This is a genomic window from Pseudomonas kurunegalensis (assembly GCF_030291635.1).
Classification (GTDB): Bacteria; Pseudomonadota; Gammaproteobacteria; order Pseudomonadales; family Pseudomonadaceae; genus Aquipseudomonas; species Aquipseudomonas monteilii.
Map to the genome: position 1 here is coordinate 2697490 of NZ_CP127871.1, position 57671 is coordinate 2755160.

General features: G+C 62.7%; 43 protein-coding genes, 2 pseudogenes and 1 riboswitch (2 of these 46 only partly in view). Of the genes and pseudogenes, 17 read left to right on the forward strand and 28 right to left on the reverse strand.

Translation table 11 applies throughout. From position 1 onward, the window contains the following. The 3 genes in view from QQ992_RS12065 to nfrB are tightly spaced (each overlapping or abutting the next) and all read right to left on the reverse strand, a layout consistent with a single transcriptional unit that may run on beyond the window. Positions 1–478: the 5' portion of a DUF4434 family protein gene (locus QQ992_RS12065; protein WP_286113535.1), read on the reverse strand. It extends 362 nt beyond the left edge of the window; the window shows 478 of its 840 coding nt (coding positions 1–478); it begins with the start codon at positions 476–478; the stop codon falls past the left edge of the window. After that, positions 478–3483 (reverse strand): phage receptor, encoded by a 3006-nt coding sequence (locus QQ992_RS12070; protein ID WP_286113537.1) that lies wholly within the window; start codon positions 3481–3483, stop codon positions 478–480. Before QQ992_RS12070 ends, QQ992_RS12065 begins: the two co-directional genes overlap by 1 nt. Next, the gene (nfrB, locus tag QQ992_RS12075; RefSeq protein WP_286113539.1) at positions 3480–5654 is read right to left on the reverse strand and encodes a cyclic di-3',5'-guanylate-activated glycosyltransferase NfrB; all 2175 of its coding nucleotides are present in this window, start codon (positions 5652–5654) and stop codon (positions 3480–3482) included. Before nfrB ends, QQ992_RS12070 begins: the two co-directional genes overlap by 4 nt. Positions 5655–5847: 193 nt before the next feature. Between nfrB and QQ992_RS12080 the strand changes: the two genes are divergently transcribed. Beyond that, positions 5848–6279 carry a PACE efflux transporter gene (locus QQ992_RS12080; protein WP_286113540.1) on the forward strand — a complete coding sequence of 144 codons (432 nt, stop codon included), beginning with the start codon at positions 5848–5850 and terminating at the stop codon, positions 6277–6279. A 181-nt stretch (positions 6280–6460) separates the two neighbouring features. After that, entirely contained in the window at positions 6461–8020 is a 1560-nt protein-coding gene (ilvA, locus tag QQ992_RS12085) for a threonine ammonia-lyase, biosynthetic (protein WP_119369799.1), read from the forward strand. A 173-nt stretch (positions 8021–8193) separates the two neighbouring features. On the opposite strand, the gene QQ992_RS12090 is transcribed toward ilvA, so the two are convergent. From QQ992_RS12090 to QQ992_RS12100, 3 genes are all read right to left on the reverse strand, one after another. Then, positions 8194–9375, reverse strand: coding sequence for a DUF8534 domain-containing protein (locus QQ992_RS12090; RefSeq protein WP_105947605.1), 1182 nt, complete (start codon positions 9373–9375; stop codon positions 8194–8196). A 63-nt stretch (positions 9376–9438) separates the two neighbouring features. Then, entirely contained in the window at positions 9439–9906 is a 468-nt protein-coding gene (locus QQ992_RS12095) for a VOC family protein (RefSeq protein WP_025752945.1), read from the reverse strand. A gap of 110 nt (positions 9907–10016) precedes the next feature. Next, a complete protein-coding gene (locus tag QQ992_RS12100; RefSeq protein ID WP_286113541.1) occupies positions 10017–11636 on the reverse strand; it encodes an NADP-dependent glyceraldehyde-3-phosphate dehydrogenase in 1620 nt (539 codons plus the stop codon). Positions 11637–12093: 457 nt separating this feature from the next. Here QQ992_RS12100 and QQ992_RS12105 point away from each other — a divergent pair, with 457 nt between their 5' ends. The 3 genes from QQ992_RS12105 (at position 12094) to QQ992_RS12115 (ending at position 15271) form a co-directional block, all read left to right on the forward strand. After that, the gene (locus QQ992_RS12105; RefSeq protein ID WP_286113543.1) at positions 12094–13248 is read left to right on the forward strand and encodes a GNAT family protein; all 1155 of its coding nucleotides are present in this window, start codon (positions 12094–12096) and stop codon (positions 13246–13248) included. A 73-nt stretch (positions 13249–13321) separates the two neighbouring features. Then, positions 13322–14440, forward strand: a complete 1119-nt coding sequence (locus tag QQ992_RS12110) for a glycosyltransferase 61 family protein (RefSeq protein WP_286113545.1) — start codon at positions 13322–13324, stop codon at positions 14438–14440. 42 nt (positions 14441–14482) lie between these two features. Then, a complete protein-coding gene (locus QQ992_RS12115) occupies positions 14483–15271 on the forward strand; it encodes an AraC family transcriptional regulator (RefSeq protein ID WP_286113546.1) in 789 nt (262 codons plus the stop codon). On the opposite strand, the gene QQ992_RS12120 is transcribed toward QQ992_RS12115, so the two are convergent. Next, entirely contained in the window at positions 15264–15845 is a 582-nt protein-coding gene (locus QQ992_RS12120; RefSeq protein WP_286113548.1) for a LysE family translocator, read from the reverse strand. The genes QQ992_RS12115 and QQ992_RS12120 overlap by 8 nt on opposite strands. Before the next feature lie 270 nt (positions 15846–16115). On the opposite strand from QQ992_RS12120, the gene QQ992_RS12125 reads away from it, so the two are divergent. Then, a complete protein-coding gene (locus QQ992_RS12125; RefSeq protein ID WP_105947613.1) occupies positions 16116–17687 on the forward strand; it encodes a TerC family protein in 1572 nt (523 codons plus the stop codon). On the opposite strand, the gene rarD is transcribed toward QQ992_RS12125, so the two are convergent. After that, positions 17650–18537 carry an EamA family transporter RarD gene (rarD, locus tag QQ992_RS12130; RefSeq protein WP_060500918.1) on the reverse strand — a complete coding sequence of 296 codons (888 nt, stop codon included), beginning with the start codon at positions 18535–18537 and terminating at the stop codon, positions 17650–17652. The two genes, QQ992_RS12125 and rarD, sit on opposite strands and share 38 nt — an antisense overlap. 33 nt (positions 18538–18570) lie before the next feature. Next, on the reverse strand, positions 18571–20157 hold the full coding sequence (locus QQ992_RS12135; protein WP_286113551.1) for an EAL domain-containing protein: 1587 nt from the start codon (positions 20155–20157) through the stop codon (positions 18571–18573). A 299-nt stretch (positions 20158–20456) separates the two neighbouring features. On the opposite strand from QQ992_RS12135, the gene hppD reads away from it, so the two are divergent. Continuing rightward, positions 20457–21533: a 4-hydroxyphenylpyruvate dioxygenase gene (gene hppD, locus QQ992_RS12140; RefSeq protein ID WP_016714000.1), complete on the forward strand. Its 1077-nt coding sequence runs from the start codon at positions 20457–20459 to the stop codon at positions 21531–21533. 22 nt (positions 21534–21555) lie between these two features. Here hppD and QQ992_RS12145 read toward each other — a convergent pair whose 3' ends face one another. Further along, the gene (locus QQ992_RS12145) at positions 21556–22362 is read right to left on the reverse strand and encodes a CSS-motif domain-containing protein (protein ID WP_286113553.1); all 807 of its coding nucleotides are present in this window, start codon (positions 22360–22362) and stop codon (positions 21556–21558) included. 133 nt (positions 22363–22495) lie between these two features. After that, the gene (locus tag QQ992_RS12150; protein ID WP_286113554.1) at positions 22496–23182 is read right to left on the reverse strand and encodes a type 1 glutamine amidotransferase domain-containing protein; all 687 of its coding nucleotides are present in this window, start codon (positions 23180–23182) and stop codon (positions 22496–22498) included. A 194-nt stretch (positions 23183–23376) separates the two neighbouring features. Here QQ992_RS12150 and QQ992_RS12155 point away from each other — a divergent pair, with 194 nt between their 5' ends. Then, positions 23377–25440, forward strand: coding sequence for a hybrid sensor histidine kinase/response regulator (locus tag QQ992_RS12155; RefSeq protein ID WP_286113555.1), 2064 nt, complete (start codon positions 23377–23379; stop codon positions 25438–25440). 6 nt (positions 25441–25446) lie between these two features. On the opposite strand, the gene QQ992_RS12160 is transcribed toward QQ992_RS12155, so the two are convergent. The 5 genes from QQ992_RS12160 to mexE all read right to left on the reverse strand — a co-directional run bounded on the left by QQ992_RS12160 (position 25447) and on the right by mexE (position 34478). After that, complete coding sequence (locus QQ992_RS12160) at positions 25447–27063, reverse strand: response regulator (RefSeq protein ID WP_286113556.1); 1617 nt, start codon at positions 27061–27063, stop codon at positions 25447–25449. Positions 27064–27142: 79 nt separating this feature from the next. Next, complete coding sequence (locus tag QQ992_RS12165) at positions 27143–28198, reverse strand: tetratricopeptide repeat protein (protein WP_286113557.1); 1056 nt, start codon at positions 28196–28198, stop codon at positions 27143–27145. Positions 28199–28632: 434 nt separating this feature from the next. Beyond that, positions 28633–30048: an efflux transporter outer membrane subunit gene (locus QQ992_RS12170; protein WP_110742095.1), complete on the reverse strand. Its 1416-nt coding sequence runs from the start codon at positions 30046–30048 to the stop codon at positions 28633–28635. Beyond that, positions 30045–33224, reverse strand: a complete 3180-nt coding sequence (locus QQ992_RS12175; protein ID WP_105947621.1) for an efflux RND transporter permease subunit — start codon at positions 33222–33224, stop codon at positions 30045–30047. The genes QQ992_RS12170 and QQ992_RS12175 overlap by 4 nt, the downstream gene beginning before the upstream one ends. A gap of 12 nt (positions 33225–33236) precedes the next feature. After that, positions 33237–34478, reverse strand: a complete 1242-nt coding sequence (gene mexE, locus QQ992_RS12180) for a multidrug efflux RND transporter periplasmic adaptor subunit MexE (protein ID WP_286113559.1) — start codon at positions 34476–34478, stop codon at positions 33237–33239. A 448-nt stretch (positions 34479–34926) separates the two neighbouring features. Between mexE and QQ992_RS12185 the strand changes: the two genes are divergently transcribed. Further along, positions 34927–35847 (forward strand): RHS repeat-associated core domain-containing protein, encoded by a 921-nt coding sequence (locus QQ992_RS12185; protein WP_286113561.1) that lies wholly within the window; start codon positions 34927–34929, stop codon positions 35845–35847. Positions 35848–36169: 322 nt separating this feature from the next. On the opposite strand, the gene QQ992_RS12190 is transcribed toward QQ992_RS12185, so the two are convergent. Both QQ992_RS12190 and gspG read right to left on the reverse strand, forming a co-directional pair. After that, entirely contained in the window at positions 36170–37360 is a 1191-nt protein-coding gene (locus QQ992_RS12190) for a type II secretion system F family protein (RefSeq protein ID WP_119369815.1), read from the reverse strand. An 11-nt stretch (positions 37361–37371) separates the two neighbouring features. Continuing rightward, entirely contained in the window at positions 37372–37797 is a 426-nt protein-coding gene (gspG, locus tag QQ992_RS12195; RefSeq protein WP_003253843.1) for a type II secretion system major pseudopilin GspG, read from the reverse strand. A gap of 185 nt (positions 37798–37982) precedes the next feature. Between gspG and QQ992_RS12200 the strand changes: the two genes are divergently transcribed. The 4 genes from QQ992_RS12200 to QQ992_RS12215 all read left to right on the forward strand — a co-directional run bounded on the left by QQ992_RS12200 (position 37983) and on the right by QQ992_RS12215 (position 43359). Then, a complete protein-coding gene (locus tag QQ992_RS12200) occupies positions 37983–38576 on the forward strand; it encodes a lytic transglycosylase domain-containing protein (RefSeq protein ID WP_286113563.1) in 594 nt (197 codons plus the stop codon). 148 nt (positions 38577–38724) lie between these two features. Continuing rightward, positions 38725–40185 (forward strand): sensor histidine kinase, encoded by a 1461-nt coding sequence (locus QQ992_RS12205; RefSeq protein ID WP_286113564.1) that lies wholly within the window; start codon positions 38725–38727, stop codon positions 40183–40185. 284 nt (positions 40186–40469) lie between these two features. After that, positions 40470–41963: a sensor histidine kinase gene (locus QQ992_RS12210; protein ID WP_286113565.1), complete on the forward strand. Its 1494-nt coding sequence runs from the start codon at positions 40470–40472 to the stop codon at positions 41961–41963. Continuing rightward, complete coding sequence (locus tag QQ992_RS12215; RefSeq protein ID WP_119369822.1) at positions 41932–43359, forward strand: sigma-54-dependent transcriptional regulator; 1428 nt, start codon at positions 41932–41934, stop codon at positions 43357–43359. Before QQ992_RS12210 ends, QQ992_RS12215 begins: the two co-directional genes overlap by 32 nt. A 75-nt stretch (positions 43360–43434) precedes the next feature. On the opposite strand, the gene QQ992_RS12220 is transcribed toward QQ992_RS12215, so the two are convergent. Beyond that, positions 43435–44787, reverse strand: coding sequence for a GntP family permease (locus tag QQ992_RS12220; RefSeq protein ID WP_028698893.1), 1353 nt, complete (start codon positions 44785–44787; stop codon positions 43435–43437). A gap of 110 nt (positions 44788–44897) precedes the next feature. Continuing rightward, positions 44898–45437 carry a gluconokinase gene (locus QQ992_RS12225; RefSeq protein WP_286113567.1) on the reverse strand — a complete coding sequence of 180 codons (540 nt, stop codon included), beginning with the start codon at positions 45435–45437 and terminating at the stop codon, positions 44898–44900. Positions 45438–45644: 207 nt separating this feature from the next. Between QQ992_RS12225 and gnuR the strand changes: the two genes are divergently transcribed. The 3 genes and pseudogenes from gnuR to QQ992_RS28100 form a co-directional block, all read left to right on the forward strand. Continuing rightward, entirely contained in the window at positions 45645–46664 is a 1020-nt protein-coding gene (gene gnuR, locus QQ992_RS12230; protein WP_286113568.1) for a transcriptional regulator GnuR, read from the forward strand. Positions 46665–46905: 241 nt separating this feature from the next. Further along, positions 46906–47538, forward strand: a pseudogene (locus tag QQ992_RS28095) (PAS domain-containing protein); the annotation flags it as partial. 150 nt (positions 47539–47688) lie between these two features. Then, positions 47689–48120: pseudogene (locus QQ992_RS28100) on the forward strand (methyl-accepting chemotaxis protein); the annotation flags it as partial. Here the strand turns inward: QQ992_RS28100 and QQ992_RS12240 are convergent. The 8 genes from QQ992_RS12240 to QQ992_RS12275 form a co-directional block, all read right to left on the reverse strand. Then, on the reverse strand, positions 48095–51370 hold the full coding sequence (locus QQ992_RS12240; RefSeq protein WP_286113570.1) for a transporter substrate-binding domain-containing protein: 3276 nt from the start codon (positions 51368–51370) through the stop codon (positions 48095–48097). The pseudogene QQ992_RS28100 and the gene QQ992_RS12240 sit on opposite strands and share 26 nt — an antisense overlap. Before the next feature lie 13 nt (positions 51371–51383). Further along, on the reverse strand, positions 51384–51998 hold the full coding sequence (locus QQ992_RS12245; protein WP_016714024.1) for a response regulator transcription factor: 615 nt from the start codon (positions 51996–51998) through the stop codon (positions 51384–51386). 221 nt (positions 51999–52219) lie between these two features. Continuing rightward, positions 52220–52462, reverse strand: a complete 243-nt coding sequence (locus QQ992_RS12250) for a DUF1272 domain-containing protein (protein ID WP_286113571.1) — start codon at positions 52460–52462, stop codon at positions 52220–52222. Between the two features lie 66 nt (positions 52463–52528). After that, positions 52529–53281 (reverse strand): precorrin-4 C(11)-methyltransferase, encoded by a 753-nt coding sequence (cobM, locus tag QQ992_RS12255; protein ID WP_286113573.1) that lies wholly within the window; start codon positions 53279–53281, stop codon positions 52529–52531. Between the two features lie 33 nt (positions 53282–53314). Then, entirely contained in the window at positions 53315–53701 is a 387-nt protein-coding gene (locus QQ992_RS12260) for a cobalamin biosynthesis protein (protein WP_286113574.1), read from the reverse strand. Then, positions 53701–54387, reverse strand: coding sequence for a CbtA family protein (locus QQ992_RS12265; protein ID WP_286113575.1), 687 nt, complete (start codon positions 54385–54387; stop codon positions 53701–53703). The genes QQ992_RS12260 and QQ992_RS12265 overlap by 1 nt, the downstream gene beginning before the upstream one ends. A 9-nt stretch (positions 54388–54396) precedes the next feature. Further along, the gene (locus QQ992_RS12270) at positions 54397–54585 is read right to left on the reverse strand and encodes a CbtB domain-containing protein (RefSeq protein ID WP_016714029.1); all 189 of its coding nucleotides are present in this window, start codon (positions 54583–54585) and stop codon (positions 54397–54399) included. Between the two features lie 93 nt (positions 54586–54678). Then, a riboswitch (cobalamin riboswitch) is annotated at positions 54679–54902 on the reverse strand. 53 nt (positions 54903–54955) lie between these two features. Then, complete coding sequence (locus QQ992_RS12275; protein ID WP_286113578.1) at positions 54956–56002, reverse strand: LacI family DNA-binding transcriptional regulator; 1047 nt, start codon at positions 56000–56002, stop codon at positions 54956–54958. Positions 56003–56262: 260 nt separating this feature from the next. Between QQ992_RS12275 and QQ992_RS12280 the strand changes: the two genes are divergently transcribed. Next, positions 56263–57671, forward strand: the 5' portion of a protein-coding gene (locus QQ992_RS12280; protein ID WP_286113580.1) for a TonB-dependent receptor. Its footprint extends 808 nt past the window's final position; the window shows 1409 of its 2217 coding nt (coding positions 1–1409); its start codon is at positions 56263–56265; its stop codon lies beyond the right edge, outside the window.

Here is a 57671-nt window from a genome sequence, read left to right on the forward strand (position 1 = left end):
GGCTGTACAGCGCATCGCGCCGTTCAGCCTCGCGAAAATGCTGGTCGTCCAGCTCCATGGGCAGGTACCAGCCATCCACCGGCAACTGCCAGGCGTTGCGCAGTTGCTGGTACTGGCTGAGCGAGCGGCCCAACTGCGCTTTCCAGTAGCTGTTCTGACCTTCGCCGTCCAGCGCTTCAAGGCGTTGGTAATAGGCCGGGTCCATGTACAACCCCAAGACCAGTTGCAGCCCTTGGGCATGCGCCGAGCGCAGGCTGTTTGCCAGCCAGCCCTGGGCACCGCCAAAATCGCTGTCACCATACGCGCTCCACTGCACGATCAGGGTCTTGCCACCCTGCGCCACGGTGGCGTGCCACAGCTGTTGCCACTGGGCAGGGGTGATACTGGCGTCGCGGTTCAGGGGTTGGTAGAACAGGCGCTGGTCAGCTGTGGCCGGCAGGCACAGGGCAAGCAGGCAGAAGGCGAGGATCTTGCGCATCAGAAGGTCATCTCCGCACCGACCAGCACGCCGTTGGCGCGCTCGTAAAGATTGCCGCCCAGCGACTGCTGGTATTCGGCACGCACTTTCAGCGAACCGCGGTAGGCGTTGTAGCGGTCGTCATCGAACCACCACTGCCAACGCACACCCACCCCCGCACGGGCGTCCTGGCGCCAGTCGTTGCTCGGGTCCTGGCTGGAGAACTCGACAAAGCCGTACGGCATTATGGTTTGCGGTGAGCTGCCGGGCAGCTTCCAGGCATGCCCCTGCTGGTAGCGCGACAGCCAGGCATGGTCGCCGGCGCGTGTCCACCAGGCGGCGTCGAGGTAGAGGAAGCGCTCGTTCCAGTCGTCTTCATCCACCCGCCAGTCGTTGCGCCAGTCACCCTGATCGAGGAACGAGGCGGTGGCGCGCAGCAGCAGGTCGTTGCTCGACTCGGCGTTGTGGCGCAGGTCGCCCCAGTTGCCGCCGACCTTGGCCGGGCTCAACAACTGCCCCAGGCTCAGGCCGCGATAGTGTTCTTCGTCGATCTGCCGCTGGTGATACAGCTCGGCGTACAGGTTGAGGTTGGCCTGGCCGAGCGGCTTGTAGCGCAGGCCAACGCCGGTACCCATGCTTTGCGCGTAATCGGTACGGCTCTGACCACCGAACAGTACCCGGCCATAAACCGAGAGGGTGCTGCCGTTGCGGCTGGGCTCTTCACCCAGGGCGTGGTCCCACATGGCCAGCTGCACGTTCTGCGATTGCGCGCGGCGCGAGCTGCCGCTGCGCTGGCCGTTGTCGAGGAACTTGTCGTTGGTCGAGGTGCCGGCGGGCGACCAGGTGCTGGCCAGGGTGATGGTGTCACGGCGTGACAGGGCTTCGTGGGCCCTGCGCTGGCGGTATTTGCGGGCTTCCAGGCTGCCGTACTCGTCGTCACCGTCGACCAGGTTCTGCTCCACATCGAGGACACGGCGCAGTTCGCGGCGTGCCGAGGCGCTGTCTTCGGCTTCGTCGTAGCGCAAGGCCAGCGTTTCTCCGAGGCGGTAGTCCTCGGGGAAGTCGTGGGTCGCCCGTTCCAGGTACGGGATCGACTGGCGGCGCTGGGCCTTGTCTGTGGCGCCGGCCAGGCGCATGCCGTAATCGGCGCGGTAACGTGGCTGATCGGGGGCCAGGCGCACCGCTTCGGCCAGCCAGGCCATGCTTTGCGCGCTGTCGCCGGCCAGCTGCGCGGTGCTTGCGGCTGCGTAGTAGTGGTCGGCGCGTGGGTTGCTGGCCAAGGCCTGGCGTTGCAAGCGCAAGGCGGACGGGTAATCGCCCTGGCGCTGGGTAATGGCGGCGCCCAGCGCCCAGTCATCTGCACTGTGGTGTGCGGCGGAGTCCCAGTAGCGTCGAGCGGCTTCTGCATCGCCGGCATTCAGCGCGCCACGGGCGGCAGTGAGGCGGGCGTTGTCGGTCCAGGCGCTGTCCGGGACGCTGCGCCAGATGGGCAGGGCAGCCTCGGAGTCGCCCGCCGCTTCAAGGGCATAGGCCAAGGGCAGGCGATCGCCGCCGCCGCCCAGGCGTTCGGCGGCCTGGTAATAGACCACCGCTTCGCCGGGCTGGTCAGGCATGGCGCAGCGGCCCAGTGCACGGTACTGGCCGGGCTCGCTCGGGGTGGCCGGTATCGCCTGGTGCACGGCATCGCACTGGCCGGCTTCGGCCAGGCGGCCGAGCAACTGGGCGCGGGTGTTGGCATCCACCCGTGGTATCAGGCCAAGCATGCGGCGGCTGTCCAGCGGCCCGTCAGTACGTGCATACAGGTTGCCCAGGCGCTGCAGCAACGACGGGCTGAGGCGGCCCTGGCGGCGGTCGTAGGCGTGCTCCAGCAGTTCCCGGGCGTGTGCCACCTGGCCTTGTTCCACCAACAGGAAGGTGGCTTGCTCCAGCGCGGCCAGGTCGCCGCTTTGTCGGTAGCGCTTTTCCCATTCGCTGGCGGTACGCGGTTGCGGCGGCTGTGGCGGGTCGCCGTAGAGGCGTTGCTTGAGCACAGCGTAGGCGCGTGGATCGGTGCTGGGGGTGCAGCCTTTGAACTGCTCGCGGGCTTGGTCAGGGTCCTGACGTGACAACCAGTCGACGGTTTCCAGGCAGGGGCGCTGCAGGTCGTTGCTCAGGCGGCGCACCAGTACGGCATCATCACCTTCGCGGGCCAGCTCCCACAATTGCTGGCGCTGGTCGGGCTGATTCAGCTGATCGGGCGGCAGCGACTGCAACCAGCGTTGGGCCTGTTGGTTGTGGCCCACGGCAATGGCGCGGTTGGCCATGGCCAGGCGTGCCTGGTTGGCTGCCTGGGGGGAGGGTGCGCTGGCCAGCAGCGTGGTCAGCCCTTTTTCGTCCACCTGTTGGATATACGCATTGGCCAGGCGTTGCCAGTCATTGGCGGGTAACTGGCCCTTGTCGGCGAGCGGCTGCAGTTGCTCGATGGTTTCCTTCCAGTTGCGCAGCTGTTCGGCAAAGTTGGCCCGGGCCAGGCGCAGTACCTGACCATCATCGCGCGGTGGCAGCTGGTTGAGCCATTCCAGCGCTTTGCCTGCGCCCCCGAACTTGGCCAGGCTCAGGCTGTAAGCCTGCCACAGGCGCACCCGGTGCATGGCATCGCTGGTGGCCAGCCATTGCTCGACCTGGCTGGCTGGCGGTGGGTCCTGCTCGATCCACGTCAGGCGAAGTTCGAGCAGCGCGTCGGCGTATTCGGGGCTGCCGTCCAGTTGTTCGGCCAGCGCTTCGGCGTCCTTGTAGCGGCGTTGGTGGGCCAGGGCTTCTACCAGCAGTGCGCGGGCTTCGTCGTTGTTCGGCACGCGGCCCAGCACGTGACGGGTCAGGCGCTCGACCTCGGGCCAGTTGTCTTTCTTGGCCTCGCGATAACTGCGGTCCATGAACGGAAAGCTGGTGAACCGCTGGAAGTCGGTCATCGGTGCCGAGGCGGCGACGGGCAGTGCGGCGGAGCACAGCAACAGGCCGGTGAAGGTGAGAGTAAAACGCGGCTTCATGCCACCTCCCGAGTCAGGTCAAGGGCAGCCTGCTGTTCGCTGGCCTGTTCGTCGAGTGCTTGCTGCAACACCTGCTCGGTGATGATGCCGCGCGCGATCAGGTGCTCGCCCAGGCTCTGGTGTTCGGGGTCGAAGTCGATCAGTGCCTGGTTGAACAAGGTGACGGGCACCATGCCGCGCACCTGCAGCAGGGTACCGAGCATGACCTGGTGGTGGCTGACCCGTTCCAGCAGCGCCTCGTCGTCCTGATGGCGTGCGAGCGTGGCCAGCATGTCGCGCGTTTCCGGCTTCTGCCAGGGGCTTGGGTAGTGGTAGCGCAGGCCCAGGGTTACCCGGCCTTGTGGTGCCAGGCGCACGCGTACCGGGCGCTTGAGGTGGCGGCTGATTACCCCCAGTGATACTTGGCTGACCGGGCTTTCGCTGGCCAGGATCAGCGTGTCGCCGTCCTCGGCCACCGGCAGCACGCCGTAGTGCGTCGCCAGTTTACGCGGCAGTTTGGCGATCAGTTGCGGTTCGAGCTTGAACGGGTTCAGCGGGGCCCATGGTAGGTCTAGCTGCTCGGCCAGGGTGGCCACCAACTGTTCGCTGTTTACCCAGCCACGCAGCAGCAGTTCGCGGCCCAGGCGCCGGCGTACAGGGCTGTTGATTGCCTGTTGCAGCTGTTCGTCGCTGATCAACCCTTTGGCCACCAGTCGCTGGCCCAGTGGCGTGCGGGCAGGGGCGGCGATGGCGGGGAACTCGTGCGTGGTCTTGTCCCAGGCCACGCGCCGCGAGTCGCCCATCTCCATGACCTGGCGCAGGGCACGCAGGTTGGCGAAGAAGTTGACGAAGTTGCTCCACATCATGCGCGGTGCCGACAGCAGGCCTTCGCCAATGCCGTAGAAGCGGGTAACGAACCAGCCGCGTTGGAACAGGCGGTTGAACAGCATCAGACCGTTGAGCCACAGCAGGGTCGAGAGCAGCCAGCTGTCGCTAAGGATCGACATGAAGCGCCACGAATCCGGCGCAATCACCGTGACCAGCCACATGGCCAGCAACACCAGCAGCAACAGGTTGACCAGAAAACTCAGCAAATAGGCGAACAGCCCGCGGCGGTCGCGCCACAGGAAGTAGTTGAGCGCACCCTTGCGGCTCCAGCCCAGGTTGCTGGTGCCCTGGAACACGATGCCGACGATCCACCGCGACTTCTGCCGAATGGCATGCTGCCAGTCGCGCGGGAAGTGCTCGCGTACGCAGATTACCTGGGAAAACTCACGGCTCATGCCCGGGCGCCATTCCTGTTTCAGGGTCAGCGCCGGGTCGCTGATGGAGTAGCGGGCGAAAATGCACTTCATGCCTTTTTGCTTCAGGCGAAAACCAATGTCGTAGTCTTCGGTGAGGCTTTGCACGTCGAAGGCGATGCCGTCGCCGTCTTCCAGCAGCGCACTGATGGCGCGACGGCTGAAACAGGTGCCGACCCCGGCACTGGGCACCTGGCCGGTGAGTGCTTCGCGAACGATAACGTCCTTGCCGTGGTTTTCGGCGAACTCGTCGACATAGTGGCCGGCGGTAAAGCCCTTCCATTCGGGTGCATAGGGGTACACCGGGATCTGGATCATGTCCTTGTTCGGCAGCAGGTAATTGAACAGACGCAGCTCCATGGGCGAAATCACGTCTTCGGCGTCGTGCAGGATGAAACCGGCGAATTCGATGCCAGCGTCCTGCTGGAAGCGCAACAGTGCGTCGATGATGTTGTTCAGGCAGTCGGCCTTGCTGGTGGGGCCGGGGCGGGCGCACACCACCTTGTGCACGTTGGGGTAGTGCAGGCACACCGCGTCGACGTCGGCCTGGGTTTGCGGGTCGTTCGGGTAGGTGCCGACAAAGATCTGGTAGTTCTCGTAGTCGATGGTGGAGGCCGCCAGGCGCGCCATTTCACCGACCACGCCCACTTCGTTCCAGGCCGGGACCATGATGGCCAAAGGTTTTTCCGGGACTTCGTACAGGCGTTTCTCGTCGGCCTTCTCAAACTTGTCGTAGATGCGAAAACGCCGGATCAGCTTTCGCCCCCAGTAGCACAGGTCGATGAACAGGTCGTCCAGGCCCAGCAAGAACATCAACGAGGCGAGGGTGATCGCCAGGATCTTCAGGCCGAACAGCACATAGGTGAGAAAATCGATGAATGCCAGGCTCATGCGGCAGTCACCGGCAGGGTGGAGTAGGCCATCGTCTGTATCCTCGCTCGGTTCCCTCGACGAAGTTGTACGACATGTCGCCGTTTGTACGGGATAGATACAAGCAGCCGAATGCGAGGTTGTCCAAATTTCGGGCTTTTTCTTGTGGGCCACATCTTGTAGTTTTACAGGTCGTTTACCCAGGGAGCTGAACATGCAAGGCAAGGCGCGCAAGATCGTCCAGGCCATTCTTTACGAGGCCATCGCTGTGGCCTGCGTGGCGCCTGCGCTAGAGCTGGCGTTCGGTGCCGGCATGGCGCAGTCGACCGTGCTGTCGGTGCTGATGTCGGGCATCGCGATGAGCTGGAACATGGGCTACAACTGGGTGTTCGAGCGTTGGGAAGCGCGCCAGCATCAGCGTGAGCGCACCTTCATGCGGCGTTTGCTGCATGCGCTGGGTTTCGAGGGTGGTCTGGTGGTGATTTTGCTGCCGCTGGTGGCGTATTGGCTGGGCGTCAGCCTGTGGGCGGCACTGCTGACCAACCTGGCGTTGTTCGTGTTCTTCTTCGTTTACGCCTTTGTCTTCCAGTGGGGGTTCGACAAGGTGTTCGATGTGCCGCTTTCGGCGCAGCAAGCCAAGTGTTGACTTTGTGCCGGGCTACCGGCTAAGTTCCTACCCCATGAATACATTCCCGCACGTGAACGCCATTATTATTACCGCCATTATCAGCTTGGCGGGTTAGCGCGTACGTGCACCGAACCCGCCCTGGAGGCGGGTTTCTTCTCTCTGACTCCTGGGCAAACTGAAAACAGCCAAGGAGTCATTGATGACCAGCTTCAGCGTCCCGCGTACTGCCGTCACCCCCCAGCAACTGCTGTCGGAGCAGGTGCGGCGCATTCTTGCCGCCCCGGTGTACGACCTGGCCATCGAAACGCCCCTGCAAGCCGCGCCTGCCTTGTCTGCGAGCCTGGGTAACCAGGTATTGCTCAAGCGCGAAGACCTGCAGCCGACCTTCTCGTTCAAGATCCGTGGTGCCTACACCCGGCTGTCGCGTTTGACCCGTGCGCAGCGTGAGCGCGGGGTCATTACCGCTTCGGCCGGCAACCATGCCCAAGGCGTCGCCCTGGCAGCCTCGCATCTGGGCATGAAGGCCACCATCGTCATGCCCACCACCACGCCATCGCTGAAGGTGGAAGGGGTGCGTTCGCGTGGCGGCCATGTGGTGCTGCACGGTGAAAGCTTCCCGCACGCCTTGGCGCACGCGTTGACGCTGGCTGACAGTGAAGGGGCCACCTTCGTGCCACCGTTCGATGACCCGGACGTGATCGCCGGGCAGGGCACGGTGGCCATGGAAATCCTGCGCCAGCGCCCGGGTGCGCTGGATGCCATCTTCGTACCGGTCGGTGGTGGCGGTTTGATCGCCGGCATTGCTGCCTATGTGAAATACCTGCGCCCGGAGGTGAAGGTGATCGGCGTGGAGCCGGAAGACTCCAACTGCCTGCAGGCTGCCATGGCTGCGGGTGAGCGGGTGATCCTGCCGCAGGTCGGCACGTTTGCCGATGGTGTAGCGGTGGCGCAGATCGGCGCCCACTGTTTCGAGCTGTGCCGGCACTTCGTCGACGAGGTGGTGACCGTGAGCAGCGATGAGCTGTGTGCGGCGATCAAGGACATCTACGACGATACCCGCTCGATCACCGAGCCGTCCGGCGCCTTGGCGGTGGCCGGGATCAAGAAATACGTGGCACGCGACGGCGTACAGGGGCAGACCCTGGTGGCTATCGATTCCGGGGCGAACGTCAACTTCGACCGCCTGCGCCATGTGGCCGAGCGGGCCGAACTGGGTGAGCAACGGGAGGCGATCATTGCTGTGACCATCCCTGAACAACCGGGCAGCTTCCGTGCGTTTTGCCAGGCGCTGGGCAAGCGGCAGATCACCGAGTTCAACTATCGCTATTACCCGGGCAAGGAAGCTCGCCTGTTTGTGGGTGTGCAGACCCATCCGCTGCATGACCCGCGTGAGCAGTTGCTGGCCAACCTGCGCGAGCAGGGCTACAGCGTGCTGGACCTGACCGAAAACGAGCTGGCCAAGCTGCATGTGCGTCATACCGTGGGTGGCCACGCCGCGCCGGGTGCGGATGAGCGGGTCATGCGCTTCGAGTTCCCCGAGCGGCCTGGGGCGTTGTTGGGCTTTTTGGAGCGGCTGGGCAAGCGCTGGAACATCAGCCTGTTCCATTACCGCAACCATGGGGCAGCGGAGGCCAGGGTATTCGCGGCGCTGGAGGTGCCGGGGGACGAGGTAGCGGGGTTGCCGCTGGCGCTGGATGAGATGGGGTATCGGTATTGGGATGAGACCGATAACCCGGCTTACAAGCTGTTCCTGGGGTAACACGCAACCGCGTGGCATGCGCAATCTTGTGTAGGAGCGGCCTTGTGTCGCGAAAGGGGTGCGTAGCGCCCCCAGATTATCAGCTGCGCAGCAGATAATGCCGGGGCCGCCTTGCGGCCCTTTCGCGACACAAGGCCGCTCCTACACGATCGCGCTTAAGCTGACAAATTGCCTTAACGCTCCCGCATGAAAAAACCGGCAACGAATTTGCGGAAGGTTTCCAGGCTCTTGAAGTCGGCATAACGCTTGAAATTCTCGGCATCCGGCTCAGGCCCGATCGGCTGTTCCAGCAGCGACACGGACAGCACCCGGTCCTGGTCGGAGGTCAGCACCAGCTCATCCATGACCTGCCCGCCGATCACCGGCCGGCGCATTTGCACTTTCACGCCCTTGCTGGCCATCCAGTCGATCAACGACACCAGTGCCTTGAGCGGCTCACGCTCTTCGTCGCGGTACACCGGGAACAGGTGGGCGCGGGACAGTACCGGTACGCTGGCGACATGGATCAGCTCATAGAAATGGCTGCCGGCGCTGGTCGGCGAGTAGATCATCAGCGCCAGCAGCGGCCCGGTGGTACGGCTACCGCCCCAATACAGGTGGTGCCCCTGGAAATCGAAGCCGTCTTCATTACGGTTGTTGAACAGCTTGCGCCCTTTGATCTGGTCGACACAGTCCAGCAGCAAGCCGTGGCGGCGGTGGTTGCCAAACACCGAGGCTTCGCGCAGGCGGGACTTGAGCATCATCATGTGCTTCATGTCCAGGCGGGTTTCCAGGTAGTTGCTGGCGGGCACCCGCTCCAGCAGCGGGTAGCGGCTGGCCACGCTGCGCAGTTCGGCAAACTGGGTGGTCAGGTCCTTTTTCAGGTGGGTGGCATACAGGTTGAGGCCGCTGGTTTCGATCCAGGTCAGCAGCAGCGACAGCAGGCGCTGTTGTTCCCGGCGGTCGTTGCCTTCGCCGCTGGCACTGCTGGTGGCGCTACGGAAGTCGCCGATCAGGCGCAGCGGCGTGTCGGGTGGCAGCCAGGCCGCAGGTGGGGCAGGGTCGTTTTCCCGCTCGGCTGCCTCCCGCTCGTCCTTGGTGAACGGGCAGCCGGGCGCGTGTTCTGCCGTGCCCGGGTTGTTCTTGAGAAACAGCGTGCCGGTACTGCCGTTAAGGGTGACATTGAGCACCGGCAAGGCGTCGTTGCGGCAGTCACAGGCCAGCCACTGGTTTGCATTGCGCACTTTCATCAGCAGCTGGTTGGCCTGCAGCAGGCGCGGGCCGCCAAGGCTGCCGGTGGCAAAGCCGACCAGCAGCTCTTCTTCGGCGGGGGTCAGGCTGCGCACCTGAGCGGCGGATTTGTCGATGATTCGCATGAAGCAGCTCCAAGCTACGAGCCTCAAGCTTCAAGCAAAGTCGCGCCGCTTTCAACTTGCCGCTCAGTTGCCGCCAAACATCTTCGCGGCGCGGGCACGAATTTCGTCTGGGGTGAGGTCCTCCTTGTGGGTGGAGACGAACCAGATGTTGCCGAACGGGTCTTTCAGGGTGCCGCTGCGGTCGCCGTAGAACTGGTCCGTCAGCGGGTGCAACTGGGTGCCGCCGGCCGCCAATGCTTGGGCGTAGACCTTGTCGCAATCCTCGACATACAAGTGCAGGCCCACGCCTGCGCCGCTGAGTTTCTGGCTGGCGGTAAGGCCGCCCTCCATGTCGCAAGGGTCGCCCAGCATCAGCGACGAATCACCGATTTTCAGCTCGGCATGGCCCACACGGCCACCTGGAGCATCGAGGCGGAACATCTCGACCGCACCAAAGGCCTGCTTGTAGAACTCGATGGCCTTGGCGGCGTCGTTGATGGCCAGGTACGGGGTAATGCTGTGCTGGCCTTCGGGGATGGGTTTGGCTGCCATGTTCGACTCTCCTTCGCAGTGGGCGCCGGAGGGCGCCCTGTTGCTTAGAGTCGTTTGCACAGAGGGAAAATCGACAATGGCGCTAGATCGATTTCCTATAAGCGCGGCTGTCAGAAGATGTAGTCGGTGGTCAGGAAGCTCGACTGGCGGTTGCGGATGATTTCGCTGATCAGCTCCTTGTTGGCCTCCTGGAAGCGGGTGGCGACCAGGGTGCGGATGGAGAACACACGCAAGGCATCATGCACCGACAGGGTACCTTCGGCGCTGTTCTTGCGGCCGTTGAACGGGTAGGTGTCCGGGCCACGTTGGCACTGCGCATTGATGTTGATGCGCCCGGCCTGGTTGGCGAAGGTGTCGACCAGGCTGCCAATGGTTGCCGGGTCGTTGCCGAACAGGCTCAGTTGCTGGCCGTAATCGGAGTCCAGCACGTAGTCGATCACGGTTTGCAGGTCGCGGTAGGGCACTACGGGCACCAGGGGGCCGAACTGCTCTTCGTGGTACACGCGCATGGCCTGGCTGACCGGGTACAGCAAAGCGGGGTAGAAGAATGAGCCGCGGCTCTGCCCGCCACCTTCGTTGAGCACGCGTGCGCCCTTGGCCGTGGCATCGGCGACCAGGCCGTCGAGGTAGTCGACCTTGCCAGGCTCGGGCAGTGGTGTCAGTGCTACACCGGGCTCCCACGGCATGCCGGGCTTGAGCGCGGCCAGTTTGCGCTGGAACTTGTCGAGGAAGGCGTCGACCACATCCTCGTGGACAAACAGGATCTTCAGTGCCGTGCAGCGCTGGCCGTTGAACGACAGCGCACCGGTGACCGCTTCGTCGACGGCGTTGTCGAGGTCGACCTGGGGCAGCACGATACCCGGGTTCTTGGCATCCAGCCCCAGCGCGGCGCGCAGGCGGTGAGGGCGTGGGTGCAGCTTTTTCAGGTCGCTGGCGGCCTTGTGCGTACCGATGAAGGCGAACACATCGACGTTGCCGCTGGCCATCAGCGCGCTCACGGTTTCCCGGCCTCGGCCATAGATGACGTTGATCACCCCGGGCGGGAAGCTGTCACGGAAGGCTTCGAGCAGCGGGCGGATCAACAGCACACCGAACTTGGCGGGCTTGAACACCACGGTATTGCCCATGATCAGCGCGGGGATCAGCGTGGTGAAGGTTTCGTTGAGCGGGTAGTTGTAGGGCCCCATGCACAGAGCAACACCCAGCGGCGCCCGGCGGATCTGGCCCAGCGTGCCTTGTTCAAGCTCGAAGCGGCTGGAGCGGCGGTCGAGGTCCTTGAGGGCGTTGATGGTGTCGACGATGTAGTCGCAGGTGCGGTCGAATTCCTTTTCCGAGTCCTTGAGGTTTTTGCCGATCTCCCACATCAGCAACTTGACCACGGCCTGGCGCTGCTCGCGCATGCGTGCCAGGAAGGTTTCGACGTGCTGGATACGCTCGGCCACACGCATGTTCGGCCAGGCACCGCGGCCTTTGTCGTAGGCCTGAACGGCGGCGTCGAGCGCGGTAAGGGCGGTGTCGGCATCAAGCAGTGGGGCGCTGCCCAGCACCACTTGGCGTTCTTCGCCGCCTTCCTTGAGCCAGACCGGGCTGCGTACCGTGGCCAGGGGGCCGTCCCAGCGCCTGAGCTCGCCGTTCACCAGGTAATCACGTTGTTCCAGGGGGGCTTCCAGGCGCCAGGTGTGCGGAATGCTTTCGGCGTTGGGGAAGAGTGAATCGAGCAGACGGTCCATGGGTACTGCACCTCACTTAGCGGGGCGGGTTTCAAGCCGGGTGAATCGCTTCAGCTGCGAGCATGCACCGGCTGCCGAAAAAACACCAGTCTGGCTCAACATACCCCCTCGTGCTCGTCGACAGGTCACCTTCTGATTCAAGGACTGTTATGCAAAGACGGCATCAAGGATTTTCGATTGATAGCGAAGTCATAATTGCATCGGCGCGCGCCGGGCACGGTTATAGCAAAGTGCTTGTCGGGTATGGACTTCATGCAGGAATTTTGACGCCATGAAACTTGATCTAAAGTTAGCGGGGAGCCGCTTGCCAAAGCGTTTGCAGGCATCTTAAATTGTTACTGAATGTGATAAAGAAGTATAAGTTCATACTATAAAAATCAAGACGTTAGGTGTTTTTGCTGATTTTTTCTCTTTTTCCGATAGACCATAGAGCACTTCAAAGGACGTCGAAGAAGAAATGAAAGAGACCTTGACGGCTGTGGCGCGAAAACTCCTGTCGCCCTCCACGCGCTACGAAATGAGGCTGCTGGCCAGCAAGGTGCGTGAAGTGCTGGCGCGTGCCTGTTTCTGGCGTTGGGAAGTTGCCAGGTTCCGGATGCAGCAGGAAAGCCCGTACGAAATCCTCTACATAGGGCGCAAGCAGCAACGGGAAATGGCCAAACTGCTGATTGGCGGCAAGGGCCAGGGCAGCGCGTCGATCGTGGAGGGTGCAAGCGCGACTGCGGCGGCCAACCATGTTGTGGTGATCAGCGAAATGCCCACCTCAGGCGCGTTGTCGGTGCCGCATTACCTGAGTGCCGTGGTGCCGCTGGGGCGCCCACTGGAAGACATCACGGCCCGCTATGACAGCGAACTGCGCCGCAGCATCCGCAAGAACCGACCGCTTTACCAGATGCGCCAAACCCTCTCGGACGACGAGATCGCCATGGCTGACCGGGACCTGCTGCGCCCCTATGCCACGGCCAGGCAAGGCATTCATGCGGCACAGTTCCCCACCGACGAAGTGTTCCGGATCGCCAAGAGCGTTGGCCGGCTCGACCTGATTACCTTGGGCGATGAGGTAATCGGCTGCCATTTGGGATGCGAAGTGGTGCGCGGCGGCAAGCGCTACTGGAGCACCTTGCGCTTTGGTTATTGCGAAGCGGTGTTTTCCGATGCCAAGAAGTTGCGCGAAGTGAACTCCATCACCACGTTCATGGCCCTTGAGTGGGCGCTGGAACAGGGTTTCGATTATTACGACATTGGCCTGTGCCTGGCGCGGCCAGATGACGGGCTGTTGAAGTGGAAGCGCCGGCGTGGCGGCGATATCGACTCGTTGGGCAACCATGCCTACCTGTTCGTTCGCTTGCCCAAGGCCGGCACGGCGAAGTTTTTGTGGGACACGCCGATGTTCGCGGTCGAAGGCGACAAGCTCACGTTGCACCTGGGGTTGCCCGAGGGGCCGAGCGAGGAAGAGTTTGCCAGCCGCTACCACGAAATGGTGTTTGGCGGGCTGCACAAGATTTACCTGTATGGCGGCAACGGCGCGGGCGAACCGTTTGTGGAAGCGTTGCGCAGCCGGTATGCCAACCTGCAATCCCCCCCCGCGATGGAAAGGGTGATGTCCAACTGAGTGTTAGCCAGGGATGCGTTGAGAGGGCGCGATGCGCCCGGTTTCTGATTTCGTTACCAAGGGAGGACGCTTCATGGGAAGCGACATCTCGCAGTTCAGTGCATCGCCCGCAGCCAAGCAGCACACCTGGACACTGGCTGCATACCGCTACATGGCGCGCAAACGCCTGGGCAAGAACACGGCCATTGACCTCAAGAGTGTGGCCGCCAGGAGCTGGGACATTGCGCCGGGCGAGACCACGGTGTCGCCACCGGCCATCTACCTGCCCGGCCAGCTGGAGCGGGTGACGGGCTGGGAGGGCAAGCGTTTTTACCCCTACGTACACCCTGCGCGCACCATGGAGGGCGGCATCAGTACGCTGCAAGGGCCAACCCGGGGCTACCTGATCAAGAATGTGTGGCTGGTCGATGGTGCGTTGTACAAGGGCAAGGCCAGCCATTGGTTGTCACAGAAACCCAGCACCTTTCCGGGCATCATCGTGGACAACGAAATCGATCGTGCAGCCATTTATTGCACGCAAAACGGCAACTCCTGGTTCGGCACCTGGCTGATGGAAGATTGCCCGACCTATGCGCTGGCCTGTAACGAAGGCATCCCTGTGACCACCGCCCCCTCGGCCAAATACCCGTTGTTCACCCAGGCCCCCGCCTATGAAGACTGGCTGGGCATGAAGCCGCTGCGCCTGCGCAGTGCGTTTTTTCGTGAGCTGGTGCTGTTCGACGACCAGAGCAACAACCGCAGCCGGCACGCCCGCTACCGAGCCATGGGTGACAAACTGTTGTCGCATGTGCCGCACGCCCCACACCCTGGCGTGTTCCTGCTGCGTGGCGGTGACGGCGACCTGCGCCTGTTGCGTAATGAGTTGGAGCTTGCCGAGCACCTGCGGGTGACCCGTGGTTTTCGCGTGGTCAACCCGCTGAAGTCTGATGTACCGAGTATTGTCGCAGCCTGTGCCGGGGCAAAAGTGGTCATTGGCGTAGAGGGTAGCCAACTGGTGCATGGCGTGAATGTGCTGCAGCCTGGCGGCAGCCTGTTGACCTTGCAGCCGCCTAACCGGTTTGTCAGCTACTACAAATACCTGACGGACCGGGACCACCAGCAGTTTGGCTTTGTGGTGGGGATACCGGAGGGCGATGGTTTCAGGATCGATATCGGTGAAGTGGAACGCACGCTCGATCTGTTTGCGCGATAACCGTGTAGTATCGGGGCATCTGAGCAGCGCGTGGGCGAGGGGATGATCGAGGTATCACGGTTCTGGCGTGACCCTGCGTTGCCCTTTGTCGAAGCCCGGCGGGTAGGGGACGGGCGGCAGGTGTGTTATGCCGCACATTCCCACGAGAGCTTTTCCATCGGTGTGATCACCGGTGGGCGCAGCACTTACCTGAACGGGGGCCTGCGCATTGAGGTGGGAGCCGGCACCACGGTGCTGATGAACCCGGGCGTGGTGCATACCTGCAACCCCATCGATGGCGAGCCTTGGTCCTACCTGATGCTGTTCGTCGACGTGCCCTGGTTACAGGCGCTGGGTTTCACCTTGCCGACGCAAACCTGGAGTAGCTCGCCTGCGCTGTACCAACGTTTGATGCAGGCTTTTGCCGACCTGTTCGACGCCAGCGTGCCTGACAGGGAGGCGCGCCTGGCGACCCTGTTTTGCGCATTGCCGGGCTTTCTCTCGGGTGAAAGTGGCGAGGGTGAAGCAGGTAACCCACGGCTGGACGCGGCGGCAGCCTTCATACGTGCCCATCGTAGCGATCCGCTGAGCCTGGAAGACATCTGCACCGCCTGCGGCCTGTCTCGTTCCTACCTGATTCGTGCATTTGGCCAACGCTTCGGGCTGACGCCGCATGGCTACCTGCTCGATCAGCGCGTACAGCTGGCCAGGGCACAGCTGCGCCAAGGCCGCGCGATTGCCGAGGTTGCGCAGGAGGCCGGGTTTGCCGACCAGGCGCACCTGCAGCGGGCATTCAAGCAGCACCTGGCGGCGACACCGGGGCATTACCGCAATGCCGCTGGCGTCAGATAACCAGGTAGACAGCGCTGCCCACCAGCAACACCGCCAACCCTCGATTGAGCAAGCGCACGTGCCGTGGGTTGCCCAGATACTGGCGAATCATGCTCCCGGCCCATGCCCAACACGCGACCGAAACAAAACAGATCGGGCCATATATCCAGGCAAAGAGCCACAGCAGGTGCTGTTCACCCCCCGTGTAAGCGCCGACCCCGGCCACTGCTGCCAGCCAAGCCTTGGGGTTTAACCATTGCATCGCCGCGCCGTGCCAGGCTGAAGGCGCTGTTGTCGAGTGTGTACCGGTCAGCTGGCCGTTGTCGCTGGCCAGCTTCCACGCCATGTACAGCAGAAACGCGACGCCGCCCCAGTGCAACAGCATGCCCAGTAGCGGCCAGCGCAACAGCAGTTGATGCAGGCCCAGCCCGACCAGCACCAGCAACAGGCAAAAGCCCAGCGTGGCGCCGGCCACATGCGCGAGGCTGGCGCGTAAGCCATGGTTGGCGCCGCTGCTCAGGGCAATGATGTTGACCGGGCCGGGGGAAATCGACGCCGCCAGTGCGAAGGCGGCCATGGACAGGGACAGGCTCATGAAAAAGATCCGGTGGCTGGAAGGAGCCGTGATTTTCAGCCGTTGGCTGCCGAGGGTATTGAAGAAAAGTACCCCCCAAATGCCGCCCCACACCTGATACAGGTTTTGTAATAGTTTTGCGCTATCACAGAAACCAGTGCTGCTTGTAGGATCTTTTTCCCAATTTGTTAACAAGGTCTATATGAGCACCTTCGCGGAGCCCCCCAGTTTTCGGCCTTTCTGGCCATCCTTCCCCCGTCCTCGTGACGCTTCCCCTGTGAGTACCCGCTAATGGAATGGCTAGCCGATCCCACGGCCTGGCTAGGCCTGTTGACGCTTATCGTCCTTGAGCTGGTGCTGGGTATCGACAACCTGGTGTTCATCGCCATCCTGGCAGACAAACTGCCGCCGCATCAGCGTGACCGCGCGCGGGTGATTGGCCTGAGCCTGGCATTGATCATGCGCCTGGGCCTGTTGGCCAGTATCTCGTGGATGGTCACCCTGACCGCGCCGCTGTTCGAGGTGTTCGACAAGAGCTTCTCTGGCCGTGACCTGATCATGCTGTTTGGTGGTGTGTTCCTGCTGTTCAAGGCCACCATGGAACTGCATGAACGCCTTGAGGGGCATGTGACCCAGGCCAGTGGCGCGGTACGTCATGCGGCGTTCTGGCCGATCGTGGCGCAAATCGTGGTGCTTGACGCGGTGTTCTCCCTGGACGCGGTCATTACCGCGGTGGGCATGGTTGAGCATCTGTCGGTAATGATGATTGCAGTGATCTTCTCGATCGGCATCATGATCGTTGCCAGCAAACCGCTGACCCGCTTCGTCAACGCCCACCCCACGGTAATCATGCTGTGCCTGGGCTTCCTGATGATGATCGGTTTCAGCCTGACCGCCGAAGGCCTGGGCTTCCATATCCCGAAAGGCTACCTGTACGCGGCCATCGGCTTCTCGATCCTTATCGAGCTGTTCAACCAGCTGGCCCGTGCCCGCCGCAAGCGCAGCTTGCAGCAGCACCGGCCGTTGCGTGAACGCACTGCCCATGCCGTGCTACGCCTGCTGGGTGGCCGCCGTGTTGAGGCTGACGAAGTGGGCGAGGAAATCGCCGACCTGGTCGAGGGTGGTGAGGAGCAGGTGCTGTTCGACCGCCGTGAGCGGGTGATGATCAGTGGCGTGCTGAACCTGGCCGAGCGGCCTATCCGCACGGTGATGACCGCCCGTGCCGAGGTCGACATGATCGACCTGGCGCAACCGGCCGATGCCATTACCCAGGCCCTGGCCAACTCGCCGTACTCGCGCCTGCCGCTGATCCGCAATGGCCGTGTCGACGAGCCTCTGGGCTTCGTGCACAAGAAGGAACTGCTCAAGGAGCTGCTGTCGGGCAGCCAGCCGGATCTGGAGGGCATGGCCCGTGTGCCGCTGAACCTGTTGGAAAGCTTCAGCATTCTCAACGCCCTGGAGCAGATGCGTGGCCAGTCGACTCACATCGCCTTCGTGGTCAACGAGTTCGGTGACTTCACCGGCCTGCTGACCATGACCGACATCCTTGAGTCGATTGCCGGTGAACTGCCGGATGCCAGCGAGGTTGAAGGCCCCGGCATCGTCCAGGAGGGCGAGGGTTTTGTGGTCAGTGGTGCACTGAACCTGAGCCAGGTCCAGGCGCGTACCGGCTTCAGTGCCCGTGCTACCGAGGATTACCAGACCCTCGCGGGCCTGGTGATGAGCCTGCTCGACCGCCTGCCGATGGTGGGTGACCGCCTGGCCTGGAATGGCTGGACGCTCACCGTGGAAGCGGTGGAAGAGCGGCGGGTGCGCCAGGTTCGGCTTACACCGAACGGCGACGTTGACGCAGCAGGTGCTTGAAACCCTCGAGCACCAGCACCAGCACCGCGGCCCAGATCGGTAGGTAGGTCAGCCACTGATCCGGGCCGATGGTTTCGCCCAGCAGCAACGCCACGCCCACCAGCAGCACGGGCTCGACGTAGCTGAGCAGGCCGAACAGGCTGAATGGCAGCATGCGGCTGGCCAGCACGTAGGCGATCAGGGCCGAGGCGCTGATCGCCCCAAGGATCGGGATCAACGCATACAGCCCAGGGTGGGCCTGCAGGTCAGCGCTGGAAAGTGGGCCCTGGATAACGAAGTACAACGCCCACGGTAGCAGCAGGCACATGTCGCACCACAGGCCGCCCAGGTGGTCGGTGCGGCAGCGTCGGCGCAGCACGAAATAGATCGGGTAGCCGATCGTCACCAACAGGGTTTCCCAGGCAAAACTGCCGTTTTGGTATAGCTCGTGGCCCACGCCCAGTGCGGCACAGGCCACGGCCACCTTTTGCAGGCGTGACAGGCGTTCGCCGTACACCAGCCGCCCGGTCAGGACCATGGCCAGTGGCAGCAGGAAATAGCCCATCGACACTTCCAGGCTGCGCCCATGCAAGGGTGCCCAGAGGAACAGCCACAACTGTACGCCCATCAGCCACGACGTACCGACCATGCCCAGCAACAGCACAGGCGTGCGCTTTACCCGGGCCAGCAGCTCGCCCACACGCTTCCAGTCTTTCGAGACCAGCATGAACAAGGTGAGGCAGGGCAGCGTCAGCAGGGTGCGCCAGCCAAAGATCTCTTCGCCATCCAGGGGCGTGAGCAGCGAGGTATAGAAGTACATCACAGCGAACAGACAGGACGCCATGACCGATGAAACGATGCCTTTTGACACGAGTGCCTCGAATAGGGGAGTTGAGCGGGTGGATCAGCCGCGCATGATCTCAGGGGCCGCGCCTTGCGGCAACTGCGCAGCGCCCGGGCGTGTGGCCAGTGCCTCCAGGAACTGGGCGGCCGGCATGGGCCTGGCAAACAGGTAGCCCTGCTGGAAGTCCACCCCATGGTGGGCCAGGTAGTCGCGCTGGGTGTTCGTTTCCACACCTTCGGCCACGATACCCAGGCCCAGCTTGGCCGACAGGTCGATGATGCTTTCCAGAATGTGCACGGACAGCGCATCGCCGCCGATCATGGCGACAAAGCTCTGGTCGATCTTCAGGTAGTCGACCTGGAACTGGCGCAGGTAGTTGAGGCTCGACTGGCCGGTGCCGAAGTCGTCGAGGGCAATCATCACGCCCATGGCGTGGAGCTTTTCGAACAGTTCCAGGGTCACCGGGGTAGGCTCGATGAGTTTGCGCTCGGTCAGCTCCAGGGTCAGCACCACCCGGCCCGGCGGAAAGTGCTGCAGGAAGGTGCGGCAGTCGTCCAGCAGGCTGAGGTCGCGGCAATGATCGGCGGTGATGTTGACACCGATGTGGAAGCCGTCCTCCAGCAGCCCGGCATAGGGTGCCAGGCTTTGCGCGGTATGCATCATCAGTGCCCGGGTCATGGCGACGATCTGCCCGCTGTGCTCGGCATAAGGGATGAACAGATCGGGCCTTACCAGGCCCTCGCGCGGGTGGTTCCAGCGCATCAGCACTTCGGCGCCGGCCCAGCGGTAGTCGCCCTTGCGCACCACTGGCTGGAAATACGGCAGAAACTCGTCGGCCTGCAGCGCCCGATCCAGCTCGGCGCGGGGTGAGGTGGCCCGGCGAATCTGCCAGCGGCATGCCAGCGCAGCCACGGCACCCAGCACCAGCAGCAAGCTGATAAGGGCAGGGTAGTGGCTGCGTAACAGTTGGCCCTGTTTGCCGGTGCTGTAGCCACCCTGCACGCTGAAGGGGTAACGGGTCGAACCCAGCAGCACGTTGGCGCTGGCGGCGGCAGGTGGTACGCCTTTGTGCACGACACCGTCCTTGCCCATCCAGGCATCGCCCACGCGGATTTGCAAGTCTTCGTCAGGGCCGATCAGGCGCAGTGCCGTTAGCAGGTGGTCGCCATCCACCGTGGTGATTGCCCCTTTGTCGCCCTCGCTGGCACGGTACACCAGCAGCGCGTGCCCCGGGGTGACCGAGTTGCCGTCCATCAGCCACAGTTTGCCGTCGATATAGTCACTGGCGTTGACCGGTTCGTCGAACTCGCCGAACAGCGAGGTGCAATACAGGTTGTTGTGCCTGAACAGGTTGGTCGAGCGCACGAAGGCGTTGCGGGTAACCTGGGCACGCAGCGTGAGCTGGGCCTGATCGCAGGGGCCGCCAGCCAGGGGCAGCAATGCATTGGCAGCACTGGACAGGTTGTCGAGGATGCGTTCGACGTGTTCCACCGCCTGGCGGGTGGTGGCCTGGCTGCTGGCCTGCATCTCGCGCTCGACCTGCCAGTTCATGACGGCCAGGCCGCACACCACTGGCAGCACACCGACTCCCCAGGGCAACAGGGTACGCCAGCTGAATGCGGCGCGGCGTTTTACGGTAAGGGGCATGCTGACCTGGCTACGATGAGAGATAACGAGAGAATAGCCGTTTGTCGGCGCTCACGACCAACTAAAACGCGACAAACCATTTTACGCAATGTAGAATCCGTTTACGAATACAACAATAAGGTCCTTCAACTCCGAAGGATCAAGCCCGCCGAGAATGGGTCCATATGACATACCATGGGTTCAAGCTGATCATAGGTGACTTCCTCGCCCGCAGCGTGCGGGGCATCCCGTGCTCACCGCCGTTTCTGTTCCACATCCCACGCAATCAATAATTTTTCGCTGCAGATGAGGACACGAACATGGCTGATATCTTCGACAATCCAATGGGCCTGATGGGCTTCGAGTTCATTGAGCTGGCTTCGCCTACGCCAGGCGTGCTCGAGCCGGTCTTCCAGATACTGGGTTTCACCAAGGTGGCTACCCACCGCTCCAAGGATGTGCACCTGTATCGCCAGGGTGGCATCAACCTGATCCTGAACAACGAACCCAAGAGCATCGCCTCGTACTTCGCGGCTGAACACGGCCCTTCGGTGTGCGGCATGGCGTTCCGCGTGCGCAATGCCCATGAAGCCTATGCCCGCGCCCTGGAGCTGGGTGCCCAGCCGGTAGAAATCGAAACCGGCCCGATGGAGTTGCGCCTGCCGGCAATCAAAGGCATTGGTGGTGCGCCGTTGTACCTGATCGACCGCTTCGACGAAGGCAGTTCGATCTACGACATCGACTTCAACTTTATCGAAGGCGTGGATCGCAACCCGGTAGGTGCCGGCCTGAAAATCATCGACCACCTCACCCATAACGTTTACCGCGGGCGCATGGCTTACTGGGCCGGCTTCTACGAGAAGCTGTTCAACTTCCGTGAGATCCGCTACTTCGATATCAAGGGTGAGTACACCGGCCTGACGTCCAAGGCCATGACTGCGCCCGATGGCATGATCCGCATCCCGCTCAACGAAGAGTCGTCCAAGGGTGCCGGGCAGATCGAAGAGTTCCTGATGCAGTTCAACGGTGAAGGCATCCAGCACGTAGCCTTCCTCACCGATGACCTGCTCAAGACCTGGGACGCCCTGAAGGGCTTCGGCATGCGCTTCATGACGGCGCCACCGCAGACCTATTACGAAATGCTCGAAGAGCGCCTGCCTGGCCACGGCGAGCCGGTCGATCAGCTGCAAGCGCGTGGCATCCTGCTCGATGGCGCCTCGCAACCTGAAGACAAGCGCCTGTTGCTGCAGATCTTCTCGGAAACCCTGCTTGGTCCGGTGTTCTTCGAGTTCATCCAGCGCAAGGGTGACGATGGCTTTGGTGAAGGCAACTTCAAGGCGTTGTTCGAATCCATCGAACGTGACCAGGTACGCCGTGGTGTGCTGAGCACCGATTGATGCGTCCTGGACGCCGCCGCCGTCATGCACGCGCGGCGGCGTTTTCACGCCCGTGGGAGCGTGCCCTGAGCAAAGCCAGATAAACGATCGACCCCGTCACGATCCCTACCAGCATCAGCGACGGCAGGATCTGCAGCATGGACTGGCGCATTTCCTGAGCGGTGAAACCCTGCGCATAACCGCCTTTAACCCGGTACCCGTACCTGGCCGAGAAGGCATGCGCCAGGAACTCGGACTGCGATGGGCGTTGTGCGTCGCGGCTATCGCCATTGCTCCAGATATAGCGGTCATCGAACTCCAGCAGCAGTGTCAGCCCATCCTGGAAAGCATCCAGTTCGTTGCGCAACTGAATGGCATACGCGGTCACGACTACGCCCACCCCTTTGCCTTGCAGGTAGAAATTGACCAGCAGTTTGGGGCGGCTATCGGGTTGCCCATGAGACAGTTCGACCTGTTGGCCGGACAACGCGAAAGATGACAAGTACTCCAGTGAGTCCGAGGCGCTGCTGCAGTAGGCTTCGCTGTCATCTACCAGGGTCAGCGACCTGAGCATGGAGTGGCTCACAACCTGGTCCTGTAAAATGCCTTTGACCTTTTCGCAGGGCTTGCCTGCAAGCGGCAGGGCGCGTTGGGCCGCCTCATGTATCCGGTTCAGCGCCTGATCGACGCTGAAAACCGCTTCCTGCACCGAGATGTTTGCGTTTTCCGCAAGTTTCATTTCCAGTTGAACAACCATTACCAGCAAACCGGAAATCACAGGCACGAGGCCCACCGTGGAGAGCAGCAGCAGCTCTCGCAGGCGGTATCCTGCGTTCAGGATTTTCAACATAGGGCAATCGCTCTCCGGGCCGAAGCTGTTCGTGGTGAACAACTGAACCCTGAGCCTATGCACTCAATGACCGATCGGCTGTAGTCCTTGTGCAGTGTGCGGCAGAGGAAAACTACAAGGCTGATGTCAGGCTTTAGCTCGCCTTGAGTTTTGCCAGCACGTGCTCGGCGAGCAGGGCGGTCGAGGCCGGGTTCTGCCCGGTGATCAATCGACCATCCTCGACCACGTATGGCATCCACGGATCATCATGCTTGCTGTACTCGCCGCCGCGGCCACCTAGCTCGTTTTCCGTCAAAAACGGGACTACCTTGTCCAGTTCGGCCAGTTGCTCCTCGATATTTGAGAAACCGGTCACCTTGCGGCCTTTCAGCAGCAAGCTTTTGTCGCTGAGCTTGATATTCAGCAGGCCAACAACGCCGTGGCAGACCGCCGCTACAATGCCGCCTTTTTCGTAGACCTTGCGTGCCAGCTCCTGCAGGGGCTGGTTATCGACAAAGTCGTACATCACGCCATGCCCACCGGTGTAGTAGATGACGCCGTATTCGTCGGCCTTTACCTGACCGGGGCTCAAGGTGGTGCCCAGGCGCGTCATGAAGCGCTTGTCGTCATACCATTGCCAGTCCAGGTCCGGGGCCATCTGCAGGCTGTGCGGGTCGATGGGGACATAGCCGCCCTGTGGGCTGACATACTCGACCGTGTAGCCGGCCTTTTCGACTTTCTCGACAAAGTGCACGGCCTCTCCCAGCCACAACCCGGTCGCCCGCTTGAGGGTTGGGTACTTGGCTGTATTGGTCAGCACTACCAGCATTTTCTTGCTCATGACCGTGCTCCTGTCGGCAACCTGGATAGGCCGAGGCTCCCTGGCCCAAGGGAAAACCTAATCAGCATAGCTGCCCCCTGCAAGTGCGCCATGGTACGTGGTGCGTGCTGTGCTAACTTGAACAGATTCCACGGGTGACCCTGTCTGTTCAGGTAGCACCGTGACCAACCCGGAGCATTGCTGGAGTCACGATATTGGTCGCAAACAGTACGCCACGCGGGCCTTCGCAGCCGGTCATGCTGCAGCCGCCTGTTTCGCAGCCGGTCGAGTTGATGGCGCAGCGGATTGCACGGTTCGACTGGGGGCGTACTTCGCTCGGGCCATTGCCGCGCTGGCCGGCTTCGTTGCGTATTGCCGTCGACATGATGCACTTGTCACCGTTCCCTTGTGCCGTGGTCTGGGGGGCTGACCTTTGCGTGGTGCACAACGAAGGCTACAGGGCGCTGCGGGCAGTGCCGGACGCCTTGGGTACAGCGTTCGATAGGCTGTGGCACGACGTCTGGCAGGCAGTGGGACCCTGGGTGTTCCAGGCGCTGGAGGGGCGCTCGAGTTTTGTCGAGGATCCCCCCCTGAGTGTTCCCGGCGTCGCGGGCGAAGAGCCGATATGGTGCGCCTTCGGTTTTGCACCGTTGCATGATGAACTGGGCAATGTGGCGGGTTTTCTGCATACGGTGATCGAAACGACGGCCAGCGTCGAGGCGCACCGCCATTGGCGCGCGCAGGCGCTGGGGTTTGAGCAGCAGGTCGAACGCCATGTGGCTGAGCGCGAACAGTTCTGGCAACTGTCGCGCGACGCGATGATGACGGTGACTGCGGAACTGAAACTGCATGCCGTCAACCCGGCCTGGTACCGCATTCTGGGCTGGACCCAAGCGCAGGTGCAGGATATGCCGGTGCTGGAACTGGTGCACCCGGCCGATCGCGCCGACGTGCAGGTGGCAGTGTCCGGGCTGCTGCAAGACAGCAACACGGAACAGATCGAGACCCGCCTGCGGCACCGTGATGGTCACTACCACTGGTTTCGCTGGAGCGCACGGTTCGATGGCAGCCTGCTGACGGCGGTTGGCCGGGACATTACCGAAGACCGCGAGGAGGCTGCACGTCAGTCCAGGGCACTGATGCGCAACAGCGAGCGTATGCAGGTGGTAAGCCAGTTGGCGGGGGGCATGGGCCACGAAATGAATAACCTGCTGTCCGGCGTTGGCGGCAGCCTTGAGTTGTTGCAACGACGCCTGCAGGAGGGGCGCCTGGAGCGCGTGGAGGCCTACGTGGAGGTAGCCCGCGAGTCGGTGCAACGCGCCATGGAACTGACCCACCGCCTGCTGGCGCTCTCTCGCTTTCAACCCTTGGCCACCCGGCCGCTGGACTTCAATCGGCAACTACGCCTTTGCGAGCCATTGCTGTTGAAGACGTTGGGCGCGGAGGTTGGCTTGCACTGGCAGCTGGATGTCGTGCCGTGGGCGGTAAACCTGGACGTTCGTGAGCTTGAAAATGCCTTGATCAACCTTTGCACCAACGCCCGGGAAGCGTGCCAGATGCAGGGCAGTGTCACGTTGCGTACGGTCAACAAGCGTTTGACCAGTGCTTTTCCGGATGCGCGGGGCCTGCCACCTGGCGACTACGTAGCCTTGTATGTCGAGGATGATGGCCATGGCATGTCGGCAGCGGACATGGCCAGGGCCTTTGAACCGTTCTTCACCACCAAACCCGTTGGGCGTGGGGCCGGGCTGGGGTTGTCGATGGTGTATGGTTTTGTCAGCCAATCCGGCGGGTATGTCTGGATCGAGTCTGTCCCGGAGCAGGGCACCAAGGTTTCCATGCTTTTTCCAAGGTGCCATGAGCGGGTCCCGGAAGAACCAAAGCCCGCGCCGCCTTCGCAGCGCGTGGCCCGGGGCGAACGCCTGCTGCTGGTGGATGACGAGGTGAATTTGCGCGCGGTCATGCATGAGTACCTGGCCGAGCGTGGTTTCGACGTGACGGTAGCAGGCGATGCGAATACTGCCCTGGAACGCTTCCGCCATGATGGCCCCTTCGACCTGGTGATCACCGACATCGGCTTGCCGGGTGGTTTCAGTGGCCGGCAAGTGGCCAGGGCCATGCGCATGCAGATTGCGCAACAGAAAATCCTGTTCATCACCGGTTATGCGGACCAGCCCATCGAAGCGCAATTGCTCGATCAACCGGGCACCGCGTTGATGAACAAGCCGTTCCTGCTGGCAGAGCTTGCTGACAAGGCACTGCGCATGCTTGATGCATAGTGCGCATCACGGCTTGCCAAGAATCTGCGTCACTTGTGTTTGCAGCTGCTTCAGTTCGAACGGCTTGCAGATCAAGTGCATGCCTGCCCCTAGAAAGCCGGCTCGGGCCATGGCCGTTTCCGCGTACCCGGTGATGAACAGCACCGGCAGCTGTGGGCGCAGTGTGCGGGCTATCTCGGCCAGTTGCCGGCCGTTCATACCGGGTAAGCCGACATCGCTGATCAGCAGATTTACCGTTTGTGCCGAGCGCAGCACCTTCAGCCCCTCGTTGCCGTTGGCTGCGCTGTGGCAGGTGAAGCCGTCGTCGCGCAGCGCTTGGCACAGCAGCTGACGCACATGCGGGTCGTCCTCGACGACCAGTACATGTCGGCCGCCGTCAGGGTACGCAGGTTGCGCCGGCGGGCGCGATTGCCTGACCGGGCCGGTATGACGCGGCAGGTAAAGGTCTACCTGAGTACCCTGGCCGATCTGGCTGTGCAGGGTCACATGCCCATGAGACTGTTTGCTGAAACCGTACACCATCGATAGGCCAAGCCCGATGCCTTGGCCGATCGCCTTGGTGCTGAAAAATGGTTCGAAGGCATGTTCCAGTGTGCTTCGCGCCATGCCTTGGCCGTCGTCGATGATGCGCAGCCGCACGTAGTCGCCATTGGCCAGGGCGCCGCTGGCGAACTGGCCAGAGGTGACGTGCAGGTTGCTTGCTTCGATGCGCAACAGGCCGCCGCTGGGCATGGCCTCGCAGGCATTGAGCGTCAGGTTGTCCAGGGCTTCGTGCAGCTGCTGGTCATCAGCCTCCACGGCCCAGAGGCCTTTGGCCATGTGCACCTGAAGGGATACCGCCGGGCTAAGGCAGGCTTTCAGGCGTTTGGCCTGTAGCAGGGTATGCAGGTCGATGCGTTGGCTGTGCAGCGATTGCCGCGACGAGAAAGCCAGCAGGCGGTGAGTCAGGCGGGCGGCCCGTGATACAGCCTCGTGGCCCATGCGCAGCACCCCGTCCAGACCGTCGCTGCGGCCCTGCCGCAGGCGTCGGTCGATCAGTTCAAAGCTGCCGCCAATGCTGGTGAGCAGGTTGTTGAAGTCGTGGGCAACGCCGCCGGCCAGTTGGCCGATGGCTTCCATCTTGCGTGCCTGGTAGCGGGCGAACTCGCCGTGTTCCGGTTCGTCGTCTGGCGGCGAACGTCGGGTGTCCAGGCGTTGCTGCAGGCCGTGCAACTGGTCGCGCGTGAGGTACTGCCTGCGCCGATTGCGCAGGGCGGACTGGGTCATGTGCAGCAGCTGGGCGTTTTCAAAGGGTGCCACCAGCAATGCCAGGTTGCCCACGGGATGGTTGCTAACGCCACTGGCCGACCAAACGCCCTGGGTGACCAGTACGATAGGCAAATCCGACCAGCTCGGTTGCTGGTCGATAAAGGCCTGCAGCGATGCGCTCGGGCCTTGGCTGAACGCTTGTTCGGCGATGATCGCCAACCCTGCACCTTCGGCCAGGCGCGCCTGCAGGTTGGCCAGGTCGGCCGCGCACAGGCTATCGATGCCGGCGGAGGCGAGTAGGCGCGAGGTATCCGCCGCCAGCGTCGGGGGTGCAAGGATCAAGGCCCGTTCGTCCAGCGCCAATGAATTGGCCAACACGACTCTCCTGTAGGGTGACCTGATATCCACTGGACCTTGGGCACAGGCTCAGGGTTCAACAAAAGTCAGTCGTTACCTACAAGCCCTGTTGCAGCACGGGGTCGTCAGGGTTTTGCCGCTCCAGCTCGGCCAGCAGCACCTGCACGTTCTGCAGCTGGCCGGACTCCTTCCAGTACTGAATCAGCAGCACCCGCGCCCGGCGGTTGGCTGGCTGGCGATTGAGCACGGTTTCCAGTTGCTTCTGTGCGGCGTCGAGTTGGCCCAGCTCATGCAGGGTAACGGCCAGGGTATAGCGGTAGTCGGTGTTGTCCGGCTCCAGCTCGACAGCGCGGGACAGGGCCAGCAAGGCATATTCGCGCTGTTCGTGGCGGTTCAGCCAAAGCCCTAGCTCGTACTGCAGAAAAGACGAGTCGGGGCTTAGCGCCAAGGCTTGGCCCAACACCTGGCGCGAGGCATCGTGATGCCCCTGGCGCTCGAGCAGGCGTACCTGAGTAGCCAGGGCGTCGAGGTTGCCGGGGGCGACCGTCAGCGCTCGTTGCAGGGCTGTGGCGGCCTGGGTGTAGTCGTTTTCATGCAGGTAAAGGCGTGCCAGGTGCACTTGGGCATCGGCATCCTCGGGCTGTTGCTCCAGCGCTTGCTGGTATTGCTCGAGGGCTGCTTGCAGCGGGCCGAAATACAGGCCAATGGCGTCGGGGTCGAGGCCCAGCAGGGCATCCACGGCGGCAAACCGCACGCTTTGCTCGTCATCGTCCAGCAGTGGGCCGAGCACCAGGCTACGCTGCGCCGCCGGTAACAGGCGGCGGATACCGGCAATGGCCGCCCGGCGCACCAGCGGGTCGGTATGCTCCAGGTCCTGGCGGGCGAGCTTCAATGCCAGTGGCGAGGGGTAGTTGGGCAACTCGGCGTACAGTGCCGCACGCCGGATGGCGGGCAAGTCGTTACGTTGCAGTTGCTGGTACAGCACCCGTGCCGCACCGGGCTGGCCGTCGTGGGCCTGGCGCAATGCCTTGGCGTAGCTGTGTGCCGGCAGGGTCGGTGCGGCTGGCGGGGTGTCGCGCCACAGGTAGCCGAACAGGGCCGATACCAGGATCAACAACAGCAAGGCGATCAGGTAGCGGTTGCGTCTGGGCATCGGACGATCCGTGGCGGCGGGAAGGGCAGAGCTTGGGCCAGCTGGGGGGTAAATGCAACCAAGTGAAGGCTGCCAGGTTTTTGTCTTAGGTGTTGTGTTGGAGCGTAAACCGAGCGCCGCCCGCGCGGCGCATCGCGAGCAAGCTCGCTCCTACATTTGTTTCGGGCCAGTAACGTCTGTGCCCGCGCGCGACCGCCTTGTTTGTACGACGCGATACCGAGCCATGCACCAAGGCGTTCGCGCGCAAATCCCACAGGAAAAAATAGGCCCGAAACAAATGTAGGAGCGAGCTTGCTCGCGATGCGCCGCGCGGGCGGCGCTCGATCTTGCAGGCGCTGAAAATCTACAGGCGTAAAAAAGCCCCGCAGACCAGGGCCTGCGGGGCAAACGGTTGGGGGAGGAGCCAACCAAAGGAGTCGTTGAAACGGGGTGTATCAGTGTGCGCTGGCCACGGTTTCCGGTTGCCAGCCGCCGCCCAGGGCCTTGTAGATCGAGACAATGCCGCGGTACAGCTCGACTTCGCCCTGAGCCTGCGCATCTTCTGCGCTCAACCGCTCACGCTCGGCATCGAGCAGCACCAGGTAGTCGACCGTCCCTTCGCGATAGCGGATCGAGGCCAGCTCTGCCGCCTTGCGGCTGGCATCGCTCTGGCGCATCAGCGACAGCAGCCGCTGCTGGGTCTTGTCGTAATCGCTGAAGGCATTGGCCGACTCTTCCAGGGCCAGCAATACCTGCTGCTCGTAATTGGCCAGCGCCCCTTCGGCATCGGCCTTGGCGCCGCGCAGGCGGGCCCGCACGCTGCCCAGGTCGAAGGCCGCCCAGGTAATGCTTGGGCCCAGTGCCCAGGCATTGGCGGCCGAAGAGCCGATTTGCGAGCCGCGCGCGGCGGTAAAGCCCAGGAAGCCGCTGAGGCTGACGCGGGGGAACAGGTCTGCCGTGGCTACGCCTACGTTGGCGGTGGCGGCCGCCAGTTGGCGTTCGGCGCTGCGGATATCCGGGCGGCGGCGCAGCAGTTCGCCCGGATCGCCTACCGGCAACGCCTTGGCGATGGCCGGCAGGGCCTTGGGCGACAGGTCTACGCTGAGTGCCTCTGGGCGCTGGCCGAGCAGGGTGGCAATGCGATGACGCGCCCGTGCCTGTTCAGCTTGCAGTTGCGGCACAGTGGCCTCGACCCCGGCCAGGCGTGCATCGGCACGCACCACGTCCAGGTCGTTGCCCACACCGGCATCGCGCAGGGTTTCGGTAATGGTCCGCGATTCTTGCTGGGTCTTGAGGTTGGCCAGGGCGATCTTCTCGCGCAACTGGGCACCGCGTAGCTGCCCGTAGGCATCGACCAGCTCGGCGATCAGGCTGACCTGCAACTGCTGCAGGTCGGCGGCGGCTGCCGCTTCCTGGGCTTCGCTGGCCTCGATCTGGCGCTGGATGCGGCCGAACAGGTCAAGCTCCCAGGCCATGTCCAGGCCCAGGTCATAGCGCTCGCTGTTCACCCGCTGCGTGGTCTGGCCGGGGATCTGGCCCTTGCCAATGTCGCTGCTGGCGCGGCTGGTGACCACCGGGAACTGATCGTTCTCGGCGTCTTCACGGATCGAGCGGGCCGATTTCAAACGGGCGAAGGCCACGCGCAAATCACGGTTGCCGTCGAGCGAGGCCTGCACCAGCTGGTTCAGCACTGGGTCATCGAACTGCTTCCACCACAGGCTTTCGAAGCGGCTACGGTCGTAGGCCTTGGCCTGCACGTCGCTGTTCAGCTGTGCAGGTTCGGTGGCCGGGGCCTGGTAGTCCGGGCCTACCGCACAGGCTGCGAGGGCCAGTGCCAGCAGGCTTGGGGTCAGGGGCTTGAGCAGGTTCATGCATGGTTCTCCAGCACTTGAACGTGTTCGGCCTTGCGGGCCTGGCGACGCTCGACGAAACGGCGAATCAGGAAGAAGAACACCGGGGTCAGGAACAGGCCGAACACGGTCACGCCGATCATCCCCGAGAACACTGCCACACCCATGGCATGGCGCATTTCCGAACCCGCACCGGAGCTGAACACCAGTGGCACCACACCCATGATGAAGGCGATCGAGGTCATCAGGATCGGCCGCAGACGCAGGCGGCAGGCTTCCAGCACCGCAGCCAGCGGGTCGAGGCCTTTGGCTTGCTCATCCTTGGCGAACTCGACGATCAGGATCGCGTTCTTGCACGCCAGGCCCACCAGTACGATCAAACCGATCTGGGTGAAGATGTTGTTGTCGCCACCTGACACGATCACACCGGTAATGGCCGACAGCAGGGTCATCGGCACGATCAGGATCACCGCCAGTGGCAGGCTCCAGCTTTCGTACTGGGCAGCCAGTACCAGGAACGCCAGCAGTACGCACAGCGGGAACACCAGCAGTGCGGTATTGCCCGAGAGGATCTGCTGGTAGGTCAGGTCGGTCCACTCGAAGGTCATGCCGTTGGGCAGTTCCTCTTTCAGCAGTTTCTCGATCGCAGCTTCGGCCTGGCCAGAGCTGTAGCCCGGGGCGGCGGCGCCGTTGATTTCTGCGGTGATGAAGCCGTTGTAGTGCATGACCCGGTCCGGCCCGGAGGTGTCGCTGACCTTGAGGAAGGTCGCCAGCGGGATCATCTCGCCCAGGTTGTTACGCACCTTCAACTGGCCGATCTGCTCGGCATCGAGGCGGAACTGCTGCTCGGCCTGGACGTTGACCTGGTAGGTGCGGCCAAAGCGGTTGAAGTCGTTGGTGTACAGCGAGCCCAGGTAAACCTGCAGGGTGTCGAAGATGTCGGTGATCGCCACCCCGTGGGTCTTGGCCTTTTCCCGGTCGATGGCGGCATCGACTTGCGGCACGTTGACCTGGTAGCTGGTGAACAGGCCTGCCAGCTCTGGCACGTTGTGGCTTTTGGCGATGATGTTCTGGGTTTCCTTGTACAGCGCCTCGTAACCCAGGTTGCCACGGTCTTCGATTTGCAGGCGGAAGCCACCAATGGTGCCCAGGCCCTGTACCGGCGGCGGTGGGAAGATGGCGATGTAGGCATCCTGAATGTCGGCGAACTGGGCATTCAGTGCAGCCGCGATGGCCGCCGCCGACTGGCTCGGGTCCTTGCGCTCATCGAACGGCTTGAGCGGGGTGAACACGATGCCGCTGTTCGGGCTGTTGGTGAAACCGTTGATTGACAGGCCCGGGAAGGCTACCGAGTCGGCAACACCGGGTTGCTTCAGGGCAATTTCGCTCATGCGCTTGATCACCGCCTCGGTGCGGTCAAGGCTGGCGGCGTCAGGCAGCTGGGCGAAGGCCACCAGGTACTGCTTGTCCTGCGCCGGCACGAAACCGGTCGGGGTGGACGAGAAGCCCAGGTAGGTCAGGCCCATCAGGCCGGCGTACACGAACAGCGCGATGCCACTGGAGCGGATGACCCGGCGCACACCGCCGACGTAGCGGTTGGAGGCACGGTCGAAGAAGCGGTTGAACGGCGCGAACAGCCAGCTGCCCAGCAGTTTTTCCAGGATGCGCGAGAAACGGTCCTTGGGTGCGTGGTGGTCCTTGAGCAGCACGGCAGCCAGGGCCGGCGACAGGGTCAGCGAGTTGAAGGCCGAAATCACGGTGGAAATGGCAATGGTCAGGGCGAACTGCTTGTAGAACTGCCCGGTAAGGCCGGAAATGAACGCTGCCGGCACGAACACGGCGCACAGCACCAGCGCCGTGGCGATGATCGGCCCGGTCACTTCGCTCATGGCTTTTTGCGTGGCTTCCAGCGGTTTCAGGCCCAGCCCGATGTTACGTTCGACGTTTTCCACCACGACGATGGCGTCGTCCACCACGATACCGATGGCCAGCACCAGGCCGAAGAGTGACAAGGCGTTGAGCGAGAAGCCGAACAGGTGCATGACTGCAAAGGTACCGATCAGCGACACCGGCACAGCCAGCAGCGGGATGATCGAGGCACGCCAGGTTTGCAGGAACAGGATCACCACCAGCACCACCAGCACCAGCGCTTCGAACAGGGTGTGCACCACTGCTTCGATGGAACCGCGCACGAAGATGGTCGGGTCATAGACGATGCTGTAGTCCATCCCTTCCGGGAAGTCCTTCTTCAGCTCGGCCATTTTCGCCCGCACTTCGTCGGAGATCTCGATGGCGTTGGAACCGGGGCGCTGGAAGATCGGGATGGCCACGGCCGGCTGGTTGTTCAGCAGCGAGCGCAGGGCATACTGGCTGGAGCCGAGTTCGACCCGGGCGATGTCCTTCAGGCGGGTGATTTCGCCATCGGCACCGGCACGGATGATGATGTTTTCGAACTCTTCCTCGTTGACCAGGCGGCCCTGGGTGTTGATCGACAGCTGGAAGCTGGTGGAACCGGGGGCGGGCGGGGCGCCCAGCTGGCCGGCAGCCACCTGGCGGTTCTGCTCGCGGATCGCGGCCACTACATCACTGGCGGTGAGGTTGCGCGAAGCGGTTTTGTTCGGGTCCAGCCACACGCGCAGCGAGTAGTCGCCCATGCCGAACAGTTGCACATCGCCCACGCCGCCCAGGCGCGCCAGCTCGTCCTTGATGTTGAGGATGGCGTAGTTGGACAGGTAGAGCATGTCGTAGCGGTTGTCCGGCGAGGTCAGGTGCACGACCATGGTCAGGTCGGGCGACGCCTTGTCGACGGTGATACCGATGCGGGTCACTTCCTCGGGCAGCTTGGGCTGGGTGCGGGTGACGCGGTTCTGCACCTGTACCTGGGCGTTGTCCAGGTCGGTGCCCAGGGCGAAGGTGATGGTCAGCGTCAGCTTGCCGTCAGCGGTGGACTGGGAGGACATGTACAGCATGTTCTCCACACCGGTAATGGCCTGCTCCAGCGGCGCGGCGACGGTTTCGCCGATGACCTTGGGGTTGGCGCCAGGGAAGTTGGCGCGCACCACCACGGTTGGCGGGACCACTTCGGGGTATTCGCTGATTGGCAGCTGGAACAGCGAGATCGAACCCGCAATCAGCAGTACCAGCGACAGCACCGCGGCGAAGATTGGCCGGGTAATGAAGAATTTCGAGAAGTTCATCGGTGTGGTCCCTTAACCGCGTGGCGCCTGGGCGCTGGCGACTTTCACGTTATTGCCCGCCACCTTCGGCGCCGGGTTGCTGGCCTCAAGGGCCTGGCGCTGCTGGGCGAGGGCGGCGAGGGTCTGTTCGCTGGCCATTTGGGTATCGATCGGCGTTACCGGTGAACCAGGACGCACGCGCTGCAGGCCCTTGACCACGATGCGGTCATCCTTGCCCAGGCCGCTGCGCACGATGCGCAGGCCTTCCAGCTTCGGCCCCAGCTCCACGGCGCGGTAGGCAGCCTTGTTGTCCTTGTCCATGACCAGCACGAACTTCTTGCCAAGGTCGGTGCCCACGGCTTCGTCGTTGATCAGCACGGCGTCGTACTGGGCGCTGCCCACCAGTTTCAGGCGCGCATACAGGCCCGGGGTGAACTGGCCGTCGCTGTTGTCGAACACCGCACGGCCACGGATGGTGCCGGTGCGCGGGTTGACCTGGTTGTCGACGAAGTTCATCTGGCCCAGGTGTGGGTTGCCGCTTTCGTTGGTCAGGCCCAGGTACACCGGGGTGCTCTGGCCACGCTGGCCTTCGCGTGCCAGCTGGGTGTACTTGAGGTACACGCGCTCGTCGGCGTCGAAGTAGGCGTAGACCTTGTCGGTGGAGACCACGCTGGTCAGCGGGGTGACATCGGCGCTGACGATGTTGCCGGCGGTGAACTCGGCGCGGCTGACACGGCCGCTGATAGGCGCGGTGACGCGGGTGAAGCTGAGGTTAAGGCGTGCCAGATCAAGCTGGGCCTGAATGGCATCGACCCCGGCACGGGCTTCGGCGGCAGCGCTGCTGCGCGATTCGGCCAGCTCGGCGGAGATGGCGTTGCTGTCACGCAGGCGTTCGCCACGGCGGGCTTCGTTGGCACTGCGAATGGCAGTGGCCTTGGCCTGTTGCAGCTGGGCTTCAAGGCGGCGGACTTCAGCCTGGAACGGGCGAGGGTCGATCTGGAACAGCAGGTCGCCTTTCTTGACCTGGGCGCCTTCGGTGAAGGCCACCTGGTCGATCTGGCCAGAAACCCGTGGGCGCACTTCGACGGTTTCCGGGGCTTCGAGGCGGCCGGTGAACTCGTCCCATTCGTTGATCGGTTGCTCGATCACCTTGGCCACACTGACCTTCGGCGCGGCGGGAGCCTGCACGGCGTCTGGGGTTCGACCGCAAGCGCTGATCACCACCACTGCCAGGGCAGCGAGGGGAAAGCGCAAGGGTTTGAGTGATTGTTCCATGGAGAACTCCGCCAATGTATTAGTAGTGGGCGGAGTGTGAGTGTGTTGCGCGTGAGGCACGAATCGAACGGGGCGAAGGTTATTATCACGCTGAATGATATGTGTGGGGCATTCATCGATTTGCGGCATGGTCGGGATGTTGGGGCTGCTTCCCAGCCCATCTCTATCTCAGGGGAATCGCATCAACCTCAAGCAGTGCCCGCGTCTGCAAGAACGGGTTAGAGCTGCAATGGTGCGCCCAAGCGTTGCTGCCAATCTCAGCTCGTCGACGCGCGTCGTGACGCCATGAGGCTACTTGGCAAAACGGTGTCGCCAAGGGCGCGCTTGCCCGATGCATGAGGAGTGGGATGATCTAGCTTCGTAAAAAACTGTCATTTTTGCTAGTTGCTTACCGGTTCTGTGTTCGGTAATCCTTGAATGCCAATCGGAGATAGGTCAGCGCAGCTCAATGAAAAAATCAGCGAGTTCCTCACGCATATTTTATCAAGCAGGTTATCTGTCCGCCGAAGTGCTTTTCGATGAAAAACGAAGTTTTCTGAGATTTAAAGAATTGCCATTGGCTGAGCGAGAGTTGCAGGCGGCTGGTGGAATGGTTTCGCTGTTGGCTATAGATGCTCAGCATTCGATAACTAAAAATAGCTGCTCACGGTTTATCAGTTATACGCCATACGGGTATAGCTTGTCGGGCTGCCTTGCTCAATCCTTGTTGGGTTTTTCTGGAATGCATCGCCAGCTGAATAATTGTTACTTTTCGGGTGACGGGTATCGTACCTATAGTACATCACTCATGCGTTTCAATAGCCCTGACAGCTTTTCTCCATTCGATGCAGGTGGGGTCAATAGCTACTCATATTGCATTGGCGATCCGATAAATTATACAGATGCCAGTGGGCACATGCGAGTCCGGCCGCAGAGACGTTCACCTGATACTGGATTAGGTATAGCGCAAAGCTCCAAACCCATAGTTCGCTCGAGTCCCCAAGGCAGAGAGCGTTTGAATCGGGGTGTGGGAAGTTCCGGGGGGGACTCATCCCCCCTAACTGCAAAACTTCTTGGTATCAAGGATGCCATACCGGCGCATCAAACCCGGACCATCGACTTGAAGACTGCAAAAGAAAACTCGAAGCAAGCGTACGCGAATTTGCCTGTGATGGACGGATCAAGGATGGAAGACCTGTCGTCCGCTAAGAGAAAAATCAAAAAATTCATTACAAGTGAGACGATTGTGTTTATGACGGCCGAGGAATTAGGTTTGTCACCAAATGATCATCTTCATTCCTATACTTTGGGTCAAGGTTATGAGCGCTCAGTCAAAAAAATTGCAAGTAGTGTCAATTCTTTAATTCGCTCGGGGTCCAAGCCAGGTTAGCCGCCGGGCAGGTTGCCTCACGACAGAAGTGTTCATCTCCTTCATTGATTTGCCCTGTGATCTTCTTACTGAGGCTGCCGTACGGCAACCTCAGTTTTCTCATTTCAAAACAGCAGTCCTCGTGACTGTGGGCAGAGCAGGCTGTGGAGCCTACCAGCCGCCGGTTTCGCTGAGGTCTGGGCCGACACGCCATCGAGCACCGCTGCCTGCCAGCCCATCTGAGTCAGCTACGAAGCGCTCATGTTGGCCCGCTCGCCGTTATCATCCATCAGCGCACCGAATATGAACGCGCTACATCACGCCGAAGCTTGGGCCTGGCGATTCAGTGAATGCTTGAAGCCAGTTCAAAGATCGGCATGTACATAAGAATCACGATCAGGCCGATCAGCAGGCCGATGAACGTCATCAGCAGCGGTTCGAACAATTTGACGAACCACTCCACCCAGCGGCCGATTTCCTGGTCGTGGAAGTCGGCGCAGCGCTCCAGCATCTCGCCCAGGTTGCCGGACTGCTCGCCGGCCCGCAGCAAGCGCAGCGACACCGGGGTAACCAGGTGCCCGGCCTCCAGCGCATCGGACAGTGGCAACCCTTCGCCCACCCGCTGGCTGGCCTGTGCCAGGCCTTGGCCGGCGGCACTGCCGAGCAGGCCGCGAGCCATGCCCATGGCGGTGAGGATGGGAATGCCACCTTGCAGCAGGATGCCCAGCGAGCGATAGAAGCGCGCCAGTTCGTACATCATCAAACGTTGATGCAGCGCTGGCAGCCGGCGCAACTGACAGGATGCCCAGCGTCGTACCCGAGGGTGGCGGCGCAGCAGCCACAGCGCCGTGATGCCACCTGCAGTGCCCAGCGCCAGTGGCAGTTGCTGCGCGTGCAGGAACAGACCGATCTGCATCAACACCCGTGACAGCCAGGGCAACTCGGTGCCCATGCCTTCGAACACCTGGCTGAAACGCGGCACCACGTAGCCGAGCAGGAACAGCACCACGCCGCCGCCTACAAGCAACAGCAGCAAGGGGTAAACCGATGCGCCCACCAGCTTTTGCCGGACCAGGTCCAGGCGCTGGCGATAGCTGATGTAGCGGGCGAGGGCGTCGCCCAGCGCACCGGTGCGTTCGCTGGACTGCACCAGCGCCACATACAGCGGCGGGAACACCCGGGGTTGTTGGCCCAGCGCCTGGGACAGCGAGCGGCCTTCGTACAGCTGGCGCACCAGCTCGCCCAGCACCTTGCGTGTGGCCGCAGCGGGGGCCTTTTCGGCCAGGCTTTCCAGTGCGTCGATCAACGGCAGGCCGGCATTGAGCAGGGTCGACAGCTCCTGGCTGAACAGCACCAGGTCAAACGCCGCCTCGCGGCGCCAGGCCATGCCGCGCAAGGCGCCGCCGTTGCTGCGCAGGCTGAGCACGCGCAGGCCTTGGTCCTCGGCCTGGCGGCGGGCCTGGTCGGCGTCCTCGGCGTCGATCTGCAACTGCACCACACCCTGTCTGCCCAGGGCCTTGAGGCTGTAGCGCATGGCCGTTCTCCTTACTGCCAGCTGGTAATTTCGGCGTTTTCCCCGTCACCACCCGGCTGGCCGTCCTTGCCCATCGACAGCAGGTCGTATTCACCGCCGTTCTCGCCGGGTTGCCGGTAGATATAGGGCCGGCCCCATGGGTCTTGCGGCACGGCCTTCTGCAGATACGGGCCGGTCCAGCGAGCCTCGCCACTGGGGGCAACCACCAGGGCCTGCAAGCCTTGCTCACTGTTGGGGTAGTGACCGACTTCCAGGCGGTACAGGTCCAGGGCCTTGCTCAGCCCCTCGATCTGCGCCCGTGCCACCTTGGCCTCGGAGCGGCCGAGCTGGCTGAAGTATTTGGGCGCGACGATGCCGGCCAACAGGCCGAGCACCACCAGTACCACCAGGAGTTCAAGCAGGGTGAAGCCACGTTGCGGGTTGGTTCTGCGCTGCATGGTGAAGCCCTCCACTGCATGGGAACACGCGTTGACAGGCACCATGCAACAGCCATGCACGTCTGCCTCGGGGCCTTGCGCCATGCGGCACAGGAAGCGGCACAGTGCTTGCGTCGTGGTCATCGACCTCGGGTTTTCCGGGGCATTTCCCCCACATCGGGGGCCACGACGAAGAGGCGACCGACATGCGTGGACTCATCCTCGGTTTGATCTGGCTGACGGCAGGGGCTGCCCAGGCTGATGTGTACATCTCAATCGATGCCAAGGGTGGCTACGTACTGACCAACGTTCATCGGCCCGGACGCCACTATGAAAAGGTGATCAACGAACCGCTGGCCCAGGCTGGCCCGGCCAATGCGCAGATGATCACTGGCCGCCCCTATGCCGAGGTGGTCGCCACTGCGGCACGCATCCACAATGTGCCCCCGGCGTTGTTGCACGCGCTGATCAAGGCCGAGTCCGGCTATAACCCCAAGGCCCGTTCGCCGACGGGTGCGGTGGGGTTGATGCAACTGATGCCCGATACCGCTCGCGAGATGGGCGTGGAAGACCGCCTGGACCCGGAAGACAACGTGCAAGGTGGGGCCCGCTACCTGAAGCGCATGTTGACCCTGTTTGACAACGACATCACCCTGGCCGTGGCGGCTTACAACGCGGGGCCTGATGCCGTGTTGCGGCGCGGTGCGGTGCCGCCGTATGCCGAAACCCGCCGTTATGTACCTGCTGTGCTGCGCGAATACCGCAAATTGCAGGGGTTGGCAGACGATGGCTCTCTCTGACGGGATCGGGTACGGCTGCCGCTCTGCAGTGCCCGGTTGTACGAAGTGAAAAAAACGTTACCCTTCGGCGGATGCCATCAATTTAACACTATGGTTTCCCCAACTCTGGGCTATAACCTTCTGAAGGTGCCCAGATGTGGAGTCCGCCATGGACATCGCCCCTCGTTCCGACGCCATCGAAGTGCCTGCCGGTAACGAGCTGGCTGCCCCCCGCAAGCCGTTCAACCTTTTACGCTGGTATGCCTGGGTCAGCCTGGCCATCATCCTGTCGGTGGCTGCCGGGCTGGGGCTGATTTCCAGCCGTTTCATCATCGATGAGAGCGTGGAGCGCGATGCCTTGCTCACCGCGCAGTTCATCACCTCCATCGCCGACGCCGAAGTACGCCATGTGTCGATCCCCAACGTGCGCACCATGGGCGAGCTGCTAGACCCGCGCACCGACCGCAGCAACTTGCCCGATGTCGACCCGGATGCCCGGCGCAAGGCGCGCGGCGAGTTCCTCGACCATATCGCCCACCTGCCCGACATGCTGCTGGCCAATATCTATGCGCCGGACCGTACGGTGATCTGGTCCAGCAACCCGGCGCTGATCGGCAAGCTGATCAATGGCGACGACGACCTGGAGCGGGCCTTCGAGTACAAGATGCGGGTCTCGGCCAGCTACCATAACTTCGAACAGGCCCGCGCCGAGCAGAAATTCGTTACGCCGCCCGAGCAGCTGTTCATCGAAAACTACATTCCCCTGTTCGATGCCGATGGCGAGAACGTCACGGCGATGGTCGAAATCTATAAAGAGCCCCATGACCTGATCGTGCGTATCGAGCATGGCCTGATCCTGATATGGCTGGCTATTACCGTGGGGGCCGCGCTGGTCTACATCGGCCTGTACGGCATCATGCACCGTGCCGCGCGGTTGCTGGCGGTGCAGCAGAAGCGGCTGATCAACAACGAGACCTATGTTGCACTGGGCGAGGTGTCGTCAGCGGTGGCCCATAGCCTGCGCAACCCGCTGGCGAGTATCCGTTCAAGTGCCGAGCTGGCCCAGGCGTTCGACGACGGCCCGGCGCAACGCCAAGTCAACGATATCATCAGCCAGGTCGATCGCATGTCGCAGTGGATCCGCCAGATGCTGCAGTCGCTGCGCCCGCTGAACGACGAGGCGGTGGCGGTGGACTTGCCACAGGCGTTGCAGGAAAGCTTGCAGACCTATGCCGTGCCGTTGGCACGCAGTGGGGTAAGCCTTGACCTGCAACCGTTACCGGGAGTGCAGGTATTGGGGCACCCGGCGTTACTGCGGCAGGTGTTCAGCAGCCTGGTTGCCAATGCCCTGGAGTCGATGGAGCAGGGCGGGCGTCTGCGTATCGAGGTAGTGCGCCAGAACCGGCGCTGCCTGACACTGCGCCTGTCCGACAATGGCAAGGGCATGAGCGAAGAGCAGCAACGCATGGCCTTCCGGCCGTTCTTCACCACCAAACAGGGTGGGCTAGGGGTGGGCCTGGTGCTGGTGAAACGCATCATGGAGCGCTTCGGCGGTTCGGTTCGGCTCAGCAGCAGCGAGGGCCATGGTACGCGGGTATCGTTGACGTTCCGCTTGGCAGGATGCTTATAGAAAACATTAAGTAAAATTTATAAACTATTGATATTTAAAGCTTTTATAAGGTTTGGGTGGTAAGTACCCAAATGTGGGGGTTTTTCCTCAGGCCGTGTTTGGAAATACCTTCTAAATTGCTGATTTTTATTGATTTGTTTTTGGCTGGCTGAGTTCTTGCTACGTGATGTGCAGAGCGCAACACGCAACACAAGGCAGCTATCAGGCTGCCCAGGCGGGGTGCTTTCAATTGGCTGTTGGCCTTGAAGCATTTCTGAACGGACGCCCTGTGCGGGAACCACGCGATGCAGATGCTGGAAAACGAAGTTCGCGACAAGCCCGGTGCGACCGCCAGCGGTCTGGCTGTGCCATTGCGTGAGTTCAACCTGCTGCGGTGGTTTTCGGTCATCAGCCTGTTGATCATCACCGCTGTGGCGGGCGGGTTGGGTTATGTGTCAACGCGGTTCGTGGTTCGCGACAGCGTGCAGCGCGATGCCATGCTTACCGCGCAGTTCATTCAGGCCATGGCCCAGGCCGAGGTGCGCCATTCGCAGTTGCCGCCAGGCACCACCATGGGTGAGCTGCTTGACCCGCGTCTGGACCTGCAGCACCTGCAGTTCACCCCCGCACTGGCCGAGTCGACCCGGGTCGAGTTCCTGGACCATGTCGAGCACTTGCCAGATACCTTGCTGGCCAATGTCTACGCCCGCGACCGCACCATCGTCTGGTCCACCAACGTCGAGCTGATCGGCAAGCGGATAGAAGCCGACGGTGACCTCGACCGTGCCTTCCGGTCGCGCAAGGCGGTGTCGGCCAGCTACCACAAGGCCGAGGAAGATCGCGAAGAACAGAAGTTTCAGCGTGAACCGCGCTACCTGTTCATCGAAAACTACATTCCGCTGTTCGACAGCCAGGGCGAGCAGGTATTGGCCATGGTGGAAATCTACAAAGAGCCACAGGACCTGGTGCGGCGCATCCAGCGGGGCTATGTGCTGATCTGGGCGTCGACCTTGGTGGGCGGGGCGCTCATCTATTTCGGGCTGTTCTGGATCGTGCGCCGGGCCGCGCAGATGCTGCACCTGCAACAGGACCGGCTGGTGGCCAGCGAAACCTACGTGGCGCTGGGCGAGATGTCGTCGGCGGTAGCCCATAGCTTGCGCAACCCACTGGCCAACATCCGCTCGAGCGCCGAGCTGGCCCAGGAAACCGCCAACGTTGCCGCGCAGAAGAACATCACCGACATCATCAGCCAGGTCGACCGTATGTCGCGCTGGGTACGCGACCTGCTGGTGTCGTTGCGCCCGACCAGCGACGAACCTGAAGCCGTGGACCTGGTGGCCGCCATCGAAGACACCCACCTGGCCTTTGCCCAGCAGATCGAACGAAACGGCGTGCGCTTCCATTTCGAGGGGCCTGACGTGCAGTGGGTGGCCAGCCAGCCGTTGCAGTTGACGCAAATTCTCAACAGCCTGTTTTCCAACGCCCTGGAGGCCATGCCCTCCGGCGGTATGTTGAATGCCCAGGTCAACGTGCAGGGTGGCCTGCGTGCCGAGTTCGTGCTCACCGACACGGGCAAGGGCATGAGCCAACAGCAGGAACGGATGGTGTTCAAGCCGTTCTTCACGACCAAACAGGGTGGCCTCGGTGTAGGCCTGGCCCTGGTCAAACGCATCATGGAACGTTTTGGCGGCTCGGTCAGCCTGAGCAGCCGCGAAGAGGAAGGAACCCGCGTCAGCCTTACATTCAATATCGCAGCGGGAGGGGACCATGGAGCACAGCATCCTGGTAGTCGAGGATGATGAAATTCTCGCCGACAACATTCGCACCTACCTCAGCCTCAAGGGCTACGAGGTCACCGTATGCCATAGCGCGGAGCTGGCGCTGGAGCAGATCAAGCGGGCCCGGCCCGACGCGGTGCTGACCGACAACTCGCTGCCTGGCATGAGCGGGCACGACCTGCTGCGGACCTTGGTGGCACAGGTGCCAGACCTGAAAGTGATCATGATGACCGGCTACGGCAATGTCGAAGATGCCGTGCAGGCGATGAAGGAGGGCGCCTTCCATTACCTGAGCAAGCCCGTGGTGCTGGCCGAACTCAAACTGACCCTGGACAAGGCCCTGGCTGCCGAGCGCATGGAGCGCACGCTGTCGTTCTACCAGGAGCGAGAGGCGCAGAAGTCCGGGTTGCAGGCGTTGATCGGCGAGTCGCCAACGATGCTGACCCTCAAGCACACCCTGCGCCAGGTGCTGGATGCCGAACGGCGAATGGCCAGTGACGACCTGCCACCGGTGCTGGTCGAAGGCGAAACCGGTACCGGCAAGGAACTGGTGGCCCGCGCCCTGCATTTCGATGGCACGCGCAGCAAGGGGCCGTTCATCGAGTTCAACTGCGCCTCGATCCCGGCCAACCTGCTGGAGGCCGAACTGTTCGGCCACGAGAAGGGTGCATTCACCGACGCCAAGGAGCGCCGGGTAGGCCTGGTGGAGGCGGCCGATGGCGGCACCTTGTTCCTCGACGAGATTGGCGAGATGGACCTGGTGCTGCAGGCCAAGCTGCTCAAGCTGCTGGAAGACCGCAGCATCCGCCGGATTGGTGCGGTGAAGGAGCGCAAGGTTGACCTGCGGGTGATCAGCGCCACCAACTGCAACCTGGAGCAGATGGTGCAGCAGGGCAAGTTCCGCCGCGACCTGTTCTTCCGCCTGCGCATCATCGCCCTGAAGGTGCCGCGCCTGTATGCCCGTGGGCAGGACATTTTGCTGTTGGCCCGGCATTTCCTGGCCCACCATGGCCGGCGTTATGGCAAGCCGAACCTGCGTTTTTCCGCCGAAGCCGAAAGCCTGATGCTGGGCTACAGCTGGCCAGGCAATGTGCGCGAACTGCGCAACATGCTGGAGCAGACCGTGCTGCTGGCACCGAACGAAGTGGTGCAGGCGCACCAGCTGAACCTGTGCATGACGTTGATCGACGAGCCATTGGCAGCCCAGCAGGCCCCGGCAATGTTCGAAATGCCACGGCACGAGCCGGAACCAGGCACCAGCCTGCCCGACATGGAGCGCGACCTGGTGTGCAAGACCCTGGACCGTACGGACTGGAACGTGACCAAGTCGGCGCGGATGCTGGGGCTGTCGCGGGACATGCTGCGGTACCGCATCGAAAAGCTGGGGCTGACGCGGCCAGACAAGCGCCAGTGGTGACCTTCGGCGCTATGGGTGTGAGCCGGTCAGGGTTGCCAACGCGGGTTTCGCGTTGGCAACCCACGCCCACGGCAGTTACACCACCAGCGACAACAACATGATGAAGATGATGCCGACCACCGAGAGAATGGTCTCCATCATGCTCCAGGTCTTGAAGGTTTCTGCCACGGTCATGTTGAAGTATTGCTTCACCAGCCAGAAGCCGGCGTCGTTCACATGCGACAGGATCAGCGAGCCGGCACCGGTGGCCAGTACCAACAGCTCACGGTTCACCCCAGGCACCAGGTCGATCACCGGAGCAACGATGCCCGCACCGGTAATGGTGGCGACCGTGGCGGAGCCGGTAGCGATGCGGATCACTGCCGCCACCAGCCAGGCCAGCATGATGGGTGAAATTTCCGCCTGAACGGCCATCTGCCCGATCACGTTGCCCACGCCAGTGTCCACCAGCATCTGCTTGAAGCCACCGCCGGCACCGACGATCAGCACGATGGCGGCAGTGGGGGCCAGGCTCTGGTCGAGCATCTTCATGATCTGCTGGCGGTTGAAGCCGCGAGCCGAACCAAAGGTGTAGAAGGCCAGCAGCAGGGCGGCGAGCAGGGCGGTGATCGGGTGGCCGATCAGGTCCATCCACTGGCGCACGATGTGCTCGGCCGGCAGCACCACGTCGGCGAAGGTTTTCAGCAGCATCAACGCGACTGGCAGCAGCACGGTGATGAGGGTGATGCTGAAACTTGGCAGGTTGCCCTGGTCGGACTCTTTGGCGATCTGGTCCATCAGTTCCTGCGACGGGTTGCCCGGGATGTAGCGGGAAATGAAGTTACCGAACAGCGGACCGGCGATGATCGCGGTGGGCAGTGCGACGATCAGGCCGTAGAAGATGGTCTTGCCGATGTCGGCGTGGAAAATGCCGATCGCCAGCAGCGGGCCCGGGTGTGGCGGGACCAGGCCGTGCACCACGGAAAGGCCGGCCAGCAGCGGAATGCCGATCTTCACCAGCGACACCCCGGAGCGGCGGGCAACGATGAACACCAGTGGAATCAGCAACACGAAGCCGATTTCGAAGAACAGCGGTATGCCCACCAGGAACGCGGCGAACATCATGGCCCAGTGCACGTTCTTCTTGCCGAAGGCGCGGATGAGGGTTTGCGCGATCTGGTCGGCGCCCCCGGAGTCGGCCATCAGCTTGCCGAGCATGGTGCCCAGGGCAAGCACGATACCGACAAAGCCCAGCACGCCGCCAAAACCGTCCTGGAACGATTTCATGACCTTGGCCACCGGCATGCCGGAGGTCAGGCCCAGGAAGCCGGCCGCGAGGGTAAGGGCGACGAAGGGGTGCACTTTGAAGTGGGTGATCAGCAGGATCAGCCCGACGATGGTAACCAGCGCGTCGAGCAGCAGGAAGGTATCAGTAGCCAGTCCGAACATGGTTTGAAGGCCTCGGTCTTATCGTTGTTTTGGGCGTAGCTTTTTGGAACTTTTCCCGCGTTTGCGGGTTGGGGTAGCGCTGTCTTTGGTGAGCCGGAAAACCGCCAGGGTCAGGCGGTTTGCGCCAGCCCCTGCTCACCGCAGGCCTTTAGCCAGCGGTCCACCGCTTCGGCCAGTGCTTCGACGGGTTGGGTCGCATCCAGTGGCAGGGTCAGTGGCTCGCCGCGTGGCGATTCCAGGGCAGCGAACTGGCTGTCGATCAGGCTGGCCGGCATGAAATGACCGGGGCGGGCCCGCACGCGTTTTTCCGCTTCGGCAGGTGACAGTTCGAGGAACACGAACACCAGCCCGGGCATGGCATCGCGCAGGGTGTCGCGGTAGCGACGCTTGAGTGCCGAGCAGGTCAGGATCGGGCGCTCCCCAGCCTGGGTGGTGGCCTGCAGCTCCTGACCGAGGCGCACCAGCCAGCCGGCGCGGTCGCCATCGTCCAGCGGGATGCCAGCGCTCATCTTGCGGATGTTTTCGGCAGGGTGGAAAGCGTCGCCTTCGATCAGGCGGCCGCCGCTTCTGGCAGCGATGGCGGCGCCGATGCAGCTTTTGCCGCAACCGGCCACGCCCATCACCACGATGGCGGACAGGGGAGAATTCATCAGTACCTCCTGCGGGGTGAGATAGCGCTGTCTCGTCATTGACGAACAGCCACCTCCCCGGTGTTATTGGTCTTGTCCTTACGCAGTATGGACGCCTGGTGGCGAGCGCGTGATGGCTGCTACCAAAGATTACATTGCCTGCGTCCTGAGACAGCGCTACCTTAGTGGCCGTTCCCTCTCCTTGCAAGTAGTAAAATTACAACATCCATGTCCCGCACCGGCTCCCGTACTACAGGTCGTCCCACCCTGGCAGAAGTTGCCAGGCTTTCCGGGGTTTCCCCGATTACCGCTTCGCGCGCCTTGCGCGGGGTCAGCACGGTTGCGCCGGAGCTGGTGGAAAAGGTTGTCGCCGCAGCGGCAAACCTTGGCTATGTCGCCAACCCGGCGGCCCGGGCGCTGGCCTCGGCGCGTAGCCAGTCGGTGGTGGTGTTGATCCCGTCACTGTCCAACCAGCTGTTCATCGATACCCTGGAGGCCATCCACGAGGTCATGCGCCCGCGTGGGCTCGAGGTGTTGATCGGCAACTATCACTATGACCTTGCCGAAGAAGAGAACCTGATCCGCAACTACCTGGCCTATCAGCCCTGCGGCATGCTGCTGACCGGCTTCGAGCGCAGTGATGCGGCGCGCCAGATGCTGGCCGCCAGTGGTGTGCCTTGTGTGCACATGATGGAGCTCAATGGCGAGCCTGGCGCATTGTCGGTCGGGTTTTCGCAGCAGCAGGCCGGGCGTGCTGCTGCCCGGCACCTGATCGAGCGCGGGCGCAAGCGCCTGGCATTCATTGCCGCGCAGCTCGATCCACGGGTGATGCAGCGGGCCGAAGGTTTCCGCCAGGCGCTGGCCGAGGCCGGTTTGCAGGCGACCGAGCTGGAGGTACTGGCGCCGGAACCTTCATCGATTGCACTGGGCAGTGCACTGTTCAGCCAACTGATGCAGCAGGCGCCGGATGTCGACGGTATCTTCTTCTGTAACGACGACCTGGCCCAGGGCGCGGTGCTGCAGGCCTTGCGCCAGGGGGTGGAGGTACCACGCCAGGTGGCAATGGTCGGGTTCAACGATTTGCCGGCCTCGGCGCACATGGTGCCCCGGCTGACCTCGATTCGCACGCCCCGGGCTGCTGTGGGGCGTGGGGCGGCGCAGGCGCTGCTGTCGCTGCTCGATGGCAAGCGGGTGCCGAACACACAGCAGGACTTGGGCTTTGAGTTGATGGTGCGGGAGAGCTCCTGAGTTTCACGACTGGGTAGTAAGCGTGTCAGGACGCTTGGTAATGAAAATGCACTAATTACAAAGTGATAGCACTGTGCTTGCATGCTAATGATGGCGATCTATGCTCATGAAACCGCGCATAAAGGAGCCCGGCGTCATGTTCGATTTCCACCGCAAGTCCGATTTGGTCGAGATCCAGCGCAGCCACCAGGCTTTGGCCACCGCGCAGGCCAAACTCGCCGCTATCAGCCGCTCCATGGCGATGATCGAATTCGCTCCCGATGGCACCATTCTCGATGCCAACGAGCGTTTCTGCCAGGCCATGGGTTACAGCGTTGACGAGTTGCGTGGCAAGCACCACTGGTTGTTCTGCGAGCCAGACTACGCAAAAAGTGCCGAATACCAACAGCTGTGGCGTGAACTGGGGCAGGGCAAGGCTATCAGCGGTACCTTCGAGCGCCTCGACAAGGCCGGGCGCGAGGTGTGGCTGGAGGCCAGCTACATGCCGGTGCTGGACGAGCAGCGTCAGGTCACCAGCGTGATCAAGGTGGCTGCCGACATCAGCCAGCGGGTGGTGCAGGAGCATGAAAGCGAAAACCTGCTCAAGGCCATCAGCCGCTCCATGGCGGTGATCGAATTCACCCCCCAGGGCCGGGTGATCAAAGCCAACCAGAATTTCCTCGACACCATGGGCTATCGCCTCGACGAGGTGGTTGGCCGGCATCATGGCCTGTTCTGCCTGCCGCATGAGCGCGAGTCGGCCGAGTACCGCGAGTTCTGGGCGTCGCTCAACCGTGGCGAATACCATTCGCACCGTTTCGAGCGTATCAACAAGCAGGGGCAAATGGTCTATCTGGAAGCCTCCTACAACCCCATTTTCGACAGCAAGGGGCGCTTGAACAAGGTCGTGAAGTTCGCCAGTGACATTACCCGCCAGGTTTGCACCCAGCAGAACGCCGCCGATGCCGCCCATGCCAGCTCCATGCAGACCGACGCCTGCGCGCGCAAGGGCACAGAAGTGGTGCAGCAGACGGTGCAGGTTATCGAACAGATTTCCCAGGAGCTTAACGACGCCGCACGCAGCATCGATGCGGTCAGCAAGCAATCGGATGTGATCGGGCAGATCGTGCTGACCATTCGCGGCATCGCTGATCAGACCAACCTGCTGGCCCTGAATGCAGCGATCGAAGCCGCCCGTGCCGGCGAGCACGGGCGAGGCTTTGCGGTGGTGGCCGATGAGGTGCGCAACCTGGCGGCGCGAACCAGCAAGGCCACCCTGGAGATTGTTGATGTGGTGCGGCAAAACCACGACCTGTCGCTACTGGCGGTAGCCAGCATGCAGTCGAGCCTGAACCGCACCGGTCACGGCGTGGCGCTGGCCAACGAGGCCGGTACGGTGATCATGGAAATCCAGCAAGGCTCACGGCATGTGGTGGATGCCATCAGCCAGATCAGCTCGACGCTGCAATTGCATTGAGCGCATCGCGCATTTCGTCAAGCAGGGCTTGCAGGCTGGTTTGCAGCAGCGCACGCTGCTCGACCGTCGGCAACCCCTGTGCGTGGGCGAGCTCGATGGCTTCGCAGTCCTTGACCACGGTGCGCACCCTGATCATCTTGGCGCCACCCTTGATGCGATGGGCCAGGGCCCGCACGGCTTCGTCGGCGGCGTCTGGTGCCAGGGCCCGCAAGGCGGCCAGGTCTTCGGCGACGCTTACCGACAGCTGTTCGAGCAAATGCCGCGTCAGCTGTTCGTCGTCCTGGGTCAGGTGGCGCAGTTCAGCCAGGTCGAACCCGCTATGGCGTGTTGTCGGTGTTTTTTGTTGCTGAGGGCGGACCTGGGGCAGATGGGCCTTGAGCGAACGTAGGCCAATCGGTTTGAACAGGCATTCGTCCATGCCGCTGGCCAGGCAGCGGGCGCGTTCCTCAGCCTGGGCGTTGGCGGTCACGCCGAGAATCCTGCACGCTGGCAGGCCGCGTTCACCCTCCAGGGTGCGAATGCGCCGGGTGAGTTCGTGGCCGTCCATGACCGGCATGCTGCAGTCGGTAATCACCAGGTCGAAGCGCGCGGCCTGCCAGCGCGCCAGGGCGATTTCGCCATTTTCCGCCAGGGTCACGCGGTGCCCCAGGGTATGCAGTTGCCGCTCCAGCAACAGCAGGTTGGCGGGGTAGTCGTCGACCACCAGAATGTTGAGCGGGCCGCTAGTGCTTTCATGTGCTGGCGGGTCCTGCTCGGCCTGTACCGGTGCTGCACAGGTGGGCAGATGCAGGCAGACTTGCACCCGGGTGCCGACGCCTTCCACGCTCTGCAGGCTCAAGGCGCCGCCCATCAGTTCGGCGAGGGTACGGCTGATGACCAACCCCAGGCCTGCGCCTTGGCGGGCCCTTGGGCCATCGGCCTGAACAAATGCATTGAACAGGCGGGCCTGGTCGGCAGGGCTGATGCCGATACCGGTGTCGCGCACATTCAGCTCGATTGCCAGAATGCCCTGACCGGCAACCTTGGGCAGCAGCAGGCTCGCCTGCACTTCACCACGGTCGGTGAACTTGATGGCGTTACTGACCAGGTTGGACAGAATCTGCTTGCATCGCAGCGGGTCAGCCAGCACCCAGACCGGCTCTGCCGGCAGTTCGCCGTGCAGGTGCAGGCCTTTGGCCCGTGCATTGCCCTCGAATACCCTCAGCGTGGCGCGCACCAGTTCGACCAGATCGGTGGGCACTGGCTGCAGGCTGATGTGCCCGGACTCGATGCGGGAAATGTCGAGAATATCGCCAATCAGCTCAAGCAAGCCGATTGCCGAATCGTAGGCGGTCTGCAAGGTCTGGGTGTCGCAGCGGCCGCCACGGCTGTCCTCCAGTGCCAGTTCCAGCAGGCCGATCACGGCATTCATCGGGGTACGGATTTCGTGGCTCATGGTGGCCAGGAACGTGCTTTTGGTCTGGCTGGCCTGTTCGGCGTCGTCCTTGGCCTGGCGCAATTGCTCAAGCAGCCCGCGGCTCAGCGCCAACTGTGCCTGCAGCGCGTGCTGGGCCTCTGTACGCTGGTTGATCAGCTTGCGCAGGTAGCTGTTCCAGAATATGACGCCGGCCAGCAGCAGGGCCGATAGCACCAGCACCTGCAAGGCCAAGGTGCGGTAGTCGCGCCAGGGGCTGTCGCTGACCAGGGTGCTGGTACGCCAGCGGTTGATCAGTTGATCGAGCTCTTCGGGCGGAATGCTCAGCAGCGCCTTGTCGAGAATGGCCTGCAACTGGGGCTGGTCGGCGGCGACGGCGAAGGCAGCGATGGCCGGTTCGTCGTCAAGGACGCTGGCGATGCGCAAGCGGTCCTTGAACACATGGCTGATGTAGTAGGCGGCATTGATATGGCTGCTAAGGGCAACGTCGGCGGTACCGTTGGCCACGGCCTCCATCTGGCCGAGCGGGTTGTCCACGTCGACTATCTTGGCCTGCGGGTAGCGCTGTTGCAGCATGGCCCGTTGCGGTGAGCCACGCACCAGGGCGATGCGCTTGCCGTTCATGGCCTTGGCTTGTGCGGGAGATTCGACGTCGCTGCGGGTGACGAGCACGCGTGGGCTGACCAGATAGGGGCGGGTGAAGCGCAACTGCTTCAAACGGTCAGCACCATAGCCCAGCGCCCCGATCATTTGCGCCTCGCCTCGGGCCAGGCGGTCCACCATGGCCTGTGCTGAAGCACTGTCGACGGGTGTGAACTGCAGCCCCGTGCGCAGCGAGATCTGCTTGAGCAGGTCGAGGGTTATGCCACTGGGGCGATGCTGAGCGTCGTTGAAGGTCAAGGGGGCCAGCGAGGTATTGACCAGCACGCGGATGGTGGGGTTGGCGGCGATCCAGGCCTCTTCTTCTGCGCTCAAGGCAGTGAGATGGCGCTGCAGCAGCAGGCTGGTGTTACCGCTGCTCCAGCGGCGCAGGATGTTCAGGCGTTCGCTTTCGCTGATGCGCGCCAGCGCCTTGTCGACCAGACGATGCATGCGTGGGTTGTCATCGGCCAGGGCAAAGGCAAAAGCCCCGGGGGCCACCTGGCAGAAGTGATCGATTTTGAGCGTGCCCTGGTAACTCCTGCCAATCAGAAAGTCGGTGCTGATGGCATCGCCCAAGTACGCATCCGCCTCGCCCAGTTCGACGGCGGCCAGCCCGGCTTGGGTCGAGCGGTACAGGCTCAGTTGCGCTTTGGGGTACAGCGTTCGAACGGCAGCGGCGGGCAGATAATGATCGACCATGGCCAGGCGCAGGCCGGCGAGGTCAGGCGTGCCCTTCAGGCTGTGCCCCTTGCGGGTGACGATGACCGGGAGGTCGTCAGCATAGGGGGTGCTGAGGCTAAGCTGGGCGTCAGCGGCCTCGAAGGCATTGGAGCTGCCCAGCAGGTCGATGCTGCCCTCACGCAAGGCGGTGATCGCTTCGTGGCGGCTGTCGTAGCGCCGTACCTCGACGGGAATACCCAATTGCTCGGCGATAATCCCGGCGTAATCGGCGCTAAGGCCTTCATATTCGTGCTGGCTGACGTTGATTTCAAACGGTGGATAGTCGGGCCGAGAGCTGCCCAGCACCAGGTGCTGGCGGCGCTGCAGCCATTGCCGGTCTTCGCTGGACAACGACAGGGGGGCGGCGGCACTGGCCGACCGGGCCAGCAACTGCCGGGGTTCGCTGCTGGCCAACAGATCGACCGAGGCGAGTAAGCCGGTAGCCAGAAAGACGCTCGCCAGCAGGCGCTTCATGGTGTGCAAACGCTCAATAAACGCTGTTGCGTTTGGCCAGGTCGACCATTTCTACCAGTGATTCAGTCTTGAGTTTTTCCATGATGCGGCCCCGGTAGGTGCTGATGGTCTTGGCGCTGAGGTTCATGCAAGTACCGATATTCTTGTTGTTCTCGCCGCGCGCCAGGCGCCGCAGCACTTCCATCTCCCGGTTGGAGAGGCTGGCCAGGCGCACGGGCTCGCTTTCCAGCGAATTGCTGTTGACCGACATCTGCGGAAAGGTCGAATAACCTTTGATCAGGGCCTTGAGGGCAAACAGCAGCGCTTCGTGGTCTTCTTCCTTGGTGACGAAAGCGCCGATACCGGCATCCAGGCAGCGTCGCACGTACAGGTCGGTGGCCTGGCCGGTCAATACCATGATCTTCGGCACCGGCTCCAGGCACTGCAGGCGCTTGATGACTTCCATGCCGTCCAGCCCAGGCAGGCCGATGTCGAGAATGACGACGTCCGGGCGCAGTTCGCGGGCCACCTGCGCCACTTCACTGCCATTGCCGACCTCGCCGACGACATGGAAGCGCTCGCGTTCAAGCAATATGCGCAAGGACACCCGGACGATAGGGTGGTCGTCGACGATCAGCACGGTTGTCATGGGGAAAACTCCTGTCAGGATGTGGTCCGCTTCCTGGATCACTCAGGAATACGTCTGCAAGTGGGTTAATCGGAAGCGCTGCAAGATACGACCAATCCCGAAGTTTGGTAATGCCGAGTATAGAGGTGTTGAAATTCCCCGCACTTGTTGTTGAAAAGTCCTACAAAAAGCAGGAAAGACATCACCCTATCAAAGCGATGATGCCGGTTTCTTTCGGTCGGTCAGGCGCAGGCCGCGTGCGGTTTTGTTATGCGCTGGGCCGAGGCAGGGTTGTTGGCCAATGCCTGGCCGACCCGCGTCGGGCGGGCCACCAGCTGGCCCGAGCAGTTCGGGCAACGGCCCTGGAAGCGGGTTTCGGCGCAGGTGCGGCAGAAGGTGCATTCGAAGGAGCAGATCAGCGCATCGGGGCTGTCGCCGGGCAGGTCGGTATCGCAGCACTCGCAGTTGGGGCGTAATTCCAGCATGGGCGTAACTCCTGTTCGCAGGCGGGAACCCGGAGTCTGCTACGCCCGTGGCAAGGCTGGCAATGCTCAGTCGGCTGGGCGATACAGGTGGGCATGGCCGGCACGGTACAAGGCCGACTCGGCGAACAGCGTATCCCCCAGCACATGACCTACCAGGATCAGTGCCGTGCGCCGGAAACGCTTGGCCGCGACGCGTTCGACGATATCACCGAGGTTGCCACGTACCCAGTCCTGGTCAGGCCAGGTGGCCCGGTGCACCACCGCTACCGGGCAGTGCGCGCCGTAGTGTGGCAGCAGCTCTTCGACAATGCGCGAGAGGTGCTTGACCCCCAGGTGAATCGCCAAGGTGCTGCCATGGCGCGCCAGGTCACCCAGTTGCTCGCCGGGCGGCATGGGGGAGCTGTCGCCGTAACGGGTGAGGATCACCGTTTGCGCCACCTGCGGCAGGGTCAGTTCGCAGCCGAGCAGGGCGGCGCTGGCTGCCGTGGCGGTGACCCCGGGGATGATCTGGTAATCGATGCCCAGCGCTTGCAGGTGGCGGATCTGCTCGCCGATGGCGCCGTACAGGCCAGGGTCGCCGCTGTGTACACGGGCTACATCCTTACCTTGTTCGTGGGCGGTGCGCATGGCGCTGACAATCTGTTCCAGGTGCAGTTCGGCGCTGTTGATCACGGTCTCGGCCTGATGGCCTTCGAGCACGGCGGCGGGTACCAGTGAGCCGGCGTAGATAATCACCGGGCACTGGCGAATCAGCCGTTGGCCCTTGACCGTGATCAGTTCCGGGTCGCCGGGACCGGCGCCAATGAAATAGACCGTCATGGAAAGTCCTTGCAGGAAAGAGGGGGGAAGCGCTCAGCCGGCCAGGGCGAGGGTCGCCGGGCCAAGCACCTGGCGGGGCAGCAGCAACCTGGCCGTGCCAAGGTGCTGGCTGGCCAGCGCCAGTGCTGCGCTCTCGGCCACGCCCCAGCAGCCGCTGTGGGCATGGGCGGCGGCGGAGCGGTGGCTGAGCAGGGGTTCGTAAGGTTGCAGTTGCACGCTATGGTACAGCACCAAGGGCAAACCGAGGCGATCGGCCATCTGTAGCAAGCCAGGTTCGTCGGCCTTCAGGCTGATGCTGGCGATACCGCGCAGGTCGGCCAATGCCAGGCCCTGGTTGTCCAGGGCCTGGTCCAGCAAGCGTTGCAGGGTATCCGCCGGGCAACCCCGGCGGCAGCCAAAGCCGGCGTAGAAGGGCGGCATCAGGCCCGGCTGGAACGGCGGAACAGCCAGGCGCTGAGCAGGCCCAAGGCCAGCCAGAAGGCGGCGTTGGTCAGCCAGGAGGCCACTTTGAACTGGGTTTCCAGTGCTTCTGGGGCCAGGCTTTCATGCACTTCGGGTTGTGGTGCGCCAATCACATGGGGGATTACCAGCAGCACGGCGCCCAGCGCTTTCAGCAGCCAGTGGCGAGCGAACACCAGCAAGGCCAGGCCCAGTGCGGTGGCACTGGCTGTGCCGATCCACCAGGCTTGGCGTTGCCCTAGGTCGGCGGCTGCCGTACCGGGCAGTTCGGGTGGCAGGCCCAAGGTCGGAGCAAGGCAGAACACGGCGAAGCCGGCCAGCCCCCACCATGCACCCGTGCCGGCGCGTGTCGGTTCACGCAGGCTGTACAGGGCGGCAAGGATCAGGGCGAAGCCGACCGCGACCACCAGGTTGCCGCCCGTGGTGGACAGCACCCGCTGCCAGCCGTCTTCCGGCGACCAGGCTTCGGCGCTGTGCTCATGGGCGGGCACATCGCTGCCATGCTCGTGGTGGGCGGCAGGGGCCGAGGACTCGTAGGTTTCCGCCTCAAGAATTAGCGGGGCGACCCAGAAGCTTTGCAGCAAGGTCAGCAACAGGGCCGCAAGCAGCCCGCTGAAGCCCGCAGTACGGGCAATGCGCGTGATCATCAGGCGTACTCAGTGGCAGGGGAAGGCGGCGCTGTGGCGGGTGTCGTGGGCGGCGTTGTGCACGGCCTCGATGTGCGAGAAGCCGGCAAAGTACACCAGGCACAGGCCCAGCAGGCTGGCGCCGACGGCGATGACGATGCGCTGGCTGAGGGTGACAGGAGTGGCAAGGCTGTGTTGCTTGGCGCTGGTGACGGGCATGACGCGTTCCTCTGCTTTTTGTGGGCAATGGGCAGGCGCGGCAGCCCCGAGCGTAGTCGCCCAGGGGAATGCAACAGCGCCCGCCCACCGCGGGGTGTTCATGAACGCCAGGCCGGTCTCCGGGCTTGCGAGGAGGAGCAGGGCTCCTGGAAAGCGTCACCTTCCCATGCCGCATTACAAGGGCACAGTGGTACAGACGCTTCGCTCGCTTACCGTTGCGGGGGCAGCACCGGGATTGTCCGGCCCTGTTGGAGGGCCTGCGACGCACCGGTTTCCCGTTTCACCCCCAAGGGGGCACCTGAACGTGAGGCATAAGGAGAGCATGGGGCGGGCTTGGCGTCAATGCCACCCTCAGTGGCCGTACCCTGAATCACGCGCTCTCGCGGGCAATCAACTCGCACGCCAACAGGTTCAGCCGCTGGACCTCACCGTCACACGCCAGCACACCCAGGTGCTGCAGCACCCGCAGCGCCGCGACTTCGCCAATCTCCCGGGAGGGCGGGCGCAGGGTGGTGAGGCTGGGCAGCAGCATGTTGGCAAAGGGGTAGTCGCCAAAGCCGACAATGGCCATGTCTTCAGGCAGGCGCAAGCCGGCGCGCTGGCCGGCTAACAGGGCGCCGGCCGCCAGGTTGTCATTGGCGAAGATGATCGCCTCAGGCCGTGGATTGCGGCGGATCAATGCTTCCATCGCCTGCTTGCCCGCCTCGAACGGCGCGCAGTCTGCCGAGGGCACGAACACCCACGGCTCCAGCCCGGCTTCACCCAGTGCCTCGATATAGCCGTCGCGCCGCTCCAGCGCACTCAGGTCGCCGGCTGCACTGTTTTGCACGAACGCGATGCGCCGATGGCCCTTGTCCAGGAGATATCGGCAGGCTTGTACACCCACTTGGTGATGTAGGAAGCCCACCTGCAAGGGCGCCCGCTCCGGGCGGTAGTCCCAGATTTCCACCACAGGCACATCTGCGTCGGCCAGCATCTTTTCCGTGGCCGGGCTGTGGAAATGGCTGGTCACCACCAACGCCGCCGGCGACCAGCCAAGAAACGCCCGCACCGCGCTTTCTTCCTGCGCTTCGCTGAAATAGCTGGACGCCAACAGCAACTGGTAACCATGCCGGCTGAGGGTATCGCTGAAGGCCTGGATGGTCTGGGCAAAGATCGGCCCGGAAATGTTCGGGATCACCATGCCCACGATGCGCCCGCGCGCCGAGGCCAACCCCCCGGCGACCAGATTGGGGACATAGCCCAGCGCCTGTACAGCGGCCTCGATACGTTCACGCAACGGCGGTGAAACCTGGTCTGGCTGGTTGAAGTAGCGCGACACGCTGATGGCTGAAACCTCAGCAGCCCGCGCCACCTCGGCGAGGGTGACACGGCCTGCGCCGCGTCGCTTGCGGGGGGGATCCTTGGCCTGGCTCACCGGGCTGCCTCCTGTGGAAATGGCGCGATGGTAGCGCTAACGGATGAGCGATTGGCAAATAGCTTTATTGCATATAAATCTGACTTTTAAGTATTTGACGTGCTAAACGATGGCCGCAGATACTTGCTCATGTTAGCGCTAACAAGCGCTGCTGTTGGCAAGCGCCTGCCACTCGCACGAGCGAGACCAGACAACCACAGCAACTTCGTGTCGGCCCCGTCAATGAGGGCCTGGTCTGGTTTCCCGAGGCAGTGAGCACCATGCAGAAAAACCGTACACCTTTTCCCGCTACGCAACGCCGGCCGCTGGCCGCAGCCATCCTGCTGGCCGCTTTCGGGCAGGGGGCCCAAGCAGCCGAGCCTGCTGAAACGGGGGCTGCGCAGGCCACTGCACTGGGTGCGGTTACCGTGACAGCCACACGCCGCGAAGCCACATTGCAGGAAGTGCCGGTGGCAGTGTCGGTGATCGATGGCGAGCAGCTGGAGCGAGACAACCGCAACAACGTGGCCAGCATCGTCCAGCAGGTGCCTACGCTCAATTACCGCGCCGGGGCCTCGAACAAGGATACCTCGCTGTTCATCCGTGGCGTGGGCACCATTTCCACCTCGCCGGGCGTCGAGCCCACCGTGGCCACGGTGGTCGATGGCGTGGTATTCGGCCGCCCGGGCCAGTCGACCCTCGACCTGCTCGACCTGGAACGTATCGAGGTGCTGCGCGGGCCGCAGGGCACACTGTTCGGCAAAAACGCCTCGGCCGGCGTGCTGAACGTGGTCAGCAAGGCCATCCCTGAACAGACCCAGGGTTATGTGGACTATTCGCACTTTGGTGGTGGCGATGAGAACCGCCTGCGTTTCGGTATTGGCGGGCGCCTGAGCGAGCAGTTCAAGGGGTCGTTAAGCACCCTGTGGGGCGACTATGACGGCAATGTCGAAAACGTTGCCAATGGCCACGACGTCAATGGCTACGCGCGCAAAGGCGCCCGCGGCAAGCTGGAGTTCGAGCCCAACGAAGACCTGCGCCTGACCCTGATCGCCGACTACATGAAAGGCGAAGACACCCTGCCCAGCGGTGTGATCACCAGCGCCAGCGCCGCCTTCGCCAACCAGTTGCGTCCGGTGACGCCAAGCGCCCACAACCGCGACATCAACAGCGATTTCAAGACCCACGTCGAGGACGAGAACCAGGGGCTGTCGGCGCAACTGGACTGGCAGCTGGGCGACTACACCCTGACGTCGATCAGCGCCTGGCGCGGCTGGGACAACACCCAGTACCAGGACGGCGACCGCCGCGCCTTGCTGCCACTGACCGCGTCCCACGACAAAGGCACGGTGGACTATGACCAGTACAGCCAGGAGTTTCGCCTGACCTCGCCCAAAGGGCAGTTCAACGAATATGTGCTGGGTGCTTTCTACATGCATGGTACGTCCAAAGAGACCTACCAACGCCTGTCGGTCAACGGCGGTGTGGCCAATAGTGGCCGTGCCGACTATTCCACCACCAACGACAGTGTCGCGCTGTTCGGCGAGAACACGTTCAATTTCACTGACGACTTGCGTGCCATTTTTGGCCTGCGCTGGACCCACGACGACCTCGAGTACGACCACCGCCGCGGCTCCACCTCGGCCACTGCTGTAACCGGCATTCAGCCCTCTACCGCCAGCTCGGGGTC

Coding starts and splice junctions, on each gene's coding strand:
- QQ992_RS12070 (WP_286113537.1), bottom strand. CDS start 3,483: ATGAAGCCGCGTTTTACTCTCACCTTCACCGGCCTGTTGCTGTGCTCC.
- nfrB (WP_286113539.1), bottom strand. CDS start 5,654: ATGAGCCTGGCATTCATCGATTTTCTCACCTATGTGCTGTTCGGCCTG.
- QQ992_RS12080 (WP_286113540.1), top strand. CDS start 5,848: ATGCAAGGCAAGGCGCGCAAGATCGTCCAGGCCATTCTTTACGAGGCC.
- ilvA (WP_119369799.1), top strand. CDS start 6,461: ATGACCAGCTTCAGCGTCCCGCGTACTGCCGTCACCCCCCAGCAACTG.
- QQ992_RS12090 (WP_105947605.1), bottom strand. CDS start 9,375: ATGCGAATCATCGACAAATCCGCCGCTCAGGTGCGCAGCCTGACCCCC.
- QQ992_RS12095 (WP_025752945.1), bottom strand. CDS start 9,906: ATGGCAGCCAAACCCATCCCCGAAGGCCAGCACAGCATTACCCCGTAC.
- QQ992_RS12100 (WP_286113541.1), bottom strand. CDS start 11,636: ATGGACCGTCTGCTCGATTCACTCTTCCCCAACGCCGAAAGCATTCCG.
- QQ992_RS12105 (WP_286113543.1), top strand. CDS start 12,094: ATGAAAGAGACCTTGACGGCTGTGGCGCGAAAACTCCTGTCGCCCTCC.
- QQ992_RS12110 (WP_286113545.1), top strand. CDS start 13,322: ATGGGAAGCGACATCTCGCAGTTCAGTGCATCGCCCGCAGCCAAGCAG.
- QQ992_RS12115 (WP_286113546.1), top strand. CDS start 14,483: ATGATCGAGGTATCACGGTTCTGGCGTGACCCTGCGTTGCCCTTTGTC.
- QQ992_RS12120 (WP_286113548.1), bottom strand. CDS start 15,845: ATGAGCCTGTCCCTGTCCATGGCCGCCTTCGCACTGGCGGCGTCGATT.
- QQ992_RS12125 (WP_105947613.1), top strand. CDS start 16,116: ATGGAATGGCTAGCCGATCCCACGGCCTGGCTAGGCCTGTTGACGCTT.
- QQ992_RS12135 (WP_286113551.1), bottom strand. CDS start 20,157: ATGCCCCTTACCGTAAAACGCCGCGCCGCATTCAGCTGGCGTACCCTG.
- hppD (WP_016714000.1), top strand. CDS start 20,457: ATGGCTGATATCTTCGACAATCCAATGGGCCTGATGGGCTTCGAGTTC.
- QQ992_RS12145 (WP_286113553.1), bottom strand. CDS start 22,362: ATGTTGAAAATCCTGAACGCAGGATACCGCCTGCGAGAGCTGCTGCTG.
- QQ992_RS12150 (WP_286113554.1), bottom strand. CDS start 23,182: ATGAGCAAGAAAATGCTGGTAGTGCTGACCAATACAGCCAAGTACCCA.
- QQ992_RS12165 (WP_286113557.1), bottom strand. CDS start 28,198: ATGCCCAGACGCAACCGCTACCTGATCGCCTTGCTGTTGTTGATCCTG.
- QQ992_RS12170 (WP_110742095.1), bottom strand. CDS start 30,048: ATGAACCTGCTCAAGCCCCTGACCCCAAGCCTGCTGGCACTGGCCCTC.
- QQ992_RS12175 (WP_105947621.1), bottom strand. CDS start 33,224: ATGAACTTCTCGAAATTCTTCATTACCCGGCCAATCTTCGCCGCGGTG.
- mexE (WP_286113559.1), bottom strand. CDS start 34,478: ATGGAACAATCACTCAAACCCTTGCGCTTTCCCCTCGCTGCCCTGGCA.
- QQ992_RS12185 (WP_286113561.1), top strand. CDS start 34,927: ATGAAAAAATCAGCGAGTTCCTCACGCATATTTTATCAAGCAGGTTAT.
- QQ992_RS12190 (WP_119369815.1), bottom strand. CDS start 37,360: ATGCGCTACAGCCTCAAGGCCCTGGGCAGACAGGGTGTGGTGCAGTTG.
- gspG (WP_003253843.1), bottom strand. CDS start 37,797: ATGCAGCGCAGAACCAACCCGCAACGTGGCTTCACCCTGCTTGAACTC.
- QQ992_RS12200 (WP_286113563.1), top strand. CDS start 37,983: ATGCGTGGACTCATCCTCGGTTTGATCTGGCTGACGGCAGGGGCTGCC.
- QQ992_RS12205 (WP_286113564.1), top strand. CDS start 38,725: ATGGACATCGCCCCTCGTTCCGACGCCATCGAAGTGCCTGCCGGTAAC.
- QQ992_RS12210 (WP_286113565.1), top strand. CDS start 40,470: ATGCAGATGCTGGAAAACGAAGTTCGCGACAAGCCCGGTGCGACCGCC.
- QQ992_RS12215 (WP_119369822.1), top strand. CDS start 41,932: ATGGAGCACAGCATCCTGGTAGTCGAGGATGATGAAATTCTCGCCGAC.
- QQ992_RS12220 (WP_028698893.1), bottom strand. CDS start 44,787: ATGTTCGGACTGGCTACTGATACCTTCCTGCTGCTCGACGCGCTGGTT.
- QQ992_RS12225 (WP_286113567.1), bottom strand. CDS start 45,437: ATGAATTCTCCCCTGTCCGCCATCGTGGTGATGGGCGTGGCCGGTTGC.
- gnuR (WP_286113568.1), top strand. CDS start 45,645: ATGTCCCGCACCGGCTCCCGTACTACAGGTCGTCCCACCCTGGCAGAA.
- QQ992_RS12240 (WP_286113570.1), bottom strand. CDS start 51,370: ATGAAGCGCCTGCTGGCGAGCGTCTTTCTGGCTACCGGCTTACTCGCC.
- QQ992_RS12245 (WP_016714024.1), bottom strand. CDS start 51,998: ATGACAACCGTGCTGATCGTCGACGACCACCCTATCGTCCGGGTGTCC.
- QQ992_RS12250 (WP_286113571.1), bottom strand. CDS start 52,462: ATGCTGGAATTACGCCCCAACTGCGAGTGCTGCGATACCGACCTGCCC.
- cobM (WP_286113573.1), bottom strand. CDS start 53,281: ATGACGGTCTATTTCATTGGCGCCGGTCCCGGCGACCCGGAACTGATC.
- QQ992_RS12260 (WP_286113574.1), bottom strand. CDS start 53,701: ATGCCGCCCTTCTACGCCGGCTTTGGCTGCCGCCGGGGTTGCCCGGCG.
- QQ992_RS12265 (WP_286113575.1), bottom strand. CDS start 54,387: ATGATCACGCGCATTGCCCGTACTGCGGGCTTCAGCGGGCTGCTTGCG.
- QQ992_RS12270 (WP_016714029.1), bottom strand. CDS start 54,585: ATGCCCGTCACCAGCGCCAAGCAACACAGCCTTGCCACTCCTGTCACC.